This is a genomic window from Pseudoxanthomonas yeongjuensis, from assembly GCF_010093345.1.
Lineage (GTDB): Bacteria > Pseudomonadota > Gammaproteobacteria > Xanthomonadales > Xanthomonadaceae > Pseudoxanthomonas_A > Pseudoxanthomonas_A yeongjuensis.
Genome location: NZ_PDWT01000007.1, coordinates 1 through 55,617 on the forward strand (window position 1 = coordinate 1; position 55,617 = coordinate 55,617).

At 64.3% G+C, this 55,617-nt stretch carries 58 protein-coding genes, 1 tRNA gene and 1 pseudogene (1 of these 60 only partly in view); 53 read left to right on the forward strand and 7 right to left on the reverse strand.

The features are described from left to right. Positions 1 to 5: 5 nt before the first annotated feature. The 43 genes and pseudogenes from tuf (CSC74_RS14635) (at position 6) to CSC74_RS14845 (ending at position 35,183) form a co-directional block, all read left to right on the forward strand. Entirely contained in the window at positions 6 to 1,196 is a 1,191-nt protein-coding gene (gene tuf, locus CSC74_RS14635) for an elongation factor Tu (protein ID WP_162315250.1), read from the forward strand. Between the two features lie 100 nt (positions 1,197 to 1,296). Further along, a tRNA-Trp gene (locus tag CSC74_RS14640) sits at positions 1,297 to 1,372 on the forward strand. A 55-nt stretch (positions 1,373 to 1,427) separates the two neighbouring features. After that, positions 1,428 to 1,820, forward strand: coding sequence for a preprotein translocase subunit SecE (secE, locus tag CSC74_RS14645; protein WP_162315239.1), 393 nt, complete (start codon positions 1,428 to 1,430; stop codon positions 1,818 to 1,820). Between the two features lie 13 nt (positions 1,821 to 1,833). Next, positions 1,834 to 2,391, forward strand: a complete 558-nt coding sequence (gene nusG, locus CSC74_RS14650; RefSeq protein WP_162315240.1) for a transcription termination/antitermination protein NusG — start codon at positions 1,834 to 1,836, stop codon at positions 2,389 to 2,391. Between the two features lie 146 nt (positions 2,392 to 2,537). Further along, entirely contained in the window at positions 2,538 to 2,966 is a 429-nt protein-coding gene (gene rplK, locus CSC74_RS14655; RefSeq protein ID WP_162315241.1) for a 50S ribosomal protein L11, read from the forward strand. Positions 2,967 to 2,970: 4 nt separating this feature from the next. Beyond that, entirely contained in the window at positions 2,971 to 3,669 is a 699-nt protein-coding gene (gene rplA, locus CSC74_RS14660) for a 50S ribosomal protein L1 (protein ID WP_162315242.1), read from the forward strand. A 406-nt stretch (positions 3,670 to 4,075) separates the two neighbouring features. After that, positions 4,076 to 4,606, forward strand: a pseudogene (gene rplJ / locus CSC74_RS14665) (50S ribosomal protein L10); the annotation flags it as partial. Positions 4,607 to 4,761: 155 nt separating this feature from the next. Then, on the forward strand, positions 4,762 to 5,133 hold the full coding sequence (gene rplL / locus CSC74_RS14670) for a 50S ribosomal protein L7/L12 (protein WP_162315244.1): 372 nt from the start codon (positions 4,762 to 4,764) through the stop codon (positions 5,131 to 5,133). A gap of 259 nt (positions 5,134 to 5,392) precedes the next feature. Further along, complete coding sequence (rpoB, locus tag CSC74_RS14675; protein WP_162315245.1) at positions 5,393 to 9,544, forward strand: DNA-directed RNA polymerase subunit beta; 4,152 nt, start codon at positions 5,393 to 5,395, stop codon at positions 9,542 to 9,544. A 99-nt stretch (positions 9,545 to 9,643) separates the two neighbouring features. Then, positions 9,644 to 13,876 (forward strand): DNA-directed RNA polymerase subunit beta', encoded by a 4,233-nt coding sequence (gene rpoC, locus CSC74_RS14680; protein WP_162315246.1) that lies wholly within the window; start codon positions 9,644 to 9,646, stop codon positions 13,874 to 13,876. A gap of 222 nt (positions 13,877 to 14,098) precedes the next feature. Continuing rightward, the gene (rpsL, locus tag CSC74_RS14685) at positions 14,099 to 14,473 is read left to right on the forward strand and encodes a 30S ribosomal protein S12 (protein WP_162315247.1); all 375 of its coding nucleotides are present in this window, start codon (positions 14,099 to 14,101) and stop codon (positions 14,471 to 14,473) included. A gap of 11 nt (positions 14,474 to 14,484) precedes the next feature. After that, positions 14,485 to 14,952, forward strand: a complete 468-nt coding sequence (rpsG, locus tag CSC74_RS14690) for a 30S ribosomal protein S7 (RefSeq protein ID WP_162315248.1) — start codon at positions 14,485 to 14,487, stop codon at positions 14,950 to 14,952. Between the two features lie 166 nt (positions 14,953 to 15,118). Continuing rightward, positions 15,119 to 17,209 (forward strand): elongation factor G, encoded by a 2,091-nt coding sequence (gene fusA, locus CSC74_RS14695; protein WP_162315249.1) that lies wholly within the window; start codon positions 15,119 to 15,121, stop codon positions 17,207 to 17,209. Positions 17,210 to 17,272: 63 nt separating this feature from the next. Beyond that, positions 17,273 to 18,463: an elongation factor Tu gene (tuf, locus tag CSC74_RS14700; protein WP_162315250.1), complete on the forward strand. Its 1,191-nt coding sequence runs from the start codon at positions 17,273 to 17,275 to the stop codon at positions 18,461 to 18,463. 517 nt (positions 18,464 to 18,980) lie between these two features. Continuing rightward, a complete protein-coding gene (rpsJ, locus tag CSC74_RS14705; RefSeq protein WP_036196039.1) occupies positions 18,981 to 19,292 on the forward strand; it encodes a 30S ribosomal protein S10 in 312 nt (103 codons plus the stop codon). A 10-nt stretch (positions 19,293 to 19,302) separates the two neighbouring features. After that, positions 19,303 to 19,956 carry a 50S ribosomal protein L3 gene (gene rplC / locus CSC74_RS14710; RefSeq protein ID WP_162315251.1) on the forward strand — a complete coding sequence of 218 codons (654 nt, stop codon included), beginning with the start codon at positions 19,303 to 19,305 and terminating at the stop codon, positions 19,954 to 19,956. Between the two features lie 12 nt (positions 19,957 to 19,968). Next, a complete protein-coding gene (rplD, locus tag CSC74_RS14715) occupies positions 19,969 to 20,574 on the forward strand; it encodes a 50S ribosomal protein L4 (protein WP_162315252.1) in 606 nt (201 codons plus the stop codon). Then, on the forward strand, positions 20,571 to 20,885 hold the full coding sequence (gene rplW, locus CSC74_RS14720; protein WP_162315253.1) for a 50S ribosomal protein L23: 315 nt from the start codon (positions 20,571 to 20,573) through the stop codon (positions 20,883 to 20,885). Before rplD ends, rplW begins: the two co-directional genes overlap by 4 nt. A 10-nt stretch (positions 20,886 to 20,895) precedes the next feature. Beyond that, positions 20,896 to 21,723, forward strand: coding sequence for a 50S ribosomal protein L2 (rplB, locus tag CSC74_RS14725; RefSeq protein ID WP_162315254.1), 828 nt, complete (start codon positions 20,896 to 20,898; stop codon positions 21,721 to 21,723). A 6-nt stretch (positions 21,724 to 21,729) separates the two neighbouring features. Then, the gene (gene rpsS, locus CSC74_RS14730; RefSeq protein WP_093289950.1) at positions 21,730 to 22,008 is read left to right on the forward strand and encodes a 30S ribosomal protein S19; all 279 of its coding nucleotides are present in this window, start codon (positions 21,730 to 21,732) and stop codon (positions 22,006 to 22,008) included. Positions 22,009 to 22,018: 10 nt separating this feature from the next. After that, the gene (gene rplV, locus CSC74_RS14735; protein ID WP_093289951.1) at positions 22,019 to 22,354 is read left to right on the forward strand and encodes a 50S ribosomal protein L22; all 336 of its coding nucleotides are present in this window, start codon (positions 22,019 to 22,021) and stop codon (positions 22,352 to 22,354) included. 18 nt (positions 22,355 to 22,372) lie between these two features. Continuing rightward, complete coding sequence (gene rpsC, locus CSC74_RS14740; RefSeq protein WP_162315255.1) at positions 22,373 to 23,092, forward strand: 30S ribosomal protein S3; 720 nt, start codon at positions 22,373 to 22,375, stop codon at positions 23,090 to 23,092. Positions 23,093 to 23,098: 6 nt separating this feature from the next. Further along, on the forward strand, positions 23,099 to 23,512 hold the full coding sequence (rplP, locus tag CSC74_RS14745; RefSeq protein ID WP_093289953.1) for a 50S ribosomal protein L16: 414 nt from the start codon (positions 23,099 to 23,101) through the stop codon (positions 23,510 to 23,512). After that, complete coding sequence (gene rpmC, locus CSC74_RS14750; protein WP_162315256.1) at positions 23,512 to 23,697, forward strand: 50S ribosomal protein L29; 186 nt, start codon at positions 23,512 to 23,514, stop codon at positions 23,695 to 23,697. Before rplP ends, rpmC begins: the two co-directional genes overlap by 1 nt. Positions 23,698 to 23,708: 11 nt before the next feature. Then, on the forward strand, positions 23,709 to 23,975 hold the full coding sequence (gene rpsQ, locus CSC74_RS14755) for a 30S ribosomal protein S17 (RefSeq protein WP_162315257.1): 267 nt from the start codon (positions 23,709 to 23,711) through the stop codon (positions 23,973 to 23,975). 15 nt (positions 23,976 to 23,990) lie between these two features. Then, positions 23,991 to 24,359 (forward strand): 50S ribosomal protein L14, encoded by a 369-nt coding sequence (rplN, locus tag CSC74_RS14760; RefSeq protein WP_162315258.1) that lies wholly within the window; start codon positions 23,991 to 23,993, stop codon positions 24,357 to 24,359. 15 nt (positions 24,360 to 24,374) lie between these two features. Then, positions 24,375 to 24,689 (forward strand): 50S ribosomal protein L24, encoded by a 315-nt coding sequence (gene rplX / locus CSC74_RS14765; RefSeq protein WP_093289956.1) that lies wholly within the window; start codon positions 24,375 to 24,377, stop codon positions 24,687 to 24,689. Positions 24,690 to 24,700: 11 nt separating this feature from the next. Continuing rightward, positions 24,701 to 25,243 carry a 50S ribosomal protein L5 gene (gene rplE / locus CSC74_RS14770; RefSeq protein WP_162315259.1) on the forward strand — a complete coding sequence of 181 codons (543 nt, stop codon included), beginning with the start codon at positions 24,701 to 24,703 and terminating at the stop codon, positions 25,241 to 25,243. Between the two features lie 20 nt (positions 25,244 to 25,263). Continuing rightward, the gene (rpsN, locus tag CSC74_RS14775; RefSeq protein ID WP_162315260.1) at positions 25,264 to 25,569 is read left to right on the forward strand and encodes a 30S ribosomal protein S14; all 306 of its coding nucleotides are present in this window, start codon (positions 25,264 to 25,266) and stop codon (positions 25,567 to 25,569) included. 67 nt (positions 25,570 to 25,636) lie between these two features. Continuing rightward, positions 25,637 to 26,032, forward strand: a complete 396-nt coding sequence (rpsH, locus tag CSC74_RS14780) for a 30S ribosomal protein S8 (RefSeq protein ID WP_162315261.1) — start codon at positions 25,637 to 25,639, stop codon at positions 26,030 to 26,032. A gap of 12 nt (positions 26,033 to 26,044) precedes the next feature. Next, a complete protein-coding gene (rplF, locus tag CSC74_RS14785) occupies positions 26,045 to 26,572 on the forward strand; it encodes a 50S ribosomal protein L6 (RefSeq protein ID WP_162315262.1) in 528 nt (175 codons plus the stop codon). 32 nt (positions 26,573 to 26,604) lie between these two features. Beyond that, a complete protein-coding gene (gene rplR, locus CSC74_RS14790) occupies positions 26,605 to 26,961 on the forward strand; it encodes a 50S ribosomal protein L18 (RefSeq protein ID WP_162315263.1) in 357 nt (118 codons plus the stop codon). Between the two features lie 153 nt (positions 26,962 to 27,114). Next, positions 27,115 to 27,663, forward strand: a complete 549-nt coding sequence (gene rpsE / locus CSC74_RS14795) for a 30S ribosomal protein S5 (RefSeq protein WP_162315264.1) — start codon at positions 27,115 to 27,117, stop codon at positions 27,661 to 27,663. Continuing rightward, positions 27,653 to 27,865: a 50S ribosomal protein L30 gene (gene rpmD / locus CSC74_RS14800; protein ID WP_162315265.1), complete on the forward strand. Its 213-nt coding sequence runs from the start codon at positions 27,653 to 27,655 to the stop codon at positions 27,863 to 27,865. The genes rpsE and rpmD overlap by 11 nt, the downstream gene beginning before the upstream one ends. 5 nt (positions 27,866 to 27,870) lie before the next feature. Further along, a complete protein-coding gene (rplO, locus tag CSC74_RS14805) occupies positions 27,871 to 28,308 on the forward strand; it encodes a 50S ribosomal protein L15 (protein ID WP_425501467.1) in 438 nt (145 codons plus the stop codon). A gap of 7 nt (positions 28,309 to 28,315) precedes the next feature. Then, the gene (secY, locus tag CSC74_RS14810; RefSeq protein WP_162315266.1) at positions 28,316 to 29,668 is read left to right on the forward strand and encodes a preprotein translocase subunit SecY; all 1,353 of its coding nucleotides are present in this window, start codon (positions 28,316 to 28,318) and stop codon (positions 29,666 to 29,668) included. 365 nt (positions 29,669 to 30,033) lie between these two features. Beyond that, the gene (rpsM, locus tag CSC74_RS14815; protein WP_162315267.1) at positions 30,034 to 30,390 is read left to right on the forward strand and encodes a 30S ribosomal protein S13; all 357 of its coding nucleotides are present in this window, start codon (positions 30,034 to 30,036) and stop codon (positions 30,388 to 30,390) included. Positions 30,391 to 30,402: 12 nt separating this feature from the next. After that, positions 30,403 to 30,795 carry a 30S ribosomal protein S11 gene (gene rpsK, locus CSC74_RS14820; RefSeq protein WP_162315268.1) on the forward strand — a complete coding sequence of 131 codons (393 nt, stop codon included), beginning with the start codon at positions 30,403 to 30,405 and terminating at the stop codon, positions 30,793 to 30,795. A gap of 14 nt (positions 30,796 to 30,809) precedes the next feature. Continuing rightward, complete coding sequence (gene rpsD / locus CSC74_RS14825; protein ID WP_162315269.1) at positions 30,810 to 31,442, forward strand: 30S ribosomal protein S4; 633 nt, start codon at positions 30,810 to 30,812, stop codon at positions 31,440 to 31,442. Between the two features lie 51 nt (positions 31,443 to 31,493). Then, a complete protein-coding gene (locus tag CSC74_RS14830; protein ID WP_162315270.1) occupies positions 31,494 to 32,492 on the forward strand; it encodes a DNA-directed RNA polymerase subunit alpha in 999 nt (332 codons plus the stop codon). Positions 32,493 to 32,684: 192 nt separating this feature from the next. After that, positions 32,685 to 33,065 carry a 50S ribosomal protein L17 gene (rplQ, locus tag CSC74_RS14835; protein WP_162315271.1) on the forward strand — a complete coding sequence of 127 codons (381 nt, stop codon included), beginning with the start codon at positions 32,685 to 32,687 and terminating at the stop codon, positions 33,063 to 33,065. A 152-nt stretch (positions 33,066 to 33,217) separates the two neighbouring features. Continuing rightward, on the forward strand, positions 33,218 to 33,727 hold the full coding sequence (locus tag CSC74_RS14840; protein WP_162315272.1) for a disulfide bond formation protein B: 510 nt from the start codon (positions 33,218 to 33,220) through the stop codon (positions 33,725 to 33,727). A gap of 58 nt (positions 33,728 to 33,785) precedes the next feature. Next, on the forward strand, positions 33,786 to 35,183 hold the full coding sequence (locus CSC74_RS14845) for a class II 3-deoxy-7-phosphoheptulonate synthase (RefSeq protein ID WP_162315273.1): 1,398 nt from the start codon (positions 33,786 to 33,788) through the stop codon (positions 35,181 to 35,183). A 90-nt stretch (positions 35,184 to 35,273) separates the two neighbouring features. Here CSC74_RS14845 and CSC74_RS14850 read toward each other — a convergent pair whose 3' ends face one another. The 3 genes from CSC74_RS14850 to typA all read right to left on the reverse strand — a co-directional run bounded on the left by CSC74_RS14850 (position 35,274) and on the right by typA (position 39,313). After that, entirely contained in the window at positions 35,274 to 36,869 is a 1,596-nt protein-coding gene (locus CSC74_RS14850) for an amidase (RefSeq protein WP_425501469.1), read from the reverse strand. A 114-nt stretch (positions 36,870 to 36,983) separates the two neighbouring features. Next, positions 36,984 to 37,451, reverse strand: coding sequence for a DUF2127 domain-containing protein (locus CSC74_RS14855; protein ID WP_162315275.1), 468 nt, complete (start codon positions 37,449 to 37,451; stop codon positions 36,984 to 36,986). A 32-nt stretch (positions 37,452 to 37,483) separates the two neighbouring features. Beyond that, positions 37,484 to 39,313 (reverse strand): translational GTPase TypA, encoded by a 1,830-nt coding sequence (gene typA, locus CSC74_RS14860; protein ID WP_162315276.1) that lies wholly within the window; start codon positions 39,311 to 39,313, stop codon positions 37,484 to 37,486. Positions 39,314 to 39,410: 97 nt separating this feature from the next. On the opposite strand from typA, the gene CSC74_RS14865 reads away from it, so the two are divergent. The 4 genes from CSC74_RS14865 to prpE all read left to right on the forward strand — a co-directional run bounded on the left by CSC74_RS14865 (position 39,411) and on the right by prpE (position 44,386). Further along, positions 39,411 to 39,905 (forward strand): peptidylprolyl isomerase, encoded by a 495-nt coding sequence (locus tag CSC74_RS14865; protein ID WP_162315277.1) that lies wholly within the window; start codon positions 39,411 to 39,413, stop codon positions 39,903 to 39,905. 162 nt (positions 39,906 to 40,067) lie between these two features. Beyond that, positions 40,068 to 41,267 (forward strand): aminotransferase class I/II-fold pyridoxal phosphate-dependent enzyme, encoded by a 1,200-nt coding sequence (locus CSC74_RS14870; protein ID WP_162315278.1) that lies wholly within the window; start codon positions 40,068 to 40,070, stop codon positions 41,265 to 41,267. A 79-nt stretch (positions 41,268 to 41,346) separates the two neighbouring features. Beyond that, entirely contained in the window at positions 41,347 to 42,333 is a 987-nt protein-coding gene (locus tag CSC74_RS14875) for a malate dehydrogenase (protein ID WP_162315279.1), read from the forward strand. A gap of 151 nt (positions 42,334 to 42,484) precedes the next feature. Further along, a complete protein-coding gene (prpE, locus tag CSC74_RS14880) occupies positions 42,485 to 44,386 on the forward strand; it encodes a propionate--CoA ligase (RefSeq protein ID WP_162315280.1) in 1,902 nt (633 codons plus the stop codon). A 9-nt stretch (positions 44,387 to 44,395) separates the two neighbouring features. On the opposite strand, the gene CSC74_RS14885 is transcribed toward prpE, so the two are convergent. Next, positions 44,396 to 45,628, reverse strand: coding sequence for a citrate synthase family protein (locus CSC74_RS14885; protein WP_162315281.1), 1,233 nt, complete (start codon positions 45,626 to 45,628; stop codon positions 44,396 to 44,398). Between the two features lie 148 nt (positions 45,629 to 45,776). Here CSC74_RS14885 and prpB point away from each other — a divergent pair, with 148 nt between their 5' ends. From prpB to CSC74_RS14915, 6 genes are all read left to right on the forward strand, one after another. Then, entirely contained in the window at positions 45,777 to 46,679 is a 903-nt protein-coding gene (gene prpB, locus CSC74_RS14890) for a methylisocitrate lyase (RefSeq protein WP_162315282.1), read from the forward strand. A 13-nt stretch (positions 46,680 to 46,692) separates the two neighbouring features. After that, positions 46,693 to 47,838, forward strand: a complete 1,146-nt coding sequence (gene prpC / locus CSC74_RS14895) for a bifunctional 2-methylcitrate synthase/citrate synthase (RefSeq protein ID WP_162315283.1) — start codon at positions 46,693 to 46,695, stop codon at positions 47,836 to 47,838. Between the two features lie 103 nt (positions 47,839 to 47,941). Continuing rightward, complete coding sequence (gene acnD / locus CSC74_RS14900; protein ID WP_162315284.1) at positions 47,942 to 50,536, forward strand: Fe/S-dependent 2-methylisocitrate dehydratase AcnD; 2,595 nt, start codon at positions 47,942 to 47,944, stop codon at positions 50,534 to 50,536. Between the two features lie 3 nt (positions 50,537 to 50,539). Next, positions 50,540 to 51,112 (forward strand): 2'-5' RNA ligase family protein, encoded by a 573-nt coding sequence (locus tag CSC74_RS14905; protein ID WP_162315285.1) that lies wholly within the window; start codon positions 50,540 to 50,542, stop codon positions 51,110 to 51,112. A gap of 27 nt (positions 51,113 to 51,139) precedes the next feature. Further along, positions 51,140 to 52,330: a 2-methylaconitate cis-trans isomerase PrpF gene (gene prpF, locus CSC74_RS14910; protein WP_162315286.1), complete on the forward strand. Its 1,191-nt coding sequence runs from the start codon at positions 51,140 to 51,142 to the stop codon at positions 52,328 to 52,330. A gap of 178 nt (positions 52,331 to 52,508) precedes the next feature. After that, on the forward strand, positions 52,509 to 53,102 hold the full coding sequence (locus tag CSC74_RS14915) for a hypothetical protein (RefSeq protein ID WP_162315287.1): 594 nt from the start codon (positions 52,509 to 52,511) through the stop codon (positions 53,100 to 53,102). A 51-nt stretch (positions 53,103 to 53,153) separates the two neighbouring features. On the opposite strand, the gene CSC74_RS14920 is transcribed toward CSC74_RS14915, so the two are convergent. From CSC74_RS14920 to CSC74_RS14930, 3 genes are all read right to left on the reverse strand, one after another. After that, on the reverse strand, positions 53,154 to 53,765 hold the full coding sequence (locus CSC74_RS14920; protein ID WP_162315288.1) for a glutathione binding-like protein: 612 nt from the start codon (positions 53,763 to 53,765) through the stop codon (positions 53,154 to 53,156). Between the two features lie 108 nt (positions 53,766 to 53,873). Beyond that, a complete protein-coding gene (locus CSC74_RS14925; RefSeq protein WP_162315289.1) occupies positions 53,874 to 54,332 on the reverse strand; it encodes a cell wall hydrolase in 459 nt (152 codons plus the stop codon). A 420-nt stretch (positions 54,333 to 54,752) separates the two neighbouring features. Beyond that, on the reverse strand, positions 54,753 to 55,617 hold the final stretch of the coding sequence (locus CSC74_RS14930; RefSeq protein ID WP_162315290.1) for an NADPH-dependent 2,4-dienoyl-CoA reductase. Its footprint extends 1,178 nt past the window's final position; the window shows 865 of its 2,043 coding nt (coding positions 1,179–2,043); its start codon lies beyond the right edge, outside the window — the gene reads right to left on this strand; the stop codon is at positions 54,753 to 54,755.

A 55,617-nucleotide genomic window follows, 5' to 3' on the forward strand; every position in this document is an offset into this window, starting at 1 on the left:
CAGCCATGGCAAAGGGTAAATTCGAACGCACCAAGCCGCACGTGAACGTGGGCACGATTGGTCACGTGGACCACGGCAAGACGACGCTGACGGCGGCGCTGACGAAGATCGGTGCCGAGCGCTTTGGCGGCGAATTCAAGGGATACGACCAGATCGACGCGGCGCCGGAAGAGAAGGCGCGCGGGATCACGATTTCCACGGCGCACGTGGAATACGAGTCGGCCAACCGCCATTACGCGCACGTCGATTGCCCGGGCCACGCCGACTACGTGAAGAACATGATCACCGGTGCGGCGCAGATGGACGGCGCGATCCTGGTGTGCTCGGCCGCGGACGGCCCGATGCCGCAGACCCGCGAGCACATCCTGCTGTCGCGCCAGGTCGGCGTGCCGCACATCGTGGTGTACCTGAACAAGGCCGACATGGTGGACGACGCCGAGCTGCTGGAGCTGGTGGAGATGGAAGTCCGCGAGCTGCTGAGCAAGTACGACTTTCCGGGCGACGACACCCCGATCATCCATGGTTCGGCGCGCCTGGCGCTGGAAGGCGACCAGAGCGAGATCGGCGTGCCGTCGATCCTGAAGCTGGTGGACGCGCTGGACAGCTTCATCCCGTTGCCCGAGCGCGACGTGGACAAGCCGTTCCTGATGCCGGTGGAAGACGTGTTCTCGATCTCCGGCCGCGGCACGGTGGTGACCGGCCGTATCGAGCGCGGCGTGATCAAGGTGGGCGAGGAAATCGAGATCGTGGGTATCCGCGATACGCAGAAGACCACGGTCACCGGCGTCGAGATGTTCCGCAAGCTGCTGGACCAGGGCCAGGCGGGCGACAATGCCGGCCTGCTGCTGCGCGGCACCAAGCGTGACGACGTGGAGCGCGGCCAGGTGCTGTGCAAGCCGGGTTCGATCAAGCCGCACACCGAGTTCGAGGCCGAGGTCTACGTCCTGTCCAAGGACGAGGGCGGCCGTCACACGCCGTTCTTCAAGGGTTACCGTCCGCAGTTCTACTTCCGCACCACCGACATCACGGGCGCTTGCGAGCTGCCGGAAGGCGTGGAGATGGTGATGCCGGGCGACAACGTGAAGATGGCGGTGACGCTGATCAACCCGGTTGCGATGGACGAAGGCCTGCGTTTCGCGATCCGCGAAGGCGGCCGCACGGTCGGCGCCGGCGTGGTGGCGAAAATCATCAAATAAGCGGTTTGCATAGCCGGCGATTCGCCTCGCTGGATGGTGCGAATGGCGGGCCGAACTTTCGGTCCGCCTTCGCCGTCTGAAGAGTCGGCAATAAACAAATGCGTCAGTAGCTCAACTGGCAGAGCAGCGGTCTCCAAAACCGCAGGTTGTAGGTTCGAGTCCTACCTGGCGCGCCATCTGGAATGCGTAGCCGACGGGTCGGTGGTTACGGTCGCAAACACGAAGAGTCGGATGAACAGCAAGGTCGAACGTTCCAAAGCCGCCGCGTCCTCCGCTGGCGACATCGCCAAATACGCCCTGGCGCTCGCGCTGGTACTGGTGGGTCTGGTGGTGTGGTGGTGGTTCGCGGGTCAGTGGGCAACGCCGTTGCGCGCGCTGGCCGTGGTCGCTGGCCTGGTGCTGGGTGCGGTGGTTTTCCTGGGCACGGCCAAGGGCCGCGATACCAAGGAGTTCCTGGTCGAGTCGCGTTTCGAGCTGCGCAAGGTGGTCTGGCCGACCCGCCAGGAAGCCCTGCGCATGACCTGGGTGGTGAGCATCGTGGTCGTGATCCTCAGCCTGCTGCTTGGCGGCTTCGACTGGGTGATCCAGGGGCTGCTGAAATTGTTCTTTACCCTGGGCCGTTGAGGAGAAAACCGCAGTGAAGCGTTGGTATGTCGTACACGCCTATTCGGGCTTCGAGAAATCGGTGGCGCAGGCGCTGCGTGACCGCATCGTCCGCAACGACATGCAGGAGCGTTTTGGCGACGTGCTGGTGCCGACCGAGGAAGTGATCGAAATGCGCGCCGGCCAGAAGCGCCGTTCCGAGCGCAAGTTCTTCCCCGGTTACGTGCTGGTGCAGATCGAGACCCACGAGGAAGCGGGCATCCCGCGCATGGACAACGAGAGCTGGCACCTGGTGAAGGAGACTTCCAAGGTCCTGGGTTTCATCGGCGGCACCGCCGACCGTCCGTTGCCGATCCGCGACGAGGAGGCCGACGCCATCCTCCAGCGCGTGCAGGACGGGGTCGAGAAGCCGCGTCCGAAGGTGCTGTTCGAGCCGGGCCAGATGGTGCGCGTCACCGAGGGTCCGTTCAACGACTTCAACGGTGTGGTCGAGGAAGTGAATTACGAGAAGAGCCGCGTGCGCGTGGCTGTTCTGATTTTCGGGCGTTCCACGCCGGTCGAACTCGAGTTCGGCCAGGTCGAGAAAGCCTAAAAGGCAGTGGAGAGTGCGGAGGAGTGAGTGGGGAAGTAAAAGCCGCTCCCTCTCGTTCCTCGTTTCTCTCCACTAGTTTCTAAACCAAAGGAGGAGTCCCGCAGTCGCAAGACGTGCAGACGCTTGAACTCCAGGAGTAAATCGAGATGGCAAAGAAAGTAGTCGGTTACATCAAACTGCAGGTCAAGGCCGGGCAGGCGAATCCGTCGCCGCCGGTCGGCCCTGCGCTGGGCCAGCGCGGCCTGAACATCATGGAATTCTGCAAGGCGTTCAACGCCGCCACGCAGAAGCTGGAGCCGGGCCTGCCCACTCCGGTCATCATCACGGCCTATTCCGACCGTACCTTCACCTTCATCACCAAGAGCACCCCGGCCACCGTGCTGCTCAAGAAGGCGGCGGGTGTCACCTCCGGTTCCAAGCGCCCCAACACCGAAAAGGTGGGCAAGGTCACCCGCAAGCAGCTCGAAGACATCGCCAAGGCGAAGGAAGCCGACCTGACCGCGGCCGAGCTGGAAGCGGCGGTGCGTACGATTGCGGGTTCGGCCCGCAGCATGGGCTTGACGGTAGAGGGCTAAGACGATGGCACAGACCAAACGACAGAAAGCGATCTTTGCCGCGGTGACCCCGGGCAAGGCGTACTCCATTGACGACGCGCTGAAGATCGTCAAGGACAACAGCAAGACCAAGTTCGTGGAAGCCGTCGACGTGGCCGTGCGCCTCGGCGTGGATGCCAAGAAGTCCGACCAGCAGGTGCGCGGTTCCACCGTGTTGCCCGCCGGCACCGGCAAGTCGGTGCGCGTGGCGGTGTTCGCACCGGCCGGCGCCAAGGCCGACGAAGCCATCGCCGCCGGCGCGGAAGCCGTGGGCATGGACGACCTGGCCGAGAAGATGCTGGCCGGCGACCTGAACTACGACGTGGTCATCGCCACGCCGGACGCGATGCGCGTGGTCGGCAAGCTGGGCCAGGTGCTGGGCCCGCGCGGCCTGATGCCGAACCCGAAGGTCGGCACCGTTTCGCCGAACCCGGCCGAAGCGGTGAAGAACGCCAAGTCGGGCCAGGTGCGTTACCGCACCGACAAGGCCGGCATCATCCATTGCACCCTGGGCAAGGCCAGCTTCGACGATGCCTCGTTGAAGTCCAACCTGACCGCGCTGCTGCTGGACCTGGTCAAGGCCAAGCCGTCGACCGCCAAGGGCACCTACCTGCAGAAGATCTCGCTCAGCTCGACCATGGGCCCCGGCGTGACCGTGGATCTGTCCTCGCTGAGCCTGAAATAAGTAAGAAAGTAGGAACGAGTAACGAGGAGTGAGGAACGAGTAAAAGCAACGGCGCAAGCGGTTCACTCGTTTCTCGTTCCTCTCCACTCGTTTCTGGAAATTTTGAGGGCAATCGCGAAAGGCTCCGGCCCAAAGCGATAGCTGTCAAAGACCGCAGGCGCGGTCGGCGCATATCGATGACGGGCACGGAAGCTTGGTTACGGCACGGAGTCGCCGTCGATGCAGCGGGATCGCTTAATTCGACCTTTTTTATGGGTCGGGCCGGCGTAGATGGTGCCGCCTTCTGGAAATCTTTCTGGAAAGGCCACCACCGGGATGCCAATCCGGCGTCCCCGGTGCCCAGGACGGGCACCGCCCAGGACCGCAAGCGGCAGGAGCCGTGAGCGGAGTTCATTTGGAGGAGTGTATGGCTCTAAATCTGTCTCAGAAGCAAGAAGTTGTAGCCGAGCTGGCAGATGTCGCCGCCAAGGCCCACTCCTTGATTGCTGCCGAGTACGCAGGCATCACGGTCGGTCAAATGACCACGATGCGCAAGAAGGCTCGCGAAAACGGTGTGTACTTGAAAGTCGTCAAGAACACCCTGGCTTCGCGCGCGGTCGAGGGTACCGAATACGAGTGCGTCAAGGACTCGCTGGTCGGTCCCCTGGTCTATGCGTTCTCGACGGAAGAACCCGGCGCCGCCGGTCGTCTGATCAAGGAATTCGCCAAGGGCAACGACAAGCTGCAGCCCAAGCTCGTAGTCGTGGGTGGCCAGATGTACCCGGCCAGCCATGTCGACGTGTTGGCCTCGTTGCCGACCCGCGAGCAGGCCCTGGCCATGCTGGCACGCGTGCTCGCCGAACCGGCAAGCATGTTCGCCCGCGCGATCAAGGCAGTGGGCGACAAGCTGGGCGGAGGCGACGCTGCTGTTGAAGCAAGCGCTGCCGACGCATCGGCCGAAGCCCCGGCTGAAACCTCGGTTGAAGCGGTACCCGAAGTCGCGGCAGCAACCCCAGTGGAAGCAGCCCCGGCCGAAACCCCGGCCGATCCGGCCTGAGTTCGCACCGCAATCACTGAAACCCATCCCAGAAATATTTTCCGAAGGTAATCAACATGTCCCTGTCTAACGAACAGATCGTCGACGCAGTCGCTGAAAAGTCCCTCATGGAAGTGATGGAGCTGGTCAAGGCGATCGAAGAAAAGTTTGGCGTCTCCGCCGCCGCCCCGGTCGCCGCTGCCGCTGCCGCTGCCGGTCCGGCCGCTGCCGTCGAAGAGCAGACCGAGTTCAACGTCATCCTGAAGTCCGCCGGCGACAAGAAGGTCGAGGTCATCAAGGCCGTCCGCGCCATCACCGGCCTGGGCCTGAAAGAAGCCAAAGACCTCACCGAAGCCGGTGGCGTGGTCAAGGAAGGCGCCTCGAAGGACGACGCCGCGAAGTTCAAGAAGGACCTCGAAGCCGCCGGTGCGACTGTCGAAGTGAAGTAAGCGGTATCCGCCGCCATTCAACATCGGCGGCAGACCGAGGCCGGGGGCGCAAGCCCCTGGCCTTCGGTCGTTGTTGAGATGCACCACTAAAAACCCGAGTTGGTAGTTGGAAGTAGCAAGAGAAGGCGTGCTGGTGCCGGCAATACCAGCGACTTCCAACTGACGATTTTCCCGCTCCGCGCAGGCTCCCTGTCGCGGACAGCATGTTCCCCCCGGACCCGCGGACGCGCGGCTCCCAGATGAAAAGGCGATAAGTCACATGGCGTACTCGTTCACTGAAAAGAAGCGTATCCGCAAGGATTTCGGCAAGCAGCGCTCGATCCTCGAGGTCCCGTTCCTGCTCGCCATCCAGGTGGATTCCTACCGCTCGTTCCTGCAGGAGAACATCGAGCCTTCCAAGCGCGTCGACCACGGTCTGCACGCCGCCTTGAAGTCGGTGTTCCCGATCTCCAGCTACAGCGGCAACGCCGCGCTGGAATACGTGGGCTACAAGCTCGGCGACCCGGTGTTCGACGAACGCGAGTGCCGCAACCGCGGCCTCAGCTACGGCGCGCCGCTGCGCGTGACCGTGCGCCTGGTGATCTACGACCGCGAGTCCTCGACCAAGGCCATCAAGTACGTGAAGGAGCAGGAGGTCTATCTGGGCGAAATCCCGTTGATGACCGACAACGGCACCTTCATCGTCAACGGCACCGAGCGCGTGATCGTCTCGCAGCTGCATCGTTCGCCGGGCGTGTTCTTCGACCACGACCGCGGCAAGACCCACAGCTCGGGCAAGCTGCTGTACAGCGCCCGCATCATTCCCTACCGCGGCTCCTGGCTGGACTTCGAGTTCGACCCGAAGGACGCGCTGTTCACCCGCATCGACCGTCGCCGCAAGTTGCCGGTGACCATCCTGCTGCGTGCGCTTGGCTACAACAACGAAGAAATGCTCAATGAGTTCTTCGACATCAACACCTTCCACATCCTGCCGGAAGGCGAGGGCGTGCAGCTGGAGCTGGTGGCCGAGCGCCTGCGCGGCGAGACCCTGAATTTCGACCTGGCCGATGGCGACAAGATCATCGTCGAGGCCGGCAAGCGCATCACCGCGCGCCACGTCAAGCAGTTGGAACAGTCGGGCATCGCCGCCCTGGCCGTGCCGGACGACTACATGATCGGCCGGATCCTGTCGCACGACGTGATCGACGCCGCCACCGGCGAGTTGCTGGCCACCGCCAACGACGAGATCACCGAAGAGCAGCTGGCCAAGTTCCGCAAGGCCGGCGTGGACGCCGTGGGCACGCTGTGGGTCAACGACCTGGATCGTGGCCCGTACCTTTCCAACACCCTGCGCATCGATCCGTCCAAGACCCAGTTGGAAGCGCTGGTCGAGATCTACCGCATGATGCGTCCCGGCGAGCCGCCGACCAAGGACGCCGCGCAGAACCTCTTCCACAACCTGTTCTTCACCTTCGAGCGCTACGATCTGTCGGGCGTGGGCCGGATGAAGTTCAACCGCCGTGTCGGCCGCAAGGAAGTCACCGGCGAGTCCGTGCTGTTCGACCACAAGTACTTCAGCAATCGTAACGACGACGAATCCAAGCGCCTGGTCGCCGCGCAGGGCGAGACTTCCGACATCCTGGAGGTGATCAAGGTCCTGACCGAGATCCGCAACGGCCGCGGCACCGTCGACGATATCGACCACCTCGGCAACCGCCGCGTGCGTTCGGTCGGCGAAATGGCCGAGAACGTGTTCCGCGTGGGCCTGGTCCGCGTCGAGCGCGCCGTGAAGGAACGCCTGTCGATGGCGGAAAGCGAAGGCCTGACCCCGCAGGAGCTGATCAACGCCAAGCCGGTGGCCGCCGCGATCAAGGAGTTCTTCGGTTCCAGCCAGCTGTCGCAGTTCATGGACCAGAACAACCCGCTGTCGGAAGTGACCCACAAGCGTCGCGTCTCGGCCCTGGGCCCGGGCGGCCTGACCCGCGAGCGCGCCGGCTTCGAAGTGCGCGACGTGCATCCGACCCATTACGGCCGCGTCTGCACCATCGAAACGCCGGAAGGCCCGAACATCGGCCTGATCAATTCGCTGGCCGTGTACGCGCGCACCAACAGCTACGGTTTCCTCGAGACCCCGTACCGCAAGGTCGTGGCCGGGCAGATCACCGACGAGATCGAATACCTGTCGGCGATCGAGGAAAACGAGTTCGTCATCGCCCAGGCCAACGCCCTGCACGACGACAAGAGCCGCCTGACCGAGCAGTTCGTGCCGTGCCGCCACCAGGGCGAGTCGCTGCTGAAGCCGCCGGGCGAGGTCGACTTCATGGACGTGTCGCCGATGCAGACCGTGTCGATCGCGGCCGCGCTGGTTCCGTTCCTGGAGCACGACGACGCCAACCGCGCGCTGATGGGCGCCAACATGCAGCGCCAGGCCGTGCCTACGCTGCGTGCGCAGAAGCCGCTGGTCGGCACCGGCATCGAACGCGCCGTGGCCCGCGACTCCGGCGTGACCGTGAACGCGCGCCGTGGCGGCGTGATCGAGCAGATCGACGCCGCGCGCATCGTGGTCAAGGTCAACGAGAGCGAAATCGGCGACGGTACCGATGCCGGCGTCGACATCTACAACCTGATCAAGTACACGCGCTCCAACCAGAACACCTGCATCAACCAGACTCCGCTGGTGAACGTGGGCGACGTCATCGAGCGCGGCGACGTGCTGGCCGACGGTCCGTCCACCGACATCGGCGAACTGGCCCTGGGCCAGAACATGCTGATCGCGTTCATGCCGTGGAACGGCTACAACTTCGAGGACTCCATCCTGCTCTCCGAGCGCGTGGTGGAAGAGGATCGCTACACCACGATCCATATCGAAGAGCTGACCTGCGTCGCCCGCGACACCAAGCTGGGGCCGGAGGAAATTTCCGCCGACATCCCCAACGTGTCCGAGCAGGCGTTGAACCGCCTGGACGAATCCGGCGTGGTGTACATCGGCGCCGAAGTGCGCGCCGGCGACATCATGGTCGGCAAGGTCACGCCGAAGGGCGAAAGCCAGCTGACCCCGGAAGAGAAGCTGCTGCGGGCGATCTTCGGCGAGAAGGCGTCCGACGTTAAGGACAGCTCGCTGCGCGTGCCGCCGGGCATGGACGGCACCGTCATCGACGTGCAGGTCTTCACCCGCGACGGCATCGAGAAGGACAAGCGCGCGCGCCAGATCGAGGAAAACGAGATCAAGCGCGTCAAGAAGGACTTCGACGACCAGTTCCGGATCCTCGAGAACGCGATCTTCGCCCGCCTGCGTCCGCTGCTGGTCGGCAAGGTCGCCAACGGCGGCGCCAACCTGAAGAAGGGCGACACCATCAGCGACGCTTACCTGGACGGCCTGAAGAAGGCCGACTGGTTCGCCATCCGCATGAAGGACGACGACGCCTCCGACGCCATCGAGCGCGCGCAGAAGCAGATCCAGGCGCACGAGAAGGAATTCGAGCGTCGCTTCGCCGACAAGCGCGGCAAGATCACCGCCGGCGACGACCTCGCTCCGGGCGTGCTGAAGATGGTCAAGGTGTACCTGGCGGTGAAGCGCCGGATCCAGCCGGGCGACAAGATGGCCGGCCGCCACGGCAACAAGGGCGTGGTCTCGACGATCGTTCCGGTCGAGGACATGCCTTACGCCGCCGACGGCAGCACCGTCGATATCGTGCTGAACCCGCTGGGCGTGCCGTCGCGCATGAACATCGGGCAGATCCTGGAAGTCCACCTGGGCTGGGCCGCGAAAGGCCTGGGCCAGAAGATCCAGAAGATGCTCGATGCACAGGCCAAGATCGCCGACCTGCGCAAGTTCCTCGACCAGATCTACAACCACGACCTGAAGCTGGGCGAACAGCGCGTCAACCTGGGCGAATTCAGCGACGACGAACTGCTGCGCCTGGCCGGCAACCTGACCGATGGCGTGCCGATGGCGACACCGGTGTTCGACGGCGCGGCCGAGTCCGAGATCAAGCACATGCTCGCGCTCGCCGACCTGCCGATCAGCGGCCAGACCCAGCTGTACGACGGCCGTACCGGCGAGGCGTTCGATCGCCAGACCACCATCGGCTACATGCACATGCTGAAGTTGAACCACCTGGTGGACGACAAGATGCACGCGCGTTCGACCGGTCCGTACTCGCTCGTCACCCAGCAGCCGCTGGGCGGCAAGGCGCAGTTCGGCGGCCAGCGCTTCGGCGAGATGGAAGTCTGGGCGCTGGAAGCCTACGGCGCGGCGCACACCCTGCAGGAAATGCTGACGGTCAAGTCGGACGACGTGCAGGGCCGCAACCAGATGTACAAGAACATCGTCGACGGCGAACACGAGATGGTTGCGGGCATGCCGGAATCCTTCAACGTACTCGTCAAGGAAATCCGCTCGCTCGCCATCAACATGGAACTGGAAGAGTGATGTGAACCGGAGCCGGCCGCGCATTAGCGCCGGCCGGCCCCGCGACCGTTGCCCGCCACTCCCTCGACACCAGATTTTCCTCCTACCCGGAGAAACAAAATGAAAGACCTACTGAATCTCTTCAACCAGCAGCGCCAGTCGCTGGACTTCGACGCCATCAAGATCGCGCTGGCCTCGCCGGACCTGATCCGCTCGTGGTCCTTCGGCGAAGTGAAGAAGCCGGAAACCATCAACTACCGCACCTTCAAGCCCGAGCGCGACGGCCTGTTCTGCGCCGCCATCTTCGGACCGATCAAGGACTACGAGTGCCTGTGCGGCAAGTACAAGCGCATGAAGCACCGTGGCGTGGTCTGCGAGAAGTGCGGCACCGAAGTGACCCTGGCCAAGGTGCGCCGCGAGCGCATGGGCCACATCGACCTGGCCTCGCCGGTCGCGCACATCTGGTTCCTGAAGTCGCTGCCGTCGCGCATCGGCCTGATGCTGGACATGACCCTGCGCGACATCGAGCGGGTGCTGTACTTCGAAGCCTATGTGGTCACCGAGCCGGGCCTGACCCCGCTCGAGCGCCGCCAGCTGCTGACCGAAGAGCAGTTCATGACCGCGCGCCAGGAGCACGGCGACGACTTCGACGCCGCCATGGGCGCCGAGGCGGTCTACGACCTGCTGCGCACCATCGACCTGCAGTCGGAAATGGTCAACCTGCGCGAGGAAATCGCCAGCACCGGTTCGGAAACCAAGCTCAAGCGCCTTACCAAGCGGATCAAGCTGGTCGAAGCCTTCCTGGAATCCGGCAACCGCCCGGAGTGGATGGTCATGACCGTACTGCCGGTGCTGCCGCCGGACCTGCGTCCGCTGGTGCCGCTGGACGGCGGCCGCTTCGCGACCTCCGACCTCAACGACCTGTACCGCCGCGTCATCAACCGCAACAACCGCCTGCGCCGCCTGCTGGAGCTCAACGCTCCTGACATCATCGTGCGCAACGAAAAGCGCATGCTGCAGGAATCGGTCGACGCCCTGATGGACAACGGCCGCCGCGGCCGCGCCATCACCGGCACCAACAAGCGTCCGCTCAAGTCGCTGGCCGACATGATCAAGGGCAAGCAGGGCCGCTTCCGCCAGAACCTGCTGGGCAAGCGCGTCGACTACTCCGGCCGTTCGGTCATCGTGGTCGGTCCGTACCTGAAGCTGCACCAGTGCGGCCTGCCGAAGAAGATGGCGCTGGAGCTGTTCAAGCCGTTCGTGTTCGCCAAGCTGCAGCGCCGCGGCCTGGCCACCACCATCAAGGCCGCCAAGAAGCTGGTCGAGCGCGAAGAGGCGGAAGTCTGGGACATCCTGGAAGAAGTCATCCGCGAACACCCGGTGCTGCTGAACCGCGCCCCGACCCTGCACCGCCTGGGCATCCAGGCGTTCGAGCCGGTGCTGATCGAAGGCAAGGCCATCCAGCTGCATCCGCTGGTCTGCACCGCGTTCAACGCCGACTTCGACGGTGACCAGATGGCCGTGCACGTGCCGCTGAGCCTCGAGGCCCAGCTGGAAGCGCGCGCGCTGATGATGTCGACCAACAACATCCTGTCGCCGGCCAACGGCGAGCCGATCATCGTGCCGTCGCAGGACGTGGTGCTGGGCCTGTACTACATGACCCGCGCGCTGGAGAACAAGAAAGGCGAGGGCATGGCCTTCGCCAACATCGCCGAAGTGAAGCGCGCCTACGACAACCGCGTGGTCGAACTGCACGCCAAGGTCAAAGTCCGCATCACCGAAGTGGTGACCGACGAGGACGGCAACAAGAGCAAGCAGGCCAGCATCGTGGAAACCACGATCGGCCGCGCGCTGCTGGCCGAAATCCTGCCGGAGGGCCTGCCGTTCGCGCTGGCCAACACCGAGTTGAACAAGAAGGCCATCAGCCGCCTGATCAACTCCAGCTACCGCATGCTGGGCCTGAAGGACACGGTCGTGTTCGCCGACAAGCTGATGTACACCGGTTTCGCGTACGCAACGCGCGCCGGCGTGTCCATCGGCATCGACGACATGCTGATCCCGCTGGAGAAGAAGGGCATCCTGGGCGAAGCCGAACAGGAAGTGCTGGAGATCCAGGAGCAGTACCAGAGCGGCCTGGTCACCGCCGGCGAACGCTACAACAAGGTGGTCGACATCTGGTCGCGCACCAACGAACGCATCGCCAAGGCGATGATGGACACCATCGGCACCGACAAGGTCCAGAACGCCAAGGGCGAGACCATCAACGAGAAGTCGATGAACTCGCTGTACATCATGGCCGACTCCGGCGCGCGTGGTTCGCAGGCGCAGATCCGCCAGCTGGCCGGCATGCGCGGCCTGATGGCGCGTCCCGATGGCTCGATCATCGAAACGCCCATCAAGGCGAATTTCCGCGAAGGCCTGAACGTCCAGGAATACTTCAACTCCACCCACGGCGCGCGCAAGGGCCTGGCCGATACCGCGCTGAAGACGGCGAACTCCGGTTACCTGACCCGTCGCCTGGTCGACGTGGCCCAGGACGTGGTGATCACCGAAGTCGATTGCGGCACCTCGGAAGGTCTGATGATGACCCCGATCGTGGAAGGCGGCGACGTGGTCGAACCGCTGCGCGAGCGCGTGCTCGGCCGCATCGTGGCCGAGGACGTGTTCCTGCCGGGCAACGACGAGGATCCCATCGTCACCCGCAACACCCTGCTCGACGAGGCCTGGGTACAGAAGCTGGAAGATGCGGGCGTGCAGCTGCTGAAGGTGCGTTCCACCATCACCTGCGAATCCGACTTCGGCGTGTGCTCGTACTGCTACGGCCGCGACCTGGCCCGTGGCCACATCGTCAACATCGGCGAAGCGGTCGGCGTCATCGCCGCGCAGTCGATCGGCGAACCCGGCACCCAGCTGACCATGCGTACCTTCCACATCGGCGGCGCGGCTTCGCGAGCGGCGGCGGTGGACAACATCACGGTCAAGACCACCGGTTCGATCAAGTTCAACAACCTCAAGTTCGTCGAGCACGCCAACGGCCACCTGGTCGCGGTCTCGCGTTCGGGCGAACTGTCGGTGCTGGACGGCCATGGCCGCGAGCGCGAGCGTTACAAGCTGCCCTACGGCGCCACCATCACGGTCAAGGACGGCGCGGCGATCAAGGCCGGCCAGTCGGTCGCCAACTGGGACCCGCATAACCACCCGATCGTGTCGGAAGTGGCCGGTTTCGTGCGCTTCGTGGACTTCGTCGACGGCATCACCGTGATCGAGAAGACCGACGACCTGACCGGCCTGGCTTCGCGCGAGATCACCGATCCGAAGCGCCGCGGCTCGATGGGCAAGGACCTGCGTCCGGTCGTGCGCATCGTCGACAAGGCCGGCAAGGACCTGAACATCCCGGGCACCGACCTGCCGGCCCAGTACCTGCTGCCGCCGCGCTCCATCGTCAACCTGCAGGACGGCGCCGCCGTCGGCGTGGGCGACGTGGTCACCAAGGTGCCGCAAGAAGCTTCCAAGACCCGCGACATCACCGGTGGTCTGCCGCGCGTGGCCGACCTGTTCGAGGCGCGCAAGCCGAAGGATCCCGCGATCCTGGCCGAGCGCTCGGGCATCATCAGCTTCGGCAAGGACACCAAGGGCAAGCAGCGCCTGATCATCAAGGACACCGATGGCAGCGAACACGAGGAGCTGATTCCCAAGTTCCGCCAGATCATCGTGTTCGAAGGCGAGCACGTGGCCAAGGGCGAAACCGTGGTGGACGGCGAGCCGTCGCCGCAGGACATCCTGCGCCTGCTCGGCGTCGAGCCGCTGGCCGCCTACCTGGTCAAGGAAATCCAGGACGTGTACCGCCTGCAGGGCGTCAAGATCAACGACAAGCACATCGAGGTGATCACCCGCCAGATGCTGCGCAAGGTCGAGATCACCGACGCCGGCAACAGCAAGTACCTGCACGGCGAGCAGGCCGAGAAGCAGCGCGTGCTGGAGGAGAACGTCAAGGTCCTGGCCAGGAACGAACTGCCGGCGAAGTACGATCCGGTCCTGCTGGGCATCACCAAGGCCTCGCTGGCCACCGAGTCGTTCATCTCGGCGGCTTCCTTCCAGGAAACCACCCGCGTGCTGACCGAGGCTGCCGTCCGCGGCACCCGCGACAACCTGCGCGGCCTGAAGGAAAACGTGATCGTCGGCCGCCTGATCCCGGCCGGTACCGGCCTGACCTACCACGCCAGCCGTCGCCGCAACGCCTCGGGCCTGACCGAGTCGGAGATGGAGGCCCTGGTCTCCGCCCCGGCCGAAGTCGCGGCCCCGGTCGCGGTCGTAACGGTGGCCGACGTGGCTGCGGACGGCACCGAAGAGTAAGCGGCAGGCCCCTTCCGGCATGGCTGGGCAGGGGCGGACCAAGAGAAATGGGGCGCAGGAGGCGCCCCGTGTTCCGGCCCCGGATGGGCCAGCAGGCCGGACCCGTCAGTTGACGGGGTTTTAACCTGCCAGCTATACTTTCCTGTCTCGGCGGGCCGTCATGCGGCCTGCCGTCATTTTCACGCACAAGGCTCCGGCCTTACATCCGAAGAATCCATAAAGATGGCAACGATCAACCAGCTCGTCCGCAAGCCGCGGCAGGCCCCCACCTACAAGAGCCAGTCGCCCGCGCTGGACAAGTGCCCGCAGCGTCGCGGCGTGTGCACGCGCGTCTACACCACCACCCCGAAGAAGCCGAACTCGGCGCTTCGCAAGGTGGCCAAGGTGCGCCTGACCAACCAGGAAGAAATCATCAGCTACATCGGTGGTGAAGGCCACAACCTGCAGGAGCACTCGGTGGTTCTGGTTCGCGGCGGCCGCGTCAAGGATCTTCCCGGCGTGCGTTACCACACCGTCCGCGGTTCGCTGGACGCCTCCGGCGTGACCAAGCGTCGCCAGGGCCGTTCCAAGTACGGCGCCAAGCGTCCGAAGGCTTAAGGAAACAGATCATGTCGCGTAAAGGCTCAACCCCACAGCGTACCGTCCTGCCGGATCCCAAGCACGGCAGCCACACCATCGCCCGTTTCATCAACATGGTCATGTACAGCGGCAAGAAGTCCGTCGCCGAGAAGATCGTGTACGGCGCCATGGATGTGATCGGCGAAAAGAACCCCAATGCCCTTGAGCTGGTCGAGAAGGCGCTGGACAACATCTCGCCGACGGTCGAAGTGAAGTCGCGCCGTGTCGGTGGCGCCACCTACCAAGTGCCGGTCGAAGTGCGTTCGTCGCGCCGCCTGGCCCTGGCCATGCGCTGGCTGATCGAGTCGGCGCGCAAGCGCGGCGAGAACTCGATGCCGCGCAAGCTGGCGGCCGAGCTGATCGATGCCTCGGAAAACCGTGGCGGCGCCATCAAGAAGCGTGAAGAAACCCACCGCATGGCGGAAGCGAACAAGGCGTTCGCGCACTACCGCTGGTGATTTGCCCGGGTCCGCGGGCGCTGCGTGTATCGCTGGCGTCTTGAATCGCGGACCCTTCGGCGCCATCTAGGCGCCCTTGCGGCGGTTTTCGCCGCATGACGAATCCGAAGGCCGCCCATGGGCGGCGTTCGGCCATCCGCAAACACAAAAACAAAGAGAGACTGTCGTGGCTCGCACCACTCCCATCGAGCGTTACCGCAACTTCGGCATCATGGCCCACATCGACGCGGGCAAGACCACCACGTCGGAACGCATCCTGTTCTACACCGGCGTCAGCCACAAGATCGGTGAAGTGCACGATGGCGCCGCGACCATGGATTGGATGGAGCAGGAGCAGGAGCGTGGCATCACCATCACCTCCGCGGCGACCACGGCGTTCTGGAAAGGCATGGACAAGTCCATGCCCGAACACCGCTTCAACATCATCGACACCCCCGGACACGTCGACTTCACCATCGAAGTCGAGCGTTCCCTGCGCGTGCTCGATGGCGCCGTATTCGTGCTTTGCGCCGTCGGCGGCGTGCAGCCGCAGTCGGAGACCGTGTGGCGCCAGGCCAACAAGTACTCCGTGCCGCGCATGGCGTTCGTCAACAAGATGGACCGTACCGGCGCCAACTTCGACAAGGTAGTCGGCCAGTTGCGTTCGCGCCTGGGCGCGTATGCCGTGCCGATGCAGGTGCCGGTGGGCGCCGAGGATGGTTTCGATGGCGTCATCGACCTGCTGAAAATGAAGCGTATCCACTGGGATACCGCCTCGCAGGGCACCATCTTCGAATACGGCGAAATCCCGGCCGACCTGCTTGAAAAGGCGACCGCTGCGCGCGCGTTCATGGTCGAGGCCGCGGCCGAAGCCACCGAAGAGCTGATGGACAAGTACCTCAATGAGGGCGAGTTGTCCGAGGCCGAGATCATCGACGGCTTGCGCCAGCGCACGCTGAAGGTCGAGATCGTGCCTGTTTTCTGCGGCACCGCGTTCAAGAACAAGGGCGTGCAAGCCATGCTCGACGGCGTGGTCCACCTGTTGCCGTCGCCGGCCGACCGTCCGCCGGTTGCCGGCATCGACGAGGACGACAAGGAAGACACCCGTCCGGCCACCGATGCCGCTCCGTTCTCGGCGCTGGCATTCAAGATCATGACCGATCCGTTCGTGGGCTCGCTCACGTTCTTCCGTGTCTATTCGGGCATCCTCAACTCGGGCGACGCGGTGTACAACCCGGTCAAGTCGAAGAAGGAGCGCGTCGGCCGCATCCTGCAGATGCACTCCAACGAGCGCAGCGAGATCAAGGAAGTGCGTGCGGGCGACATCGCCGCTGCGGTGGGTCTGAAGGACGTCACCACCGGCGACACGCTGTGCGCGCAGGACCACATCATCACCCTGGAGCGCATGATCTTCCCGGAGCCGGTCATCTCGATGGCGGTGGAACCGAAGACCAAGTCCGACCAGGAAAAGATGGGCGTCGCCCTCGGTCGCCTGGCCCAGGAAGATCCGTCGTTCCGCGTGCGCACCGACGAGGAATCCGGCCAGACCATCATCGCCGGCATGGGCGAGTTGCACCTGGACATCCTCGTGGACCGCATGAAGCGCGAGTTCAACGTGGAGGCCAACGTCGGCAAGCCGCAGGTCGCCTATCGCGAGACCATCCGCAAGTCGGTCAAGCAGGAAGGCAAGTTCGTGCGCCAGTCCGGCGGTCGCGGCCAGTACGGCCATATCGTCATCGAGATGGCGCCGCAGGAACGTGGCGTTGGTTTCTCGTTCGAGAACGCCATCGTCGGTGGCGTGGTGCCGAAGGAATACGTCACCGCTTCGGGCAAGGGTATCGAGGAAGCCATGAAGAGCGGTCCGCTCGCTGGCTTCCCGGTGGTGGACGTGGCGGTCAAGGCCGTGGACGGCTCGTTCCATGACGTGGACTCCAATGAAATGGCGTTCAAGGTCGCGGGCTCGATGGCGTTCAAGGAAGCCTTCGCCAAGGCCAGTCCGGTGCTGCTGGAGCCGATGATGAAGGTCGAGATCGTGACCCCCGAGGATTACCTCGGCGACGTGATGGGCGACGTCAGCCGTCGTCGCGGCATCCTGCAGGGCCAGGAAGACAGTCCGTCGGGCAAGGTGATCAATGCCATGCTGCCGCTGGGCGAGATGTTCGGCTACGCCACCACGCTGCGCTCCATGTCGCAGGGCCGCGCCACCTTCACGATGGAATTCGACCATTACGCCGAAGCGCCGGCCAACATCGCCGAATCGGTCATCAAGAAGAACTGAGGGATGCCGGCCCAGGGCCGGCTTTCCCATTCAACGATCACAAGAATAGAAAGGTAGACAGCCATGGCAAAGGGTAAATTCGAACGCACCAAGCCGCACGTGAACGTGGGCACGATTGGTCACGTGGACCACGGCAAGACGACGCTGACGGCGGCGCTGACGAAGATCGGTGCCGAGCGCTTTGGCGGCGAATTCAAGGGATACGACCAGATCGACGCGGCGCCGGAAGAGAAGGCGCGCGGGATCACGATTTCCACGGCGCACGTGGAATACGAGTCGGCCAACCGCCATTACGCGCACGTCGATTGCCCGGGCCACGCCGACTACGTGAAGAACATGATCACCGGTGCGGCGCAGATGGACGGCGCGATCCTGGTGTGCTCGGCCGCGGACGGCCCGATGCCGCAGACCCGCGAGCACATCCTGCTGTCGCGCCAGGTCGGCGTGCCGCACATCGTGGTGTACCTGAACAAGGCCGACATGGTGGACGACGCCGAGCTGCTGGAGCTGGTGGAGATGGAAGTCCGCGAGCTGCTGAGCAAGTACGACTTTCCGGGCGACGACACCCCGATCATCCATGGTTCGGCGCGCCTGGCGCTGGAAGGCGACCAGAGCGAGATCGGCGTGCCGTCGATCCTGAAGCTGGTGGACGCGCTGGACAGCTTCATCCCGTTGCCCGAGCGCGACGTGGACAAGCCGTTCCTGATGCCGGTGGAAGACGTGTTCTCGATCTCCGGCCGCGGCACGGTGGTGACCGGCCGTATCGAGCGCGGCGTGATCAAGGTGGGCGAGGAAATCGAGATCGTGGGTATCCGCGATACGCAGAAGACCACGGTCACCGGCGTCGAGATGTTCCGCAAGCTGCTGGACCAGGGCCAGGCGGGCGACAATGCCGGCCTGCTGCTGCGCGGCACCAAGCGTGACGACGTGGAGCGCGGCCAGGTGCTGTGCAAGCCGGGTTCGATCAAGCCGCACACCGAGTTCGAGGCCGAGGTCTACGTCCTGTCCAAGGACGAGGGCGGCCGTCACACGCCGTTCTTCAAGGGTTACCGTCCGCAGTTCTACTTCCGCACCACCGACATCACGGGCGCTTGCGAGCTGCCGGAAGGCGTGGAGATGGTGATGCCGGGCGACAACGTGAAGATGGCGGTGACGCTGATCAACCCGGTTGCGATGGACGAAGGCCTGCGTTTCGCGATCCGCGAAGGCGGCCGCACGGTCGGCGCCGGCGTGGTGGCGAAAATCATCAAGTGACGATTTGACCCGCGCGTAGCGCGGCTTGGTCAAATCGTCATCCCCGAGTGCTTTTATCGGGGATCCAGCGACTTTGATCGAGGCGGATCGTCATCCTCGCGCAGGCGGGGGCCCAAAAAGCCGCCAAAATGGTGGCAAAGAGCTAAAAGTAAGTGTATTATTCGCGCCCGGCTTCAGGCCGGGCGTTATTTTGCAGTATCCGCCAGCGCCTCCTGGGAGGTCGCCGGCTACCGCGAAAAGAGGCGCAGGAAGTGCCTCGTGTTCGCCAGACAAGGAAAATGTCGCGTGATTCGCCATATTTGGCTGCCCTGCTATTGACGGGGTGATTCACGCGTCTTATACTTTTCTGTCTGGGCGGGCCGGGTTACCGGGCCGCCCAGCTTTTCAGGAAGAATCCCCACACCGCAGCCGCAAGCTTCAGCAGCGCGCAGCGGGGGAAATGAACAAGCAGGATCAACCAGGGGCAAGGCATCCCAGAGGCCGCGCCCGTCGCTCTTTTAACCAAGGAAACTCCGTCATGGCGGACCAAAAGATCCGGATCCGGCTCAAAGCGTACGATCATCGTCTGATCGACCGCTCGGCCAGCGAGATCGTAGAAACGGCCAAGCGGACCGGCGCGCAAGTGCGCGGCCCGATCCCGCTGCCGACCAAGATCGAGCGCTTCACCATCCTCACCTCGCCGCACGTCGACAAGGACGCGCGTGACCAGTACGAGACCCGCACCCACAAGCGCGTGCTCGACATCGTCGACCCCAACGACAAGACCGTGGACGCGCTGATGAAGCTCGAGCTCGCGGCTGGCGTCGACGTCCAGATCAAGCTGACCTGAGGCTACTGACATGACCGCGAAGAAATATTCGTTGGGTCTGGTCGGCCGCAAGGCTGGCATGACCCGGGTGTTCACCGAAGATGGCAAGTCCATCCCGGTCACCCTGATCGAAGCAACCCCGAACCGCATCACCCAGCTCAAGACCCCCGAAATCGACGGCTACAGCGCCGTGCAGGTGGTGGTGGGTACGCGCCGCGCCGCGCTGATCAACAAGCCTGCAGCCGGTCACCTGGCCAAGGCCAAGGTCGAAGGCGGTCGTGGCTTGTGGGAACTGCGCGTCGAAGACGGCAAGCTGGGCGACTTCGCCGTCGGCGGCGAAATCAAGGCCGACATCTTCGAGGTGGGCCAGAAGGTCGACGTCCAGGGCGTGACCAAGGGCAAGGGCTTCCAGGGCACCATCAAGCGCTACAACTTCACCATGGGCGACGCCACCCACGGCAACTCGCTGTCGCATCGCCAGCCGGGTTCGCTCGGTCAGCGGCAGACGCCGGGTCGCGTTTTCCCGGGCAAGAAGATGGCCGGCCACATGGGTGCGGTGAACCAGAGCACGCAGAATCTGGAAGTCGTGAAAGTCGATGTCGAGCGCGGGCTGATCGCCATTCGTGGCGCGGTGCCGGGTGCGCCGGGCGGCGACGTGATCGTGCGTCCGTCGAGCAAGGGATAAGGGAGAACGATGATGGAACTTGCCATTACAGGCAGCGCCAGCAAATTGTCGGTTTCCGACGAAGTGTTCGGCCGCGAATTCAGTGAGGACCTGGTCCACCAGGTCGTGGTCGCGTACCGCAATGCGGGCCGCGCCGGCACCAAGGCGCAGAAGACGCGCTCGGAAGTCAACGGCACCACCAAGAAGTCCAAGAAGCAGAAGGGTGGCGGCGCACGCCATGGCGCTCTGACCGCTCCGATCTTCGTCGGCGGCGGCAGGACCTTCGCGGCCAAGCCGCGCAGCTTCGAGCAGAAGGTCAACCGCAAGATGTACCGCGCCGCGATGAAGGCGATCCTGTCGGAATTGAACCGCCAGGGCCGGCTGATGGTCGTCGACTCGTTCGATGTCGATTCGGCCAAGACCACCGGCCTGATCGCCAAGCTCAAGGGCCTGGAAGTCGGTCGTCGTCCGCTGATCGTGACCGAGGAGGCCTCCGAGCATCTGTACCTGTCCGCCCGCAACCTTCCCTACGTGGAAGTGCGCGACGTGCAGGGCCTGGATCCGGCTTCGCTGGTCGGCGCCGATACCGTCGTAATCACCGCCGATGCGGTCAAGAAGATCGAGGAGTGGCTGGCATGAGCACGGCCGTTAAAATCAGCCAAGAAAAGATCTTCAGCGTGCTGCGCGCTCCCCGGGTTTCCGAGAAGACCGCTCGCCTGCAGGAAGTCTCCAACCAATACGTCTTTGAAATCTCGAGCACCGCCACCAAGGCCGAAGTAAAGGCCGCGGTCGAGCAGCTGTTCGACGTCAAGGTCGAGGGCGTCAACGTGCTGAACGTGAAGGGCAAGAACAAGTCCTTCCGTAACCGCACCGGCAGCCGCGGCAGCTGGCGCAAGGCGTATGTGCGTCTGGCCGAAGGCCAGGTCATCGACGTAACCGCCAAGGCCTGAGGAACATCCCATGCCATTAATGAAATTCAAACCCACTTCGCCCGGCCGCCGTTCCGCGGTCCGCGTCGTGACGCCCGACCTGCACAAGGGCGCGCCGCATGCGCCGCTGCTCGAGCCGCAGAGCAAGAGCGGTGGCCGCAACCACCACGGCCGCATCACCACCCGTCACATCGGTGGTGGCCACAAGCAGCATTACCGCCTGATCGACTTCAAGCGCGACAAGGTCGGCATCCCGGCCCGCGTCGAACGCATCGAATACGATCCGAACCGCACCGCGCACATCGCCCTGCTTTGCTATGTGGACGGCGAGCGCCGTTACATCATCGCGCCGAAGGGTCTGAAGGCGGGCGACCAGGTCATCGCGGGCAGCGATGCCCCGATCCGCGCCGGCAACACCTTGCCGCTGCGCAACATCCCGGTCGGCACCACGATCCACGCCATCGAGATGAAGCCGGGCAAGGGCGCGCAGATCGCCCGTGCCGCCGGCGCCGGCGTGCAGCTGGTCGCGCGCGAGCAGGGCTTCGCCACGCTGCGTCTTCGCTCCGGCGAAATGCGCAAGGTGCAGATCGAATGCTGCGCGACCATCGGCGAAGTCGGCAACAGCGAGCACAGCCTCGAGAAGCTGGGCAAGGCCGGTGCCAAGCGTTGGCGCGGCATCAAGCCGACCGTTCGCGGCGCGGCGATGAACCCGGTCGATCACCCGCACGGTGGTGGCGAGGCCAAGGCAGGCCAGGGCAACCCGCATCCGGTCACGCCGTGGGGCGTGCCGACCAAGGGTTACAAGACGCGCCATAACAAGCGCACCCAGCAATTCATCGTCCGCGATCGTAGGGGCTAATCGACCATGGCACGTTCACTCAAGAAAGGCCCATTCGTCGACCATCACCTCATCAAGAAGGTGGAGGCCGCCGGTGGCAGCAAGCGTCCGATCAAGACCTGGTCGCGTCGTTCGATGATCCTGCCGGAGATGGTGGGTTTCACCATCGCCGTGCACAACGGCAAGAACCATATCCCGGTGCTGGTCAACGAGAACATGGTCGGCCACAAGCTTGGCGAATTCGCCGTCACCCGGACCTTCAAGGGCCACGGTGGCGACAAGAAAGCCGCGCCGGGCAAGCGTTAAGGAGATGACCATGGAAGCCAAAGCCATCCTGCGCACCGCGCGCATCTCCGCACAGAAGGCCCGCCTGGTCGCCGACCAGGTGCGCGGACTGTCAGCCGAACGCGCCGTCAACCTGCTCAAGTTCTCGGACAAGAAAGCAGCGCACATGATCAAGAAAGTGGTTGAGTCGGCGATCGCGAATGCCGAGAACAACCAAGGCGCCGATGTCGACGAACTGAAGATCGTGACCATCATGGTCGACGAAGGTCCGTCGCTGAAGCGTTTCATGGCGCGGGCCAAGGGCCGCGGCACCCGTATCCTCAAGCGCACCAGCCACATCACTGTGGTTGTGGGCGCAGGCAAGTAAAGGCGGAAGGAAAAAACGATGGGTCATAAAGTACATCCGATCGGGTTCCGCCTGGGCATCGCCAAGGACTGGAACTCCAAGTGGTTCGCCAAGAAGGGTCTGTTCGCCAGCTACCTGGCTGCCGACCTGAAGGTGCGCGACATGCTGCGCAAGAAGCTGGCGCAGGCAGGCATCTCCAAGATCCTGATCGAGCGTCCCAACAACACCGCACGCGTGACCATACACACCGCCCGTCCGGGCGTGGTGATCGGCAAGCGCGGCGAGGACATCGAGAAGCTGCGCAAGGAAGTGAGCGACCTGATGGGCGTCCCGGCGCACATCAACGTCACCGAAGTGCGCAAGCCGGAACTGGACGCGCAACTCGTCGCCGAGTCGATCGCCCAGCAGCTGGAACGCCGCATCATGTTCCGCCGAGCGATGAAGCGCGCCGTCGGCAACGCGATCCGTCTGGGTGCCCTGGGCATCAAGGTCAACGTCGCCGGCCGCTTGAACGGTGCGGAAATCGCCCGTTCGGAGTGGTACCGCGAAGGTCGCGTGCCGTTGCATACGCTGCGTGCCGACATCGATTACGGTTTTGCCGAGGCGAAGACCACCTACGGGATCATCGGAATCAAGGTGTGGGTTTACAAGGGCGAAGTATTCGACTTCTCCCAGGTCGGCCAGGAAAAGCAGGACGAAGCGCGCCCCGAGCGCAGCGAACGTCCGTCGCGTCCGGCCCGTGATCGCGACGCGAGGTAATCGGCCATGTTGCAACCAAAACGTACCAAGTACCGCAAGCAGCACAAGGGCCGCAATGACGGCCTGAGCTGGAGCGGCAATCTCGTCAGTTTCGGCGAGTACGGCCTGAAGGCCACCGCGCACGGCCAGTTGACCGCGCGCCAGATCGAGGCCGCGCGCCGTTCCATCAGCCGTTACGTCAAGCGTGGCGGCAAGATGTGGATCCGCGTGTTCCCCGACAAGCCGATCACCAAGAAGCCGATCGAAGTCCGCATGGGCTCCGGCAAGGGCAACGTGGAGTATTGGGTGGCGCAGATCCAGCCCGGCCGCATGATCTATGAAATCGAAGGCGTCACCGAGGAAATCGCGCGCGAGGCATTCCGCCTGGCCGCGGCCAAGCTCTCCGTCACCACCACTTTCGTTACCCGGACGGTGCGCTAATGGAACTCAAACAACTCCGTGAGAAGTCGGCCGACCAGCTGAACGAACATCTGACCGACCTGCGCAAGGAGCAGTTCTCACTGCGCATGCAGCAGGTCACCGGCCAGCTGCCCAAGACCCATGAAACCCGTCGGGTTCGCCGCGAGATCGCTCGCGTCAAGACCCTGCTCGGCAGCAAGAAGTAAGGACCGACGTGATGAGCGACAACCAAGAAAAATCGCAACGCACGGTCGAAGGCCGTGTCGTCAGCAACAAGATGGACAAGACCGTCACCGTGCTGGTGGAGCGTCAGGTCAAGCACGCGCTGTACGGCAAGTACATCCGCCGTTCCAGCAAGCTGCATGCCCACGATGCCGACAACGCCTGCAACGAAGGCGACGTGGTCCGCGTGGTCGAGATCGCCCCGCTGTCCAAAACCAAGAACTGGCGCGTGGTGGAAATCATCACCCGCGCGGCCGTCTGACAAGGAACCTGAATCATGATCCAGACGCAGAGCTACCTTGACGCGGCCGACAACTCCGGCGCCAAGGAACTGATGTGCATCAAGGTGCTGGGCGGCTCCAAGCGTCGTTACGCGCACATTGGCGACATCATCAAGGTGACCGTGAAGGACGCCATCCCGCGCGGCAAGGTCAAGAAGGGCGAGGTCTACGAGGCCGTCGTGGTGCGTACCCGCAAGGGCGTGCGTCGTGCGGACGGTTCGCTGATCCGCTTCGACGGCAACGCGGCCGTGCTGCTCAACAACAAGCAGGAACCGATCGGTACCCGCATCTTCGGGCCAGTAACCCGCGAGCTGCGCTCCGAGAAGTTCATGAAGATCGTTTCGCTCGCGCCTGAAGTGCTCTGAGCCGAGGACTTATATATGAACCGTATCAAGAAGGGCGACCAGGTGGTCGTCATCGCCGGCAAGGACAAGGGCAAGCGTGGTGACGTGGTGCGTGTGGATGGCGATCGGGTGATCGTGTCCAACGTCAACATCATCAAGCGCCACACCAAGCCGAACCCGCAGGCGGGTGTCGCCGGCGGCGTGGTCGAGCGTGAAGCCTCGATGCACATCTCCAATATCGCGCTGTTCAACCCGGCTTCCGGCAAGGGCGAGCGTATCGGTTTCAAGGTGCTGGAGGATGGACGCAAATTGCGTGTGTTCCGCTCCAGCGGTGAGGCGCTCGACGCCTAAGGAATGAAGCAATGACCACCCGTCTCGAAAAGTTCTACAAGGAACAGGTTGTTCCCAGCCTGACCGAGAAATTCGGCTACTCCAATCCGATGGAAGTGCCGAGGATCACCAAGATCACCATCAACATGGGCGTCGGCGAAGCCGCGACCAACAAGAAGATCCTGGAGAATGCGGTCGCCGACCTGGCCAAGATCACCGGCCAGCGCCCGATCACGACCAAGTCGCGCGTCTCGGTGGCTTCGTTCAAGATCCGCGACGGCTGGCCTATCGGCTGCAAGGTCACCCTGCGCCGCGCCAGGATGTTCGAGTTCTTCGATCGCCTGGTCAACGTCGCGCTGCCGCGCGTGCGCGACTTCCGTGGCGTGTCGGCCCGTTCGTTCGACGGTCGCGGTAACTACAACATGGGCGTGAAGGAACAGATCATCTTCCCGGAAATCGACTTCGACCAGGTCGATGCGCTCCGCGGCATGGATATCGCCATCACCACCACCGCCAAGACCGACGCCGAAGCCAAGGCGCTGCTCGAAGCTTTCAAATTCCCGTTCCGCAACTGATCCGCTAAGGAAAACCGTCCATGGCCAAGACCTCAATGGTTAACCGCGACATCAAGCGGGCCAAGCTGTCCAAGAAATACGCCGCCAAGCGCGAAGCGCTGAAGAAGACCATCTCCAGCCCGGGCTCTTCGTACGAAGAAAAGATGGAAGCCGTGACCAGGCTGCAGAAGCTGCCGCGCGATTCGTCGCCGAGCCGCGAGCGCAACCGTTGCGCACTGTCCGGCCGCTCGCGCGGCGTGTACAGCAAGTTCGGCCTGGGCCGCAACATGCTGCGCAAGGCGACGATGAACGGCGACGTGCCTGGCCTGCGCAAGGCCAGCTGGTAATACAAGTTCCTTCAACCAAAGATTTTCGCGAAAGCGGATATCGGTGCACTCATAAGGGTAATACGCAATGAGCATGACTGATCCCATCGCCGACATGCTGGTCCGCATCAAGAATGCGGCCGCTGTGGGCAAGCCGACGGTGAAGATGCCGTCGTCCAACATCAAGGTCGCCATCGCCGGCGTGTTGAAGGCCGAAGGCTATATCGCCGATTCGCGCGTCAACACCGTCGACGGCAAGCCGCAGCTCGAGATCGTGCTGAAGTACTTCGAAGGCAAGCCGGTGATCGAGCGCCTGACCCGTGTTTCGCGTTCGGGCCTGCGTCACTACCGCGGCAAGTCCGACCTGCCGAAGGTGCTGGACGGCCTCGGCGTCGCCATCATTTCCACCTCCAAGGGCATCATGACCGACTCGCAGGCGCGCCAGAATGGCGTCGGCGGTGAAGTCCTGTGCTTCGTGGCTTAAGGGAGTAATCGCATGTCCCGTGTAGCCAAACAGCCGATCACCCTGCCCAAGGGCGTCGAATTCAACAACCAGACCGATACGCTGAGCGTCAAGGGCCCGAAGGGCACTTTGTCGCTGGTCAAGCCGGCCGGCGTCGAGATCAAGCTCGAAGACGGCACCCTCAATCTGTCCCCGGCCACTCCGGCAGACGACGCGATCACCGGCACCATCCGCGCGATCCTGGCCAACATGGTCAAGGGCGTGTCCGAAGGCTTCGAGCGCAAGCTCGAGCTGGTAGGCGTGGGTTACCGCGCCGCGATGCAGGGCAAGGACCTGAACCTGTCGCTGGGCTTTTCGCACCCGGTGCTGTTCAAGACTCCGGAAGGCATCACCATCACCACCCCGACCCAGACCGAAATCCTGGTCCAGGGCTCGGACAAGCAGCGCGTCGGTGAAGTGGCCGCCAAGATTCGCGGTTACCGTCCGCCGGAGCCCTACAAGGGCAAGGGCGTGAAGTACTCCGACGAAGTCATCATTCGCAAGGAAGCCAAGAAAGCCTAATAAGGCTTATCCGCTTCCCAAGGATCAAGATCATGAGCATCAAGAACAACGCCCGTCTCCGCCGCGCCAAGAGCACCCGCGCCCACATCCGTGTGCTCGGCGTGCCGCGCCTGTCGGTGCTGCGCACTGGCCAGCATCTGTACGCGCAACTGTTCAGCGCGGACGGCTCCAAGGTCATCGTCGCCGCCAACACCCTGCAGGCCGACGTCAAGGAAGGCCTGAAGAACGGCAAGAACAGCGACGCCGCTGCCCGCGTGGGCAAGGTGATCGCCGAACGCGCCGTGGCCGCCGGTATCGAGAAGATCGCCTTCGACCGTTCGGGCTACCGTTACCATGGCCGGATCAAGGCCCTGGCCGACGCCGCCCGCGAAGCCGGCCTCAAGTTCTGATTGAAATGCGTGGGGCTCGTCCCCACGCTTAGGCCGCCGGCAAGGTTTTTGCCGGACGCCCCGCGGCTTCTGTCCGTGACGGCGGTCCACCGCAGCATTCCACAACTATAAGCGGCAAAGCCGTAATCACTTAATCATCTAAGGAATCCGGAAATGGCTGAAGAACAACGTGCACCGCGGGGTCGTGATCGCGACCGCAACCGCGAAGAGAAAGTAGACGACGGCATGATCGAGAAGCTGGTCGCGGTCAACCGCGTCAGCAAGACGGTCAAGGGCGGTCGCCAGTTCACCTTCACCGCCTTGACGGTGGTGGGCGACGGCAACGGCAAGATCGGTTTCGGTTACGGCAAGGCGCGCGAAGTGCCGGTCGCGATCCAGAAGTCGATGGAATATGCGCGCAAGGGCATGCTCAATGTCGACCTGAACAACGGCACCTTGTGGCACCCGGTCAAGGCCGGCCACGGCGCGGCGCGTGTGTACATGCAGCCGGCCTCCGAAGGTACCGGCGTGATCGCCGGCGGCGCCATGCGCGCCGTGCTGGAAGCGGTCGGGGTGAAGGACGTGCTGGCCAAGGCCGTGGGTTCGCGCAATCCGATCAACCTGGTGCGCGCCACGCTGAAGGGCCTGGGCGACATGCAGTCGCCGGCCCGCATCGCGGCCAAGCGCGGCAAGAAAATCGAGGAACTCAATTATGGCAAGTGAGTCCAACAAGACCGGTACGGTCAAGAACGGTACCGTTAAAGTCCGCCTGGTGCGCGGCCTGCGTGGTTCCCAGGGCATCCACCGCTTGTCGGTGAAGGCGCTGGGCCTGAACAAGCTCAACGATGTGCGTGAACTGAAGGACAGCCCGCAGGTACGCGGCCTGATCAACAAGGTCCACTACCTCGTTCGCGTCGAGGAGTAATCGATATGCATCTCAACACACTCAAGCCCGGCGAAGGCGCCCGCACCGAGCGCAAGCGCGTCGGTCGCGGTATCGGTTCCGGCCTGGGCAAGACCTGCGGCCGCGGCCACAAGGGTTCGTTCGCGCGTTCGGGCAAGGGCAAGATCAAGGCCAAGTTCGAAGGCGGCCAGATGCCTTTGATCAAGCGCCTGCCGAAGGTCGGTTTCCGCTCGAAGCTGAAGCTGGATTGCGCCGAAGTGATGTCGTACCAGCTGGACAAGCTCGAGGCCGGCGAGATCGATTTCGCCGCGCTGCAGGCCGCCAAGCTGGTTCCGACCAGCGCCAAGCGCGCCAAGATCGTCAAGAAGGGCGACCTGACCAAGAAGTTCGTGCTGAAGGGCATCACTGCCACGGCCGGTGCCAAGGCGGCTATCGAAGCCGTCGGCGGCAGCGTGCAGGAGTAATCGCAGAATGGCGCAAGGCAACGCAGGCGGCGTAGGCGGGTTGGGCAAGTTCACTGAACTGCGCCAGCGCCTGCTGTTCGTGGTCGGCGCGCTGATCGTCTATCGCATCGGTTGCTTCATTCCGGTTCCCGGCGTGAACCCCGATGCGATGCTGGCGATGATGCAGGCGCAGGGCGGCGGCATCGTGGACATGTTCAACATGTTCTCGGGCGGCGCCTTGCACCGTTTCAGCCTGTTCGCACTCAACGTGATGCCCTACATCTCGGCATCCATCGTGTTCCAGCTGGCCGTGCATATCTTTCCTTCGCTCAAGGCGTTGCAGAAGGAAGGCGAATCCGGCCGGCGCAAGATCACCCAGTACTCGCGCATAAGCGCGGTGTTGCTGGCGGTGGTGCAGGGCGGCAGCATCGCGATCGCGTTGCAGAACCAGGTCGCGCCGGGCGGCATGCCGGTGGTCTACAACCCGGGCATGGGCTTCGTTCTGACCGCGGTCGTCGCCCTGACGGCAGGCACGATCTTCCTGATGTGGGTCGGTGAGCAGGTGACCGAGCGCGGCGTCGGCAACGGCGTATCGCTGATCATCTTCGCCGGCATCGTCGCTGGCCTGCCGGTGGCCGTGATCAACACGTTCAGCGCGGTCAACGAAGGCAGCATGAGCGTCATCTCCCTGATCATCATCGCCCTGGTGGTGGCGGGCTTCACCTATTTCGTGGTGTTCGTCGAGAGCGGACAGCGCCGGATCACGGTCAATTACGCGCGCCGCCAGGGTGGCCGCAACGCGTACATGAACCAGACGTCGTTCCTGCCGTTGAAGTTGAACATGTCCGGCGTGATTCCGCCGATCTTCGCCTCCAGCATCCTGGCGTTCCCGGCCACGCTGGCTTTGTGGTCCGGTCAGTCCACCTCGACCGTGTGGCTGCAACGCGCATCGCAGGCGCTGGCGCCTGGGGAGCCGCTGCACATGATCGTCCTCGCGGCCCTGATCACCGGTTTTGCGTTCTTCTATACGGCGCTGGTGTTCAACTCGCAGGAAACCGCGGACAACCTGAAGAAGTCCGGCGCGCTGATCCCGGGTATCCGTCCAGGCAAGGCCACGGCCGACTACGTGGACGCGGTGCTGACCCGTTTGACTGCGATCGGTTCGATGTACCTGGTGGCGGTTTGCCTGTTGCCGGATATCATGCGTACCCAGTTGGGCGCCTCGTTCTACTTCGGCGGCACCTCGTTGCTGATCGTGGTCGTGGTGGTGATGGATTTCATCGCCCAGGTCCAGGCCCACTTGATGTCGCACCAGTACGAAGGCCTGTTGAAGAAAGCCAACCTGAAAGGCAGTTCGCGCGGCGGTATGGCGCGCAACTGAGGAATACCGCGGAGTCTTTCCGCAACAGTCCGGGCATTGTTGGTGGCCGGGCTCGCAACTTCAGATGGGCGGCCTGGGCGGCGATCTCGCGCACAGGTGAGAACCAGCCAGTCCCTGCGCAAGAGTAGCGCGGGGCGGGGCGGATCCTGAACGGCCAAGGCCGGGAGGGCTGCGTCTCAGGCGGGTTCCGGCGCCGGAGCATGGGCACACTCCCCATGCCGTGGTTCCTGCAAGTCATTGGCTTGCAAGGGCTTCCCAGAAACCCGAGATCTTGTTAAAATTCGCAGTTCACTCCGCCGGCTTGCACCAGACCTTCACGGGTTTGCCTGCAATCGGGCCACCAAACACAGTTGGAGAATCGCGTCATGGCGCGTATCGCAGGTGTCAACCTGCCTGCCCAGAAGCACGTCTGGGTCGGGTTGCAGAGCATTTACGGCATTGGCCGTACCCGGTCGAAGAAGGTCTGCGAATCCGCAGGCGTGGCTTCGACCACCAAGATCCGTGACCTGTCCGAGCCGGACGTCGAGCGTTTGCGCGCCGAAATCGGCAAGTTCATCGTCGAAGGCGACCTCCGTCGCGAAGTGGGTATGGCGATCAAGCGCCTGATGGACCTGGGTTGCTACCGCGGCCTGCGTCATCGCCGTGGCTTGCCGCTGCGTGGCCAGCGCACCCGTACCAATGCACGCACCCGCAAGGGTCCGCGCAAAGCCATCAAGAAGTAAGGGGCGCGCATCATGGCCAAACCAGCCGAAAAGAAAGTCAAGAAGAAGATCAAGCGCGTCGTCACCGACGGCGTCGCCCACGTCCACGCTTCTTTCAACAACACCATCATCACCATCACCGACCGCCAGGGCAATGCGCTGTCGTGGGCCACTTCGGGCGGCGCGGGTTTCCGCGGTTCCCGCAAGTCCACGCCGTTCGCAGCGCAGGTCGCCGCCGAAAAGGCCGGCCGCGCCGCACTGGACTACGGTCTGAAGTCGTTGGAAGTACGCATCAAGGGTCCAGGCCCGGGCCGCGAGTCCGCGGTGCGTTCGCTCAACAACGTTGGTTACAAAATCACCAACATCATCGACGTTACGCCTATCCCGCATAACGGTTGCCGCCCGCCCAAAAAGCGTCGCGTCTGAGGAGCTGAAGAGAAATGGCTCGTTATATTGGTCCCACCTGTAAGCTCGCCCGCCGCGAAGGCGCCGATCTTTCCCTCAAGAGCCCGACGCGTGCGTTGGACTCCAAGTGCAAGCTGGAGCAGAAGCCCGGCCAGCACGGCGCCACCAACACCCGCAAGGGCAAGCTGTCCGACTACGCCACCCAGCTGCGCGAGAAGCAGAAGGTCAAGCGCATCTACGGCCTGCTGGAGCGCCAGTTCCGCAACTACTACAAGAAGGCCTCGACCAAGAAGGGCAACACCGGCGAGAACCTGCTGCAGCTGCTGGAAACCCGCCTGGACAACGTCGTCTACCGCATGGGCTTCGCCATCACCCGTCCGTCCGCGCGCCAGCTGGTGTCGCACCGCGGCGTGCTGGTCAACGGCAAGTCGGTGAACCTGCCGTCGTACCAGATCAAGGCCGGCGATGCGATCGAGCTTTCCGAAAAGGCCCAGAAGCAGCTTCGCGTGCAGGAATCCCTGACCGTGTCGCAGCAGATGGACCTCAGCCCCTCGTGGGTTGAAGTGGACTCGAAGAAGTTCAGCGGCGTGTTCAAGGCCGTGCCGGATCGTGCAGACCTGCCCGCCGACATCAACGAAGCGCTGATCGTCGAGTTGTACTCGAAGTAATCCCATCACGAGTCCCCGGATCAGCCGGGGATTTGCAGGAGACCAAGCAACATGACGGTTACCACACAGCAGGTACTGCGTCCCCGCGGCCCGCAAATCGAACGCCTTGGCGACAATCGCGCCAAGGTCGTGATCGAACCGCTGGAACGCGGTTACGGCCACACCCTCGGCAACGCGCTGCGCCGCGTGCTGCTGTCGTCCATCCCCGGCTACGCGATCACCGAAGTCGAGATCGACGGCGTGCTGCACGAATACAGCACCATCGAAGGCTTGCAGGAAGACGTGCTTGAAGTCCTGTTGAACCTCAAGGACGTCGCCATTCGCATCCACACCGGCGACAGCTCCACCCTGACCCTGGCCAAGCAGGGCCCGGGCGTGGTCACCGCCGGCGACATCAAGACCGACCACAACGTCGAGATCCTCAACCCGGGCCTGGTCATCTGCAACCTGACCAAGGACACGGCGATCAACATGCGCCTGAAGATCGAGCGCGGTTTCGGCTACCAGCCGGCTGCCGCCCGCCGCCGTCCGGACGAGGAAACCCGCACCATCGGCCGCCTGATGCTGGACGCTTCGTTCTCGCCCGTGCGCCGCGTCGCCTATGCGGTGGAAGCCGCGCGCGTCGAGCAGCGCACCGACCTGGACAAGCTGGTCCTGGAAATCGAGACCAACGGCACCATCGACGCCGAGGAAGCCGTGCGCACCGCCGCCGATATCCTTAGCGACCAGCTGTCGGTGTTCGGCGATTTCACCCACCGCGACCGTGGCGGCGCCAAGCCGGCTCCGACCGGCGTGGATCCGGTGCTGCTGCGCCCGATCGACGACCTGGAGCTGACCGTGCGTTCGGCCAACTGCCTCAAGGCCGAGAGCATCTACTACATCGGCGACCTGATCCAGAAGACCGAAGTCGAGCTGCTGAAGACCCCGAACCTCGGCAAGAAGTCGCTGACCGAGATCAAGGAAGTCCTCGCCCAGCGCGGCCTCTCTTTGGGCATGAAGCTGGAAAACTGGCCGCCGGCCGGTGTCTCGCAGCACGGCATGCTGGGCTGATCAAGCAATAACGGAAACCCGCAGCAACTGCGGGTTTCCGGTTGTAAACGCAACACAACGCCGACGCACCTGAAGGGGCGCGGCGATGCCCGATCAGGACGACCGGGCTCGGGCCATCCGCAGTCCAGGTACCAACGCCATGATGGCGACAGCGAACTCCAACAGCATCAACATTAACCAGGAATCAAAACCATGCGCCACCAGAAAGCCGGCCGCAAGTTCAGCCGCACCAGCGCCCATCGCCACGCGATGTTCAGCAACATGGCCGCCTCGCTGATCAAGCACGGCCTGATCCGCACCACCCTGCCGAAGGCCAAGGAACTGCGTCGCGTCGCGGAACCGCTGATCACCCTCGGCAAGGTCGACGGCGTCGCCAATCGCCGCCTCGCCTTCGCCCGCCTGCGCGACAAGGAAGCGGTCGGCACCCTGTTCACCACCCTGGGTCCGCGCTACCAGTCGCGCCCGGGCGGCTACCTGCGCATCCTCAAGTGCGGTTTCCGCGCTGGCGACAATGCGCCGATGGCCTACGTCGAACTGCTGGACCGTCCGGAAGCCGCAGCTCTCGTCGAGTAATCCCGTCGAGCAATCGCGCGCGCTCCATGCAATGCACCAGCGAACCCCGGCCATGCGCCGGGGTTCGTTTTTTCGGGCTCGTCACTTGCGGCATATGCCCGATGGCGCAGTCCCGGCGATAATGGCGGCAGTCGTCCGATCCCAGGCATGCCATGAATCCGTTCCGCTGGTCGTTCCGCACGCAGTTCCTTTGCGGCTTCTTCGCGTGTTTCGCGTTGCTCGCCTATGCGCTTTACCTGGAACATTACGGCGGGCTGGTGCCGTGCCCGTTGTGCAGTTTCCAGCGCGGCGCATTCGTGCTTCTCGGCCTGGTGTTCCTGATCGGCGGGTTGCACGCGCCGCGTGGCCGTGCCGGGCGGGGAACCTATGGCGTACTCGCATTGCTGGCCGCCGCACTGGGGATTTCGATCGCCGGCCGCCACGTCTGGCTGCAACACCTGCCGGCGGACCAGGTGCCCGCCTGCGGCCCGGACCTGTCGTTCATGATGGAAGCCTTCCCGCTGGCCGATGTGTTGCGCAAGGTGTTCACCGGTTCCGGTGAATGCGCGCGGGTCGACTGGACCTTCCTCGGCCTGGCGATGCCGGCATGGAGCCTGATCTGTTTCGCGGTGCTCGCGCTGTGGGCGCTGCATGCCGGTTTCCGCAGGCGGAAGGTTTCATAAGCAAGAATTGACGCGGCGCATCATTCTGGCAACATGGTGATCCGCCAAGGAAACCGCCATGAGCAACACCGACCGCAATCTCCGTGCCGTGAACATTCCCGCCGAGTGGACGCCCGCTTCCTGGCGCTCGCGCACCGCGGTGCAGATGCCCACGTATCCGGACGCGCAGGCGCTGGAATCGGCGCAGGGTGAGTTGCGGCGACTGCCGCCGTTGGTGACTTCCTGGGAAATCTTCGCACTGAAGAAGCAGCTGGCCGAAGCGCAGGAAGGCAAGCGCTTCCTGCTGCAGGGCGGCGATTGCGCGGAAAGCTTCAGCGACTGCGAGTCCGGGCTGATTTCCAACCGCCTGAAAGTCCTCCTGCAGATGAGCCTGGTGCTGGTCCATGGCCTGCGCCTGCCGGTGGTGCGCGTGGGTCGCTTCGCCGGCCAGTACGCCAAGCCGCGCTCCACCGACACCGAAACCCGCGACGGCGTGACCTTGCCCAGCTACCGCGGCGATCTGGTCAACCAGCCCGAGTTCACCGCCGAAGCGCGCATCCCGGACCCGCGACGGATGATCAAGGCGCATGCGCGCTCGGCGATGACCATGAATTTCGTGCGCGCGCTGATCGATGGCGGCTTCGCCGACCTGCATCATCCCGAATACTGGAACCTCAACTGGGTCGGCTACTCGCCCAACGCCAACGAATACCAGCAGATGGTCACTTCCATCGGCGATGCGGTGCGTTTCATGGAGACGCTGTCCGGTTCGGAGGTGCACAACTTGAACCGCATCGATTTCTACACTTCGCACGAAGCCCTGCTGCTGCCGTACGAGGAAGGGCTGACCCGCGAAGTGCCGCGACAGTGGGGCTGGTTCAACCTGAGCACGCATTACCCGTGGATCGGCATGCGTACCGCCGCGGTCGATGGCGCGCACGTGGAATACCTGCGCGGCGTGCGTAATCCGATCGCGCTGAAAGTGGGGCCTTCGGTGAATCCGGACCAGCTGCTGCGCCTGATCGATATCCTCAATCCCGAAGACGAGCCGGGCCGCCTGACCTTCATCCATCGCATGGGCGCGACCCAGATCGCGGAGAAGCTGCCGCCGTTGCTCGATGCGGTGCGCCGCGACGGGCGGCGCGTGCTGTGGGTCTGCGATCCGATGCATGGCAACACCGAAAGCACGTCGAACGGCTACAAGACGCGCCGCTTCGACAACATCCGCGGCGAAGTGGAACAGTCCTTCGACCTGCATGCCGCCGCTGGGACGCGACTGGGTGGCGTGCACCTGGAGCTGACCGGCGAGGATGTCACCGAGTGCACTGGCGGCGCGCGTGAACTGACCGATATCGATCTCGAGCGCGCCTACCGCTCGACGGTCGATCCGCGACTGAATTACGAGCAGTCGCTGGAGATCGCGATGTCGATCGTGCGCAAGCAGAACCAGCTGGCGGCGCCCGCCGCGCGCCAATAACGATCGGCTGCGGGGGCCAGCCAAGCCTCGTTCTTCGAGGGTCCGGGTCGATCCCGCGAGATGCAGGTTCGCGGGAGACCGACGCGGATCCTACTGATGCGCCTTGGCGGCGGCCGGCATACTCGGCAGGTATTTCGGCGGCTCGCGCGCCAAGGTCAGCTGCTCGTAGGCATAACCCAGTTCGATCAACCGCGGCTCGCTCCACGCGGTGCCCATGAACACGATGCCCAGCGGCAAGCCATTGCTGCTGCCCATCGGGATGGTCAGGCTGGGATAACCGGCGACCGCGGCGGCGCCATAGCCGGCGCCGGGGAAGCGATCGCCGGCCTGCCGATCGATGACCCAGGCCGGTCCGGTGGCGGGTGCGATCAATGCATCCAGTTGCTGTGCCTTCAACGCCACATCGATGCCCTCCGGCCCGGCCAGTCGCTTGGCCCGCGAGCGGGCGCCGATATAGGACTCTTCGCCCAGGCCGCCCTTGGCATTGGCCTGCTCGAACAATTCCTGGCCGAAGAACGGCATCTCGGAATCACGGTATTGCTGGTTGTAGCCGATCAGCTGGGACAGGCTTTTCAGCGGCGCGTCCTGTCTGGCCAGATAGCGTTCCAGCCCGGACTTGAATTCGTAAAGCAGCAGCGTGTCTTCGTCGTCCGACCATTGACCGTCGGTGGGGATCTCGGCATCGACCACGGTGGCGCCGGCTTCGCGCAGGGTCTTGATCGCCACTTCCATGGCCGCGGCGGCATCGGGATGGATGGCGAACTTGCTGCGCAGCACGCCGATGCGCGCGCCCTTCAGGCCATTCGGGTTCAGGTGCGCGTGGTAATCCAGGGTGGTGTTCCAGGCCGCGTTGCCGGTGGCCGGGTCGGCGTCGTCGCGCCCGGCCAGCACGGTCAGCAGTTGCGCCGCATCGGCGACGTTGCGGGTCATCGGCCCGGCGCTGTCCTGGCTGAAGGAGATGGGGATGATGCCTTCACGGCTGATCAGTCCGACGGTGGGCTTCAGGCCCACTACGCCGTTCATCGCGGCGGGGCAGATGATGCTGCCATCGGTTTCGGTGCCGATAGCGGCCACGGCCAGATTGGCCGAAACCGCCACTGCGCTGCCCGAACTGGAACCGCAGGGACTGCGGTCCAGGACATAGGGATTGCGCGTCGGCCCGCCACGGCCGCTCCAGCCGGAGGTGGAATGGGTGGAGCGGAAGTTCGCCCATTCGCTGAGGTTGGTCTTGCCCAGGATCACCGCGCCGGCCTCGCGCAGACGCCGGACCAGGAAGGCGTCGCTGCGCGGATGGAACTCATTGAGCGCCAGCGAGCCCGCGGAATTGGCCATCGGGGTCGCGCCGATGTTGTCCTTCAGCAGGATCGGGATGCCATGCAGCGGGCCACGCACGGAATTGGTGTTGCGTTCGACATCGCGGAGCGCGGCTTCCTTCATCGCGTCGGGGTTGATCTCGATCACCGCATTGAGCGCCGGGCCGGCCTTGTCGATGGCGGCGATGCGGTCCAGGTAGGCCTGGGTCAGCGTGCGGCTGTCCAGTTCGCCACGCTGCATGCGCGCCTGCAGGTCGGCGATGTCGGCTTCCGCATAGATGAAGTCGGTAGGCTCGGCGGCGGCCCTCGTCGGCGTGGCATCGGGGGCGGTGGAATCGCAAGCGCCGAGCGCAAGGATGAGAGCGAGCAACAGCGGGATGCGCCGCATCAAGTCGGGTCCGGAAGAAAGTGCGTGATGCAGGCTACCCAGCATCGGGTGCGTGCGCAATGGCAAGCAGGACGGATCCGGGCGCTGATGGAACGCGCTTCAGTGGCGTCGTTTGAGCAGGTCGCGCGCAAGGATGGCGACCACCGCCAGGTTGATGGCCAGCACCAGCCAGGTATGCCAGCCGGGATGGTGGTACAGGGCGTACAGATCCAGTGGCAGGTAGGCGGCCGTGCCCACGCAGCCCAGCCACGAGGCCCAGGCCTTGGCCCGCCACAGACCCCAGGCCTCGACCAGGCGCCAGATCGCGTACAGGGTGACCACGGCCACGGCCAGATGCACGGCGCCAGGATTGATCGCATTCAACAGCGAGGGCAGGGTGCCGTGGTCCGGGTCGAGGTTGAACCTGGCGATCAAGCCGGAGATCACATTGCGCAGCGGCTGCGGCCCCAGCACTTCCAGGCTGGCGGCCGCGATCAGGGCCAGGAAACCCTTCAGGCCTTCGAACAAGGCCAGCACATGCAGGCCCGGATGCGCCCGCGGCGCCGGGTTGTAATGGGTTTCCGTCACTACGCTACGACGCGCCGGTCCTGGCGGATCGATCAGGCGGCGCGCGAGGCGCGCTTGCGGTCGCTCTCGTTGAGGAACTTCTTGCGCAGGCGGATTTCCTTCGGGGTGACTTCGACCAGTTCGTCGTCCTCGATGAAGTCCAGCGCCTGCTCCAGCGAATACTTGATCGCCGGGGTCAGCTTGATCGCATCGTCCTTGCCGGAGGCGCGCATGTTGGTCAGCGGCTTGGTCTTGATGGCGTTGACGGTGAGGTCGTTGTCCTTCGAGTGGATGCCGATCAGCTGGCCTTCGTAGACGTTGTCGCCTTCGGCGGCGAACAGCTTGCCGCGTTCTTCCAGCGGCCCAAGCGAATAAGCCGGCGTGGCGCCGGGCGCATTGGCGATCATCACCCCGTTCTGGCGCTTGGCGATGGCGCCCTGTTCCTTCGGGCCGTAATGGTCGAATACGTGGAACAGCAGGCCCGAACCCTGGGTCAGGGTCTTGAATTCGTTCTGGAAGCCGATCAGGCCGCGCGCCGGAATCATGTAGTCCAGGCGCACGCGGCCCCTGCCGTCGGATTCCATGTTCTTCAGCTGGCCCTTGCGTACGCCGAGCTTTTCCATGACCCCGCCCTGGTGCTGCTCCTCGATGTCCACCACCAGTTGCTCGACCGGCTCCATCTGCTTGCCGTCGATCTCCTTGATGATGACCTCGGGACGCGACACGGCCAGCTCGAAACCTTCGCGGCGCATGTTCTCGATCAGCACCGACAGGTGCAGCTCGCCGCGGCCGGAGACCAGGAACTTGTCCGGATCCGAACCTTCCTCGACCTTCAGCGCCACGTTGTGCAGGGTCTCGCGTTCCAGGCGCTCGCGGATCTGGCGGCTGGTGATGAACTTGCCGCCGCTGTGCTCCTTGCTGCCCGCGAACGGCGAGTTGTTGACCTGGAAGGTCATCGAGATGGTCGGTTCATCGACGGTCAGGGCCGGCAGCGCTTCCGGGGTGTCCAGCGCGCAGATCGTGTCGGAAATGCTGAGCTCGGCGACGCCGGAGATGGCGACGATGTCGCCCGCTTCGGCTTCCTCGACTTCCACGCGCTCCAGGCCCATGAAGCCGAGCACCTGCAGGACCTTGCCCTGGCGCTTCTTGCCTTCGCGGTCGACGACGCTGACCGCCATGTTGGTGCGGACCTTGCCGCGCTGGATGCGGCCGACGCCGATCAGGCCGACGAAGTTGTTGTAGTCGAGCTGGCTGACGCGCATCTGGAAGGGACCGTCCGGGTCCACCGTCGGCGCCGGTACGTGCTTCATGATCGCTTCGTACAGCGGGGTCATGTCGCCGTCGCGGGCGGCATCGTCGAGGCTGGCGTAGCCGTGCAGCGCCGAGGCGTAGACGATCGGGAAATCGAGCTGCTCGTTGGTGGCGCCGAGCTTGTCGAACAGGTCGAACACCTGGTCGATGACCCAGTCCGGACGCGCGCCCGGGCGGTCGATCTTGTTGACTACCACTATCGGCTTGAAACCCATGTCGAACGCTTTTTGGGTCACGAAGCGGGTCTGCGGCATCGGTCCGTCCATCGCGTCGACCAGGATCAGCACCGAGTCGACCATCGACAGCACGCGCTCGACCTCGCCGCCGAAGTCGGCGTGGCCCGGGGTATCGACGATATTGATGCGGTTGCCCCGCCAGGTGATGGCCGTGTTCTTGGACAGGATCGTGATGCCACGTTCCTTTTCCTGGTCGTTGCTGTCCATCACCCGCTCGGCCAACACGGTGCGTTCGTTGAAGGTGCCGGACTGCTTCAGCAGGCAGTCGACGAGGGTGGTCTTGCCGTGGTCGACGTGGGCGACGATGGCGATGTTGCGGAGATTTTGGATGGACATGGGAAAGGCGCGCCGTTCGGGCACGCTGGGGCCTGGAAAGAAGCCGGGTATTATATAGAACCTGGCGCCGAGCCATTCATCTAATCTGGATCCATTCATGTCCCTGATCGCCACCTTCGACACCGCCCGCGGCCCCATCAAGGTCGAGCTGTACCCGGACAAGGCCCCGCTGACCGTGGCCAATTTCGTCAATCTGGCCCAGCGCGGCTTTTATGACGGCCTCAATTTCCACCGGGTCATCCCCGATTTCATGATCCAGGGCGGCTGCCCCGAGGGTTCCGGCCGTGGCGGCCCGGGCTACCGGTTCGAGGACGAGACCAACAATGGCGTGCGCCACGAGCGCGGGGTGCTGTCCATGGCCAATGCCGGCCCCAACACCAACGGCAGCCAGTTCTTCATCACCCACGTGGCCACCCCGTGGCTGGACGGCAAGCACACCGTGTTCGGCAAGGTCGTCGAAGGCCTGGACGTGGTCGACAGCGTGGCCGGCGGCGATGCCCTCGCCTCGGTGAAGATCGAAGGCGACACCGCCGCCGTGCTGGCCGCCAAGGCCGACCGCGTTGCCGAGTGGAACAAGTACCTCAGCGCCTGAGGTATCCGGGTTGCCTGTGGGAGGGGCTTTGGCCCCGACGCTCTGGTATCGGAAAGCATCGGGGCCGAGGCCCCTCCCGCAACAGGAGAGCGAACCCGCGCTCATGCTAAAATTTTGCGCCGCAACAGCGGCTCGTTTCCCTCACCCCCACGAGGTTCTGCAATGCTCAAGTTAGCCGGGCGCATGGGTCGCGCCAAGCCCAGTGCGATCATGGCGGTCGCCGAAAAAGCCAAGAAGCTCAAGGCCGCCGGCCGCGACATCATCAGCTTCTCGATCGGCGTGCCCAATTTCCTGCCTGGCGAACACGTCTACCAGGCCGCACGCGACGCGCTGTCCAAGGATTCGGGGCAATACGGTTCCAACCGCGGCGCCGATGCGCTGCTGGATGCCTTCCTCAAGCACATGCAGGACCTCGGCCTGACCGGCTATACCCGCGCCAACCTGTCCACCGGCATCGGCGCCAAGCACGTGCTGTACAACCTGGCCGAAGTGTTGCTGGACGAGGGCGACACCATCGCGTTCCCGACGCCGTACTGGACCTCGTACGTCGATATCGCCGAGATCGTCAACGCCAGAATCCTGCTGCTGCCGTGCCCGGCCGGCCAGGATTACAAGCTGACTCCCGCGCAGCTCGATGCCGCGCTGGCGACCAAGCCCAAGGTGTTCCTGTTCAACAATCCTTCCAACCCGACCGGCATGGTCTATACGAAGGAAGAAGTCATCGCCCTGGCCGAAGTGCTGGTGAAGCATCCGCAGACCTGGATCATCACCGACGACATCTACAACCGCATGCTGTTCGACGGCCTGGAGTACTTCAACTTCGTGCAAGCGCGGCCGGAACTGCGCGAGCGCACCGTGTTCGTGGATTCGCTGTCCAAGACCTACGGCATGCCCGGCTGGCGCGTCGGCTTCATGGCCGGCCCCGAAGCCATCGCCCAGGCGGTGACCACGCTCAACTCGAACCACATCACCAATATCCCGGAAGTGACCACGGCCGCCGCCATCGCCGCGCTGTCGGGTCCGCAGGACGTGACGACGGCCAAGAACCTGGAGTTCCAGGGCAAGCGCGACCAGGTCATGGCCGCATTGGCCGCGATCCCGGGAGTGGTCTGCCCGCGTCCGCAGGGCGCGTTCTATGTGTTCCCGGACATCAGCGTGGCCTTCGGCAAGTCGCATGACGGTGTCGCGATCAACAACGACATCGATTTCTGCAATGCGCTGCTGGAAAGCAAGGGTGTGGCCTGCGTGCCGGGCTCGGCCTTCGGCGAGCCGCGCGCGCTGCGCATCAGCTACACCTGTCCGACCGCGCAACTGGCGCCGGGCATGCAGCGGATCCAGGAATTCTTCGCCGAGTTGAAATGACCGTAGGGTGGGCTCCGGCCCACCATCTTTCCCGTGCGGTGGGCCAGGGCCCACCCTATGAAACCCGAGGATTCGCACCATGAAGACCCCCGTTCGAGTCGCCGTCACCGGTGCCGCTGGCCAGATCGGTTACGCACTGCTGTTCCGCATCGCTTCCGGCGAAATGCTGGGCAAGGACCAGCCGGTGATCCTGCAATTGCTGGAGCTGCCGATCGACAAGGCCCAGGCCGCGCTGAAGGGCGTGATGATGGAGCTGGAAGACTGCGCGTTCCCGCTGCTCGCCGGCATGGTCGGCACCGACGATCCGGAAGTCGCGTTCAAGGACGCCGACGTGGCCCTGCTGGTCGGTGCGCGCCCGCGCGGCCCGGGCATGGAGCGCAAGGACCTGCTGCTTGAGAACGCCAAGATCTTCACCGCCCAGGGTGCGGCGCTGAACAAGGTCGCCAGCCGCAACGTCAAGGTGCTGGTGGTCGGCAACCCGGCCAATACCAATGCCTACATCGCGATGAAGTCGGCGCCGGATCTGCCGGCGAAGAACTTCACCGCGATGCTGCGCCTGGACCACAACCGCGCGCTGTCGCAGCTGGCCAACAAGGCCGGCGTGGCCGTTGGCGACATCGAGAAGCTGGTCGTGTGGGGCAATCACAGCCCGACCATGTATCCCGACTATCGCTTCGCCACGGTCAACGGCGCTTCGTTGAAGGACAAGATCAACGATGCGGCCTGGAACAGCGATGCGTTCATCCCGCAGGTCGGCAAGCGCGGCGCCGCGATCATCGAAGCGCGTGGCTTGTCCTCGGCCGCCTCGGCCGCCAATGCCGCCATCGACCATATCCACGACTGGGTGCTGGGCAGCAACGGCAAGTGGGTGACCATGGGCGTGCCGTCCGATGGCAGCTACGGCATTCCGGAGGGCGTGATGTACGGCGTGCCGGTGATCACCGCCAACGGCGAATACACCCGCGTCGAAGGCCTGGAAGTGGACGCGTTCAGCCGTGCCGCCATGGACAAGACCCTGGCCGAGCTGGAAGAGGAGCGCGCCGGCGTGGCGCATCTGCTCGGCTGATCGCGCCAGGCGAGGCAATACCTGCAACGCCGGGCTTGTCCCGGCGTTTGCTTTTGGCGCGCCGTCGTCGCGTACATGCGACTAATGTCCAAAGGCCCTCGCACACGGCGGGAACTATGCTTCGGCCAATTCCGAGGGCTGGACGATCGCCATGGGCTATGAAGAAACCTACCGCCGCTCGATAGACCAGCCGGAAGAGTTCTGGGCGGAGGAAGCCAAGGCGATCCACTGGCACAAGCCGCCGCAGCGGATCCTCGATTATTCCAATCCTCCGTTCCGCCGCTGGTTCGTCGGCGGCGAGACCAACCTCTGCTACAACGCGGTCGACCGGCACCTCGAGGAGCGCGGCGAACAGCTTGCCCTGGTGGCCATTTCCACCGAGACCAACGTCACCCGCGAAATCTCCTACAACGAACTGCATCGCGAAGTGAATGCGTTCGCGGCGATCCTGAAGAAACTGGATGTCGGCCGCGGCGACCGCGTCGTCATCTACATGCCGAACATGGCCGAGGCCGTGTTCGCGATGCTGGCCTGCGCGCGCATCGGCGCCGTGCATTCGGTGGTGTTCGGTGGATTCGCCGCGCATAACCTGGCGCTACGCATCGACGATGCCACGCCCAAGTTGCTGATCGCCGCCGACGCTGGCATGCGCGGTGGCAAGGTCATTCCCTACAAGGCGCTGGTCGATGAGGCCTGCGCCAGATCCGCGACGCCTCCGCCGAAAGTGCTGATCGTCTCCCGTGGCCTCGACCCCGCATTGCCGAAAGTGCAGGGGCGCGATGTCGACTATGCCGAACTGCGTGCCGAAGCCGGCGCTACCGATGTGCCGGTGGAATGGCTGGAATCCAGCGAGCCCAGCTACCTGCTCTACACCTCCGGCACCACCGGCAAGCCCAAGGGCGTGCAGCGCGACGTCGGCGGCTACGCGGTGGCGATGGCGCAATCCATGCGCACGATCTTTGATTGCGCTCCAGGGCAGGTGATGTTCTCCACCTCCGATGTCGGCTGGGCGGTGGGGCATTCCTACAATGTGTATGGACCGCTGATCGGCGGTTGCACCACGTTGCTGTACGAGGGGTTGCCGTTCCACCCGGATGCGGGCATCTGGTGGTCGCTGTGCGAAAAATACGGCGTCCGCACCATGTTCTCTTCACCGACCGCGATCCGGGTGCTGAAGAAGCACGACGCTTCCTTCATCCGCGAACACGGCCTGTCGAAGCTGCAGTATCTGTTCCTGGCTGGCGAGCCGCTGGACGAGCCGACCGCGCACTGGATCCACGGGATGCTGGGAAAACCCATCATCGACAATTACTGGCAGACCGAAACCGGATGGCCGGCGATCACGATGCTGCCCGGGCTGGACATGAAGCCGGTGAAGTTCGGTTCGCCCGGCTTCCCCAACCTCGGCTACCGGATGAAGGTGATCGACGAATCCACCGGCGAAACCGTGGCGGCCGGACAGAAAGGCGTGCTGGTGATCGAGCCACCGCTGCCGCCGGGATGCATGAGCACGATCTGGAACGACGACGCGCGCTTCATCGGCAGCTACTTCAGCCATTTCAAGGAACTGGTGTACAGCTCGCTGGACTGGGCGATCCGCGACGAGGACGGCTATACCTTCATACTCGGTCGCACCGACGACGTGATCAATGTCGCCGGGCATCGCCTGGGCACCCGCGAGATCGAGGAATCGGTGTCGTCATTCGGCGCAGTCGCCGAAGCGGCGGTGATCGGCGTGCAGGACGAAATCAAGGGGCAGGTGCCGGTCGTGTTCGCCACGCTTCGCCAACACACCGATGAGCCGCACGAGCGCGTCGCCGCCGCCACCGGCATGCGCCGCGCGGTGGAGGAAAGCCTGGGCGCGGTCGCGCGTCCGGCGCGCGTCTATATCGTCAATGCCTTGCCGAAGACGCGCTCCGGCAAACTGCTGCGGCGTTCGCTGCAGGCACTGGCGCAAGGTGCGGATCCGGGCGACCTGTCGACGCTGGACGATCCGGGCGCGCTGGAAGAAGTGAAGAAGGCGCTGTTGCGCGGACCGGAGGTCGGCAGCTGAGGGCGTGCGCTATCCGGGTGTCGCTGGAGGCACGCCGGTATAGCTGGCCCGTGGCCTGATCAGCCGTCCCAAGGCCTGTTGTTCGAGCGCATGCGCCAACCAGCCCGCCAGACGTCCGGCCGCGAACATCACCAGCGCGGGCGTGGCCGGGAGTCCGTGCACGTGGCAGATCGCGGCGAGCATGAAATCGATGTTCGGGCGTTGTCCGCTGATTTCCTCGGTGGCGGCGATGATCGCCTCCAGCGACTGCATCGTCGGCGTTCCCGCATACAGCTCGCGCAACCGGGACAGAATCTCCGTTGCGCGCGGATCGCCGTGCGGGTAAAGCGCATGACCGAAGCCGGGCAGGTCGTCGCCGCGTTGCCAGCGGGTGGCGATGAACTCACGGATCGAAGCGGCCTCGCGCGCGTCCGCGATCAGGGCATGGGTGCGCGCCGTGGCGCCGCCGTGGCGCGGGCCGGAAAGCGCGGCCAATCCGCTGCAGACCGTGCCATGCAGGTGCGCGCCGGTGGAGGCGACCACGCGCGCGGCGAAGGCGGAGACGTTGAGTTCGTGGTCGGCGCAGACCACCAGCGCGGCGCGTACCAGTTCGGCGAAGCCTTCGTCTCCCGGTTTCCAACTGTTCGCCAGCAACCGATGCACCGGGCCTGCGAACGGCGGCTGCGCCACCAGCAGCGCGGCGTTATGGCGCAACAGCGTGGCTGCGATCTCATGGCGCACGCGTGGCGCGGAATTGAAGGAATGGCGTACTTCCAGCGCCAGCAACGGTATCGCCGACATCGCTCGCTCCAGTGGCGGAAGGCGCGCGTCGCTGGCGATGGCCGACACGGTCGCCGGCCAATGCGGATCGAGTTCAACCGCGAAAGGATCATGCTCGCCGCAATCCCACAGCAGCCGTGCGATGTCCTCCAGGGTGGCGCCGTCGTGCGCGGCAGTGATCGCGGACCTGCCGCGGTAGTAGGGACCGTCCGGCCGGATCAGTGAAATCTGCGTCTCCAGTACCGGCAGGCCGCGATCGAGGCTTTGCGCGGCGCCACGTGCCGCGCCGCGTCCCGCCTGTTTGCGTTGCGCCAGCCGCTCCACGTCGTGCCGTGGGTACAGGCGGCTGCGATGATCCGGTCCCGGCCGGGATTCGAGCAGGCCGCGGCTCACATACGCGTATAGCGTGGCCTGGCTGATCCCAAGGATCCGGCAGGTCTCGCGGGCGGAAAGCAGATCGGCGTGGGTCGGATCCGTGGACATGGGAGATATGTTGATTGAAATAATCAAGATTGATCAATACTGCAGATGATGCCAGATTGGCGGCCCAACGAGGAGGCGTACCATTCGCGCACCTCAGCCGCCTGACGCAGTGCGCCGTGGCGGACACGACGACCCAAGAGGAGTCCACATGAGCAACCCGAACGCTGGCGCCCCCGCTTCTCCCGGAGCGAAATTCCGCGCCGCGCTGAACGCCGAATCGCCACTGCAGGTGATCGGCGCCATCAACGCCAACCATGCGCTGCTGGCCAAGCGCGCCGGCTATCGCGCCATCTACCTGTCCGGGGGCGGCGTCGCCGCCGGCTCGCTGGGCCTGCCGGACCTGGGGATCAACACGCTGGAGGATGTGCTGGTCGACGTGCGCCGCATCACCGATGTGTGCGACCTGCCGCTGATGGTGGACATCGATACCGGCTTCGGCCCCAGCGCGTTCAATATCGAGCGCACGGTGAAATCGCTCATCAAGGCTGGCGCCGCGGCCTGCCATATCGAGGACCAGGTCGGCGCCAAACGTTGCGGCCATCGTCCGGGCAAGGAAATAGTCACGGCCAGCGAAATGGTCGACCGGGTGAAAGCCGCCGCGGATGCCAAGACCGATCCGGATTTCTTCCTGATCGCCCGCACCGACGCCATCCAGGTCGATGGCGTGGATGCGGCGATCGAACGCGCCATCGCCTGCGTGGAAGCAGGGGCCGACGGCATCTTCGCCGAAGCCGCCTATGACCTGCCCACCTATCAGCGCTTCGTCGATGCGGTGAAGGTGCCGGTGCTGGCCAACATCACCGAGTTCGGCAAGACCCCGCTGTTCACCCGCGAGGAGCTGGCATCGGTCGGCGTGGCCATTCAGCTCTACCCGCTGTCGGCGTTCCGCGCCATGAACAAGGCCGCCGAAGCCGTGTACACCGCGATCCGCCGCGATGGCCACCAGAAGAACGTGGTCGACACCATGCAGACCCGCGAGGAACTGTACGAGCGCATCGGCTACCACGAATTCGAACAGAAGCTCGATGCGCTGTTCGCCGCCAAGAAATGATCCGGAGAAAGACATGACCGAAGCAGTTCCCTTCAAGCCGAAGAAATCCGTCGCCCTGTCCGGCACCGCCGCCGGCAACACCGCGCTGTGCACGGTCGGCCGCAGTGGCAACGACCTGCATTACCGCGGTTACGACATCCTGGATCTGGCGCGCAGTTCGGAATTCGAGGAAATCGCCCACCTGCTGGTCCACGGCAAGCTGCCCAACCGCGCCGAACTGGCCGGTTACAAGGCCAAGCTCAAGTCGTTGCGCGGCATCCCCGCTGCGGTGAAAACGGCGCTGGAGCAGCTGCCCGCATCGGCGCACCCGATGGACGTGATGCGTACCGGCGTATCGGTGCTGGGTTGCGTATCGCCGGAGAAGGACGACCATAATCATCCGGGCGCGCGCGACATCGCCGACAAGCTGATGGCTTCGCTGGGCCCGATGCTGCTGTACTGGTACCACTGGAGCCACAACGGCAAGCGCATCGATACCGATACCGACGACGACAGCATCGGCGGGCACTTCCTGCACCTGCTGCATGGCGAGAAGCCGCGGGATTCCTGGGTCCAGGCGATGCACACTTCGCTGATCCTGTACGCCGAGCATGAGTTCAACGCCTCGACCTTCGCCTGCCGCGTGATCGCCGGCACCGGCAGCGACATGCATTCGTGCATCGCCGGCGGCATCGGCGCGCTGCGCGGTCCGAAGCATGGCGGCGCCAACGAGGTCGCCTTCGAAGTACAGAAGCGCTACGAAACGCCGGACGAGGCCGGGGAAGACATCAAGGCCCGTGTCGAACGCAAGGAAGTGGTCATCGGTTTCGGCCACCCGGTCTACACCACCGGCGATCCGCGCAACCAGGTGATCAAGGACGTCGCGCGCGAGCTGTCCGACGAGCAGGGCAGCCGCAAGATGTACGACATCGCCGAGCGCCTGGAGACGGTGATGTGGGACATCAAGAAGATGTTCCCCAACCTGGACTGGTTCAGCGCGGTCAGCTATCACATGATGGGCGTGCCGACGGCGATGTTCACCCCGTTGTTCGTGATCGCCCGCACCAGCGGCTGGAGCGCGCACGTGATCGAACAGCGCATCGACGGCAAGATCATCCGGCCCAGCGCGAATTACACCGGTCCGGAAGACCTGGCCTTCGTGCCGCTCGACCGGCGCTGAACGACAAGCGCCGAACAAATCGGGCAGGCAGGGCCACGGCCCTGCCTGCCGACGTTTCGGCCCACTGCGCCAGTCGGCCAGCTAGCTCATCGGATCGCCCGCCATGAATACCCAGTACCGCAAACCCTTGCCCGGCACCTCGCTGGACTATTTCGATGCGCGCGAAGCGGTCGAGGCCATCCAGTCCGGCGCCTACGCCACGTTGCCCTACACCTCGCGCGTGCTGGCCGAGAACCTGGTGCGCCGTTGCGATCCAGCCACGCTCACCGACTCGCTGAAGCAGTTGATCGAACGCAAGCGCGACCTGGACTTCCCCTGGTTTCCCGCGCGGGTGGTCTGCCACGACATCCTCGGCCAGACCGCGCTGGTGGACCTCGCCGGCCTGCGCGATGCCATCGCCGGGCAGGGCGGCGATCCGGCGCAGGTCAATCCGGTAGTGCCGGTGCAACTGATCGTCGACCATTCGCTGGCGGTGGAATGCGGCGGCTTCGACCCCGATGCGTTCGCCAAGAACCGCGCCATCGAGGACCGGCGCAACGAAGACCGTTTCCACTTCATCGAATGGACGCGCAAGGCGTTCAAGAACATGCAAGTGATTCCGCCGGGCAACGGGATCATGCACCAGATCAACCTGGAGAAGATGTCGCCCGTGGTCCAGGCGCGCGATGGCGTGGCCTTCCCCGATACCTGCGTGGGCACCGACAGCCATACGCCGCATGTCGATGCCCTGGGCGTGATCGCGATCGGTGTGGGCGGGCTGGAAGCCGAGAGCGTGATGCTGGGCCGCGCGTCGTGGATGCGCCTGCCGGAAATCGTCGGCGTGCGGTTGACCGGAAAACCGCAACCGGGCATCACCGCGACCGATACGGTGCTGGCGCTGACCGAATTTCTGCGCAAGTCGAAGGTGGTCGGCGCCTGGCTGGAGTTCCATGGCCAAGGCGCTGCCGCGCTGACCCTGGGCGATCGCGCGACCATCTCCAACATGGCGCCGGAATACGGCGCCACTGCGGCGATGTTCTCCATCGACCCGCAGACCATCGATTACCTGCGCCTTACCGGCCGCGAGGAAGAGCAGGTGAAGCTGGTGGAGCTTTATGCGCGCCATACCGGCCTGTGGTCCGACAGTCTTGGCAATGCGGAATACGAGCGCACGCTGCAGTTCGATCTCTCGAGCGTCGTGCGCAACATGGCCGGCCCTTCGAATCCGCATGCGCGCGTGGCCACGTCCGACCTGGCCGCCAGGGGCATCGCCGGTGCTTGGCAAGAAACCCCCGGGCTGATGCCGGATGGCGCGGTGATCATCGCCGCCATCACCAGCTGCACCAACACCAGCAATCCGCGCAACGTGATCGCGGCCGCGTTGCTGGCGCGCAATGCGAACCGCCTGGGCCTGGCCCGCAAGCCGTGGGTGAAGACCTCGCTCGCTCCCGGCTCCCGGGCCGTGAAGCTGTACCTGGATGAAAGCGGCCTGATGCAGGAGCTGGAGGCGTTGGGCTTCGGTGTGGTCGGTTTCGCCTGCACCACCTGCAATGGCATGTCCGGCGCGCTGGATCCGGCGATCCAGCAGGAAATCATCGATCGCGACCTGTACGCGACCGCGGTGCTGTCGGGCAACCGCAACTTCGACGGGCGCATCCATCCTTACGCGAAGCAGGCTTTCCTCGCCTCGCCGGCCCTGGTGGTCGCCTATGCGATCGCCGGCACGATCCGCTTCGACATCGAAAAGGATGTGCTCGGCGTGGTCGATGGCAGGGAAATCCGCCTGAAGGATCTTTGGCCCGGCGACGAAGAGATCGATGCGGTGGTCAAGGCATCGGTCAAGCCGGAACAGTTCCGCAGCGTCTACAGGCCGATGTTCGAAGTCCAGGTCGAACACGGCCCGAAGGTCGAGCCGTTGTACGACTGGCGCGGCATGAGCACCTATATCCGCCGGCCGCCGTACTGGGAAGGCGCGCTGGCCGGCGAACGGACCTTGCGCGGGATGCGCCCGCTGGCGGTTCTGCCCGACAACATCACCACCGACCACCTGTCGCCGTCGAATGCGATCATGCGCAACTCGGCGGCAGGCGAATACCTGGCGAAGATGGGCGTGCCGGAAGAGGACTTCAATTCCTACGCCACCCATCGTGGCGACCACCTGACCGCGCAACGGGCGACCTTCGCCAATCCGAAGCTGTTCAACGAGATGGTGCGCAACGAAGACGGCAGCGTGAAGCAGGGTTCGCTGGCCCGCATCGAGCCCGAAGGCAAGGTCGTGCGCATGTGGGAGGCGATCGAGACCTACATGGAGCGCCGGCAGCCGCTGATCATCATCGCCGGTGCCGACTACGGCCAGGGTTCTTCGCGCGACTGGGCGGCCAAGGGTGTGCGTCTGGCCGGCGTGGAAGCCATCGCCGCCGAGGGCTTCGAACGCATCCACCGCACCAACCTGATCGGCATGGGCGTGCTGCCGCTGGAGTTCAAGCCCGGCACCGACCGCAGGACGCTGGACATCGACGGCACCGAAACCTTCGACGTGATTGGGGAGCGCACGCCACGCGCCGAGCTGGTGCTGGTGATCCATCGCAAGGATGGCGAGCGCGTCGAGGTGCCGGTGACCTGTCGTTTGGACAGCGACGAAGAAGTGTCGATCTACGAAGCGGGTGGCGTGTTGCAGCGCTTTGCGCAGGATTTCCTTGAGTCCTCAAAGGCGGCGTGATTGATGGCGACGCAACCTCGCGCGTTGCTGATCGCCATGCTTGCACCATCTGTGGTCGATTACATGTGGCGCGTGGTTACTGAGAACAGGCTCGATGTGATGCTGGGCCGGAAATTGTTCGTGCGTGATAATTGGCATCAGTCGCTTTCCGGTCGGCACTTCTCGCCCACCGACGATGTGCTGCGGAAACTCTGCGCTGCGGGATCTCGCATCAGTGCGGCAGCGTTTCAGATGCAGTTCAACCGAATCACCAGCAAGCCGGGGCAGCGCGTCCATTGGCAATTTGGAGTTCGTGGTCGCCCAGCCGGGTTCGATCCGCTTCTTGTGAACGTCCAGCATGCGCTCGCGACCGAGTCCATTGCGGACGGTGAAAAGCATTCGCCCCATGCCACGCTTTGCTATGACGCACCGGAGCATCGGGAGCCCTTGGGCTTTGATCCGATCGACTGGCTTGTAAGCGAAGTCCAATTGGTGATTGGAGAGGACACTCCTCGGGGCTATCGCTACCGCACCTTGGAACAGTGGTCCTTGCACGCAGCCCAGGTGCAGGCAGGGGCCCAACTCGTTCTCCTATAGTTTCTGTATTTCCCAAGGACTGTCCTCATGCATTCTCCGCAATTCCGCATCCTCGCCACCTACATGCGCGGCGGCACCAGCAAGGGCGTGTTCTTCCGGCTGGAGGACCTGCCGGTCGCGGCGCAGACGCCGGGCAAGGCGCGCGATGCGCTGCTGATGCGCGTGATCGGCTCGCCCGATCCCTACGGCAAGCACACCGACGGCATGGGTGGGGCGACCTCGAGCACGAGCAAGGTGGTGATCATTTCGCCGAGTACGCAGCCGGATCACGATGTCGATTACCTGTATGGACAGGTGCCGATCAACGACAGCTTCATCGACTGGACCGGCAACTGCGGCAACCTGTCCTCGGCGGTGGGTCCGTTCGCGATCGCCAACGGCCTCATCGACCCGGCGCGCATCCCGCACGACGGTGTCTGCACGGTACGGATCTGGCAGGCGAACATCGGCAAGACCATCATCGCGCACGTACCCATCGCCAAGGGGGAAGTGCAGGAAACCGGCGACTTCGAACTGGATGGGGTGACCTTCCCGTCCGCCGAAATACAGCTCGAGTTCCTCGACCCGGCCGATGACGGCGAGGGCGATGCCGGCGGTGCCATGTTTCCCACCGGCAACCTGGTGGACGCGCTCGAGGTGGCGGGCGTGGGCACGTTCAACGTCACCATGATCAACGCAGGCGTGCCGACCGTTTTCGTCGATGCCGCCGAACTGGGCTACGACGGCACCGAGTTGCAGGATGCGATCAACGAAGACAAGGCGGCGCTGGCGAAGCTGGAAGCGATCCGCGCCCACGGCGCCGTACGCATGGGATTGATCGATGATGTGGCCGCCGCCGCCAAGCGCCCACTGACGCCGAAGGTCGCATTCGTCGCACCGCCGAAGGATTACGTTTCATCCAGCGGCAAGCCTGTGCTTGCAGCCGACATCGACCTGCTGGCCCGTGCGATTTCCATGGGCAAACTGCACCACGCCATGATGGGCACGGCTTCGGTGGCGATCGCGGCAGCGGCGGCGGTGCCGGGCACGCTGGTCAACAAGGCCGCCGGCGGCGGCACGCGCGACGTGGTCGTTTTCGGCCATCCCTCCGGCACCTTGCGGGTGGGCGCGGAAGCGACACGGAGCCAGGGCTCATGGACCGTTGCCAAGGCGATCATGAGCCGCAGCGCGCGGGTGCTGATGGAAGGTAAAGTACGTGTGCCGGGCGACGCATTCTGATTTCGATACCCGGCCGTATGCTGTTTGCCATGAGCATGGACAGGACCGATTGCCGGCGGTACTGGTAGTTGTGACATCCGTAACGGTCGGCTGCGGCGATTGCATGTAAACCGACGCATGCCGGTAATATTTCCGCTGGGGAGCGGTTCCGGTATCGTGAATCGACATAAGGGGTGTCATGAAAGACGGGGAGCTTTACTTCAAGACCGAGGCGGGCAAGCGCGAGATCCAGGATCGCGCGCTCAGGTTGCCGGCTGCCTTGCGATCGATCCTGCTGATGGTCGACGGCCAGCGCGATCAGGAGCAACTGCGCGAGTTGATGACCGGGCTGCGCGCGCCGGACGATGCGATCGAACAACTGGTAGTGAAAGGGTTGATCCAGCGCGGCGACGCTGGGCCTTCCGCCGCACCCGTAGTGGAGGCGCCCGCGGAAGCGCCAGCCAAGGCGGTAGCCCACGCACCGGTGCAAGCCCAGGCGCGCGTTGAAACGCCGGTCCAGGTGCCAGCCACGGACCTGCCTGCGCTTCCTGGCGCGATCAGCATGCCAGCCGATTTCGGAAACTACCGGCGCTTGTACAACTTCGTCACCGATGCGGTGAGCCGCCACCTCGGGCTGAAGGGTTACTTCATGCAGCTGAAGGTCGAGCGGTGCTCGGACGTCGATGCCTTGCTGGACTTGCTGCCGGAAGTCGCCACCGCCCTGACCAAGGCCAAGGACCACACCTTCGCCAGCGAATGGCTGGTGCGGGCGCGGGCCGAAGTCCGCAGTTGAGCGCGCGGAACCGGGAGCGCGGCCATGTCGCCGCGCCCCAGTTGGTCCGCTTCAGCTGAGGCCTTCGGCCTGCAATGCCTGCCGCACTCCCTCGTCGGCCAGCATGCGCTGGAAGAAGCGCTCCAGGTTCGCCAGACCGGACAGGTCCACGTTGACCGCCTTGGCCCAGCGCAGGGTCACGAACAGATAGGGATCGGCGATGGAGCGCGTCCCGGTCAGCCAGTCCCTGCCTTGCAATTGCGCATCGGCGCGTTCGAAGAAGCCGCGCAGTTTCTGGCGTGCGTTGTCCTTGCTCTGCTCGATCGCGGTCTCGTCGCCCAGATACTTGGTCGAACCGAAGACCGGATGGAAAGCCGGATGCACGTCGGCGTTGAAGAAGGCCAGCCAGCGGTTGATCTCGGCGCGGCTTTTCGCGCTGCCGTCGCCGCCCAGGCCGGACTCGGGGAAACTGTCGGCCAGGAAATTCAGGATCGCCGCATTCTGGGTCAGCACCCAGCCGTCCACTTCCAGCGCCGGGACATTGCCGGCGGGATTGAGCTTGAGGTATTCGGGCGACTTCAGGCTCGCCGCGTCCATGACCTGCAGATCGAAGGGCTTGCCGATCCAGCGCAGGGCGATATGGTCGCCGAGCGAGCAGGCGCCCGGCTTGGTGTAGAGCTTCATGCGGATCTCCGGAAAAGAAAAAGCGGATCCGGAAGGAATCCGGACCCGCTTTCATTCTCGACCTTTTCCGGTAACCCGCGCGTTACGAAGGCACGCTACGAAGGCGCGTTACGAAGAGCGCGGCTTGAGTTTCTGCACGCGCAGGAAGGTGTGGTCGCCGATGGTCGCCACCTGGTAGGCGTTGCGCCAGCTCGGACTGGCGATGTTGTGGGCCATGAAGTGGCTGGCGCCAGGCACGATTTCCTTGCGCTCGCCGGGCGGCAGCGCCCAGTTCTTTTCCGCGCCCAGGGCGACATTGATCGACTTGGCCCAGGCCTCGGGGTTCTGCAGGCGGGTGCCGGGGGCGACGATGGTCGGGGCGAACTGCTTGCGCGCGGTGACCACCTCGCACATCGAGTCGCCCCACAGGCCGCTGTCGAGGCGGCGCAGGGCGACCTCGGCCACGGCCTGCTGGCCGCGCAGGGTCTGGTCGCGGGCTTCCAGATAGACGGTGGTGCTGAGGCAGAGCGAGTCTGCGGCGGGCTGCGGCAACATGTGCGACAGCCAGAGGATCCAGGCCAACTTCATTGAAACGAACTCCTTGCTCCGTCTTGACCGCGTCCACGCGCCTCCCGGGGGAAGGTGCGGTTTGGATGGACACGGCGTCAGGGCGTCATGGGGAGGCAGCTACTCCGACGAGCTGCCCGGGGCCGGCCGGAAAGGTGGGATCAGGGCCGGGGTGGCTCGCCAGTCGATACGGGGGCGGGCCGAAAAAGTTGGCGCAAGGTAAGGGCCAGAGGCCCAACCCGGCCTGAATACGGAAGCTTGACAACCGCGCTAAGTGATTGATTGGGAATGGAGTATTTGCTCTGGGGAGCGAGATTAACGAGAAACGAGAAACGAGAAACGAGTAGTGAGGAGTGAGGAGTGAGGAGTGAGGAGTGAGGGGTAAGCGCGGCGGCTTTTGCTTTAACTCGTTCCTCACTCCTCTCCACTCGTTCCTCGCTCCTAAAGGCTTGCAGCCAGACGGCTGCCCTGGTCGATCGCGCGCTTGGCGTCCAGTTCGGCGGCGACGTCGGCGCCGCCGATCAGGTGCGGGGTGATGCCGGCGGCCAGCAAGTCCACCTGCAGGTCGCGGCGGGGTTCCTGGCCGGCGCAGACCACGACGTGGTCCACGGCCAGGAGCTGTTCGACGCCTTCGACCCGGATCCTCAGCCCGGCATCGTCCACGCCCAGGTATTCGACCCCGCCCAGCATCTGCACTTTCTTGGCTTTCAGCGTGGCCCGGTGGACCCAGCCGCTGGTCTTGCCCAGCCGCGCGCCGGGTTTGCCAGCGGACCGCTGCAGCAGCCAGACCTCGCGCGCCGGGGGTTCGGGCCTGGCCGGAACCACGCTGCCACGGGCCTCGAAGGTCGGGTCCACGCCCCATTCGGCCATCCAGCGGGCCGGATCCAGCGTGGACGAATGGCCGCCTTCGTGGACCAGGTATTCGGCCACGTCGAACCCGATGCCGCCCGCGCCGATCAGCGCCGCATTGCGACCCACCGTGACCCGTCCACTGAGTACGTCCACGTAGCTGAGCACCTTGGCGTGGTCGGCACCGGGGAAATCCACCCGCCGCGGGGTGATGCCGGTGGCCAGCACCACTTCGTCGAAGTCTTTCAGCATGTCCGCCGACACCGGGGTCGAGAGCTTCAGCGACACGCCGGTTTCCTCCAGCCTGTGGGCGAAGTAGCGCAGCGTCTCGTGGAATTCCTCCTTGCCCGGGATCTTCTTGGCGTAATTGAACTGGCCGCCGATCTCCGTTGCCGCATCGAACAGGGTCACGCGGTGGCCGCGCTCGGCCGCGACCGTGGCGCAGGCCATGCCGGCG

Bases quoted from the DNA above. Each gene is read 5' to 3' on its own strand.
- tuf (WP_162315250.1), top strand. From the start codon at position 6: ATGGCAAAGGGTAAATTCGAACGCACCAAGCCGCACGTGAACGTGGGC.
- secE (WP_162315239.1), top strand. From the start codon at position 1,428: ATGAACAGCAAGGTCGAACGTTCCAAAGCCGCCGCGTCCTCCGCTGGC.
- rplK (WP_162315241.1), top strand. From the start codon at position 2,538: ATGGCAAAGAAAGTAGTCGGTTACATCAAACTGCAGGTCAAGGCCGGG.
- rplA (WP_162315242.1), top strand. From the start codon at position 2,971: ATGGCACAGACCAAACGACAGAAAGCGATCTTTGCCGCGGTGACCCCG.
- rplL (WP_162315244.1), top strand. From the start codon at position 4,762: ATGTCCCTGTCTAACGAACAGATCGTCGACGCAGTCGCTGAAAAGTCC.
- rpoB (WP_162315245.1), top strand. From the start codon at position 5,393: ATGGCGTACTCGTTCACTGAAAAGAAGCGTATCCGCAAGGATTTCGGC.
- rpoC (WP_162315246.1), top strand. From the start codon at position 9,644: ATGAAAGACCTACTGAATCTCTTCAACCAGCAGCGCCAGTCGCTGGAC.
- rpsL (WP_162315247.1), top strand. From the start codon at position 14,099: ATGGCAACGATCAACCAGCTCGTCCGCAAGCCGCGGCAGGCCCCCACC.
- rpsG (WP_162315248.1), top strand. From the start codon at position 14,485: ATGTCGCGTAAAGGCTCAACCCCACAGCGTACCGTCCTGCCGGATCCC.
- tuf (WP_162315250.1), top strand. From the start codon at position 17,273: ATGGCAAAGGGTAAATTCGAACGCACCAAGCCGCACGTGAACGTGGGC.
- rpsJ (WP_036196039.1), top strand. From the start codon at position 18,981: ATGGCGGACCAAAAGATCCGGATCCGGCTCAAAGCGTACGATCATCGT.
- rplC (WP_162315251.1), top strand. From the start codon at position 19,303: ATGACCGCGAAGAAATATTCGTTGGGTCTGGTCGGCCGCAAGGCTGGC.
- rplD (WP_162315252.1), top strand. From the start codon at position 19,969: ATGGAACTTGCCATTACAGGCAGCGCCAGCAAATTGTCGGTTTCCGAC.
- rplW (WP_162315253.1), top strand. From the start codon at position 20,571: ATGAGCACGGCCGTTAAAATCAGCCAAGAAAAGATCTTCAGCGTGCTG.
- rplB (WP_162315254.1), top strand. From the start codon at position 20,896: ATGCCATTAATGAAATTCAAACCCACTTCGCCCGGCCGCCGTTCCGCG.
- rpsS (WP_093289950.1), top strand. From the start codon at position 21,730: ATGGCACGTTCACTCAAGAAAGGCCCATTCGTCGACCATCACCTCATC.
- rplV (WP_093289951.1), top strand. From the start codon at position 22,019: ATGGAAGCCAAAGCCATCCTGCGCACCGCGCGCATCTCCGCACAGAAG.
- rpsC (WP_162315255.1), top strand. From the start codon at position 22,373: ATGGGTCATAAAGTACATCCGATCGGGTTCCGCCTGGGCATCGCCAAG.
- rplP (WP_093289953.1), top strand. From the start codon at position 23,099: ATGTTGCAACCAAAACGTACCAAGTACCGCAAGCAGCACAAGGGCCGC.
- rpmC (WP_162315256.1), top strand. From the start codon at position 23,512: ATGGAACTCAAACAACTCCGTGAGAAGTCGGCCGACCAGCTGAACGAA.
- rpsQ (WP_162315257.1), top strand. From the start codon at position 23,709: ATGAGCGACAACCAAGAAAAATCGCAACGCACGGTCGAAGGCCGTGTC.
- rplN (WP_162315258.1), top strand. From the start codon at position 23,991: ATGATCCAGACGCAGAGCTACCTTGACGCGGCCGACAACTCCGGCGCC.
- rplX (WP_093289956.1), top strand. From the start codon at position 24,375: ATGAACCGTATCAAGAAGGGCGACCAGGTGGTCGTCATCGCCGGCAAG.
- rplE (WP_162315259.1), top strand. From the start codon at position 24,701: ATGACCACCCGTCTCGAAAAGTTCTACAAGGAACAGGTTGTTCCCAGC.
- rpsN (WP_162315260.1), top strand. From the start codon at position 25,264: ATGGCCAAGACCTCAATGGTTAACCGCGACATCAAGCGGGCCAAGCTG.
- rpsH (WP_162315261.1), top strand. From the start codon at position 25,637: ATGAGCATGACTGATCCCATCGCCGACATGCTGGTCCGCATCAAGAAT.
- rplF (WP_162315262.1), top strand. From the start codon at position 26,045: ATGTCCCGTGTAGCCAAACAGCCGATCACCCTGCCCAAGGGCGTCGAA.
- rplR (WP_162315263.1), top strand. From the start codon at position 26,605: ATGAGCATCAAGAACAACGCCCGTCTCCGCCGCGCCAAGAGCACCCGC.
- rpsE (WP_162315264.1), top strand. From the start codon at position 27,115: ATGGCTGAAGAACAACGTGCACCGCGGGGTCGTGATCGCGACCGCAAC.
- rpmD (WP_162315265.1), top strand. From the start codon at position 27,653: ATGGCAAGTGAGTCCAACAAGACCGGTACGGTCAAGAACGGTACCGTT.
- rplO (WP_425501467.1), top strand. From the start codon at position 27,871: ATGCATCTCAACACACTCAAGCCCGGCGAAGGCGCCCGCACCGAGCGC.
- secY (WP_162315266.1), top strand. From the start codon at position 28,316: ATGGCGCAAGGCAACGCAGGCGGCGTAGGCGGGTTGGGCAAGTTCACT.
- rpsM (WP_162315267.1), top strand. From the start codon at position 30,034: ATGGCGCGTATCGCAGGTGTCAACCTGCCTGCCCAGAAGCACGTCTGG.
- rpsK (WP_162315268.1), top strand. From the start codon at position 30,403: ATGGCCAAACCAGCCGAAAAGAAAGTCAAGAAGAAGATCAAGCGCGTC.
- rpsD (WP_162315269.1), top strand. From the start codon at position 30,810: ATGGCTCGTTATATTGGTCCCACCTGTAAGCTCGCCCGCCGCGAAGGC.
- CSC74_RS14830 (WP_162315270.1), top strand. From the start codon at position 31,494: ATGACGGTTACCACACAGCAGGTACTGCGTCCCCGCGGCCCGCAAATC.
- rplQ (WP_162315271.1), top strand. From the start codon at position 32,685: ATGCGCCACCAGAAAGCCGGCCGCAAGTTCAGCCGCACCAGCGCCCAT.
- CSC74_RS14840 (WP_162315272.1), top strand. From the start codon at position 33,218: ATGAATCCGTTCCGCTGGTCGTTCCGCACGCAGTTCCTTTGCGGCTTC.
- CSC74_RS14845 (WP_162315273.1), top strand. From the start codon at position 33,786: ATGAGCAACACCGACCGCAATCTCCGTGCCGTGAACATTCCCGCCGAG.
- typA (WP_162315276.1), bottom strand. From the start codon at position 39,313: ATGTCCATCCAAAATCTCCGCAACATCGCCATCGTCGCCCACGTCGAC.
- CSC74_RS14865 (WP_162315277.1), top strand. From the start codon at position 39,411: ATGTCCCTGATCGCCACCTTCGACACCGCCCGCGGCCCCATCAAGGTC.
- CSC74_RS14870 (WP_162315278.1), top strand. From the start codon at position 40,068: ATGCTCAAGTTAGCCGGGCGCATGGGTCGCGCCAAGCCCAGTGCGATC.
- CSC74_RS14875 (WP_162315279.1), top strand. From the start codon at position 41,347: ATGAAGACCCCCGTTCGAGTCGCCGTCACCGGTGCCGCTGGCCAGATC.
- prpE (WP_162315280.1), top strand. From the start codon at position 42,485: ATGGGCTATGAAGAAACCTACCGCCGCTCGATAGACCAGCCGGAAGAG.
- CSC74_RS14885 (WP_162315281.1), bottom strand. From the start codon at position 45,628: ATGTCCACGGATCCGACCCACGCCGATCTGCTTTCCGCCCGCGAGACC.
- prpB (WP_162315282.1), top strand. From the start codon at position 45,777: ATGAGCAACCCGAACGCTGGCGCCCCCGCTTCTCCCGGAGCGAAATTC.
- prpC (WP_162315283.1), top strand. From the start codon at position 46,693: ATGACCGAAGCAGTTCCCTTCAAGCCGAAGAAATCCGTCGCCCTGTCC.
- acnD (WP_162315284.1), top strand. From the start codon at position 47,942: ATGAATACCCAGTACCGCAAACCCTTGCCCGGCACCTCGCTGGACTAT.
- CSC74_RS14905 (WP_162315285.1), top strand. From the start codon at position 50,540: ATGGCGACGCAACCTCGCGCGTTGCTGATCGCCATGCTTGCACCATCT.
- prpF (WP_162315286.1), top strand. From the start codon at position 51,140: ATGCATTCTCCGCAATTCCGCATCCTCGCCACCTACATGCGCGGCGGC.
- CSC74_RS14915 (WP_162315287.1), top strand. From the start codon at position 52,509: ATGAAAGACGGGGAGCTTTACTTCAAGACCGAGGCGGGCAAGCGCGAG.
- CSC74_RS14920 (WP_162315288.1), bottom strand. From the start codon at position 53,765: ATGAAGCTCTACACCAAGCCGGGCGCCTGCTCGCTCGGCGACCATATC.
- CSC74_RS14925 (WP_162315289.1), bottom strand. From the start codon at position 54,332: ATGAAGTTGGCCTGGATCCTCTGGCTGTCGCACATGTTGCCGCAGCCC.